Consider the following 55,410-nt stretch of genomic DNA (forward strand, 5'->3'; position numbering starts at 1 on the left):
ACGTCTTCGACAACTCCAGCGGCCTGCGGACCAAGTTCTACTGGGCGCAGCTGATCATGATTTTCTTCACCATCCCGGTCAGTTTCCTCCTGAACAAGTTCTGGACGTTCCGGTCCATTCGGACCGCCCTGCCGCCGGTCGAGGCAGCCTAGAGCAGGCATGTACCTCAAACAGCTGACCCTGCGCGGGTTCAAGTCCTTCGCCTCCGCTACCACGCTGGTCTTCGAACCGGGCATCACGTGCGTCGTCGGGCCCAACGGCTCCGGGAAGTCGAACGTCGTCGACGCCCTCAGCTGGGTGATGGGGGAGCAGGGAGCCAAGACGTTGCGCGGCGGCAAGATGGAGGACGTCATCTTCGCCGGCACCGCCAAGCGTGCCCCGCTGGGGCGGGCCGAGGTCGAGCTCACCATCGACAACTCGGACGGTGCGCTGCCCATCGAGTACGCAGAGGTCACGATCACCCGCACCATGTTTCGCAGCGGGGGCTCGGAGTACGCCATCAACGGGGCCGCGGCCCGGCTACTCGATGTGCAGGAACTGCTGAGTGACTCCGGGATCGGGCGTGAGATGCACGTCATCGTCGGCCAGGGCCAACTCGACGCCATCCTCCAAGCCACCCCGGAATCCCGCCGCGGCTTCATCGAAGAGGCGGCCGGGGTGCTCAAGCACCGCAAGCGCAAGGAGAAGGCGCTGCGGAAACTGGAGGCCACGAAGGCGAACCTCGAGCGGCTGGGCGACCTCGTCGCGGAGCTGCAGCGCCAACTGAAACCCCTGGGCCGGCAGGCCCAGGCGGCGCGGAAGGCGGCGGTCATCCAGGCCGAGCTGAGGGATGCCCAGGCACGCCTCCTCGCCGACGACCTCGCCACCGCCCAGGCCCAGCTGGCCGCCGAGCTCGCAGACGAGGCGGCCGCGGCTGAGGCCAAGGCGCTCGCCGAGGCAGCGGTGAGGCAGGCGCTCGAGGCGGAGGAGGCAGCCGAACGGATCCTGCGGGAGACCGGCACCGCGTTCGATGCAGCCCAGGAGCAGTGGTACGCGCTGGCCGGGTTGCGCGAGCGCGTCACCACAACGGTCTCGATCGCAGCCGAGCGGATGCGGGCGGGGGACAACCAGCCGTCGCTGGACGTCGGAGGCCGAGGCCCGGAGGCGATCGAGGCCGAGGCAGCCGAGTTCAGGACGAGGGAGCTTGGGCTCCGGGCGGAAGTCGAACAGGCGCAGAGTCGCCTGACGGACGCGTCGCTCAGGCGCTCCAGCGCAGAGCAGCGGCACGCCGCGGCGGAGCAGGCCTACGCGGCGGCCCTGAGGGCCATCGCAGACCGTCGTGAAGGACTCGCCCGGCTCACCGGCCGCGTGAACTCCGTCACATCCCGGCTCGAGGCCTCGGACGAGGAGGTCCAACGCCTCTCATCCCGGCGCGACGACGCGCTGGCGCGCGCCGAGGAGTCGGGACGCCGCTACCACGCCACCGAGTCCTCACTCGCCGGGCTGGGCAGCTCGGAGTCGGACCTCGACGAGGGCTACGAACGCGCCGCCGCCCTGGTGGCAGAGGCGGAGGCGGAGTCCGCCACCATGCGGAGTGCGGAGGCGGAGCTCGGTCGGCGCCGCGCCGGGTTGGAGGCTCGCGTCGACGCGCTGCGCCTCATGAGGCTGCGCCGTGACGGGTCGGCGGACCTGATCGAGGCGGGCCACGAGAGCGTGCTGGGGCGGCTGGGTGACCTGCTCACCATCGAGCCGGGGTGGGAGGCGGCCGTCGCCGCCGCGCTCCGAGGGATGGCCGAGTCCGTCGTCGTTCAGGGCCTCCACGGCGCGTTGGACGCCGCCCGATACCTCGCCGACGGCGACCTCGGCCGCGCGCCGCTTGTGGTTGCCGGGGCGCCGCGGCACGACGATGCCCCGTCGGTCGGACGACCGCTGAAGGCGCTGGTGCAGGCCCCCGAGTCCCTCGCGGGGGCCCTCGACCGGCTGCTGGGGCCAACGGTGGCTGTGGAGTCGGCGGACGAGGCAGCGGCCGTCGTCGCCGCGCACGCCCACATTGTCGCGGTGACCCGGTCGGGAGATCTGTTCTCCTCGTGGCTGGTGGAAGGAGGTTCGGCGGCCGCCCCGTCGATCCTCGAGGTGCAGGCCCAGCTCGCCCAGGCGGAGCAGGAGCTCGCCCAGTGCGAGCATGAGGCGCACCGGGCACGATTCGCCGCGGAGGCCGTGGCCGAACGTCTGGACGCCGCACGGCTCGACGAGGCCGCCGCCCTCGCGGAGCTGCACGCCTCGGACGCCCAGCTCGCGGCGGTCGCGGAGCAGCTCAACTCGCACCGTCAGGGGCAGGCGTCGGCCGCACGGGAGGCCGAGCGGCTCACCGAGGCCATCGATGCTGCGCTCGCCGCGAGAACCCGGGACGAGGAGCTTCTGACGGAGCTGTCCGCCCGCCTCGAGGCGGCCACAGCCGAGGGGGAGGACGCCGAACCCGATTCGGCAGACCGGGACGAGCGGGCCGCCGAGGCGCGCCGTGCGCGCCAGGAGGAGATGGACGCACGGCTCACGCTTCGCACCGCTGAGGAACAGGTCAAGGCCATCGCGGGACGGGCGGAGGCCCTCGCCCGGTCGGCCCAGCACGAGCGTCAATCACGGGCCAAGGCCAGGGCGCGGGCCGAGTATCTCCGACGGGAGGCCGAGGTGGCCCGCGTGGTGCATGAGGCCGCGCTCAGGCTGACGGAGTTCGTCGAGGGCGCGCGGCGGAGTGCGTCCACGGCGCGCGACGCAGCCGACGAGGCCCGCCGCCGCGCCGAGTCCGGCACCACTCAGGCCAGGCACGCCGCCAAGGCCGCTGCGGCCCGCCTCGACGAGATCGTCCGTGGGGCCCATCGCGATGAGATGGTCCGGATCGAGCATCGGATGCGCGTCGAGCAGCTGGTGGACAGGGCGCTTGCGGAACTCGGCCTGGAGCCCGGGCAACTGGTGGCCGAGTACGGCCCGGACGAGCTGGTCCCGGTGCTCACCCGCCCGGACGGCACCGCGCTCGCTGAGGACGACGAGCAGCCCCCGCCCATGCCGTACAACCGCGAGCAGCAGGCGGCCAGGCTCCGGGCGGCGGAGAAGAACCTGGCGATTCTGGGAAGGGTCAACCCGCTGGCGCTGGAGGAGTTCGACGCGCTCACCGCCCGCCATCAGTTCTTGGCCGAGCAACTCGATGACCTCAAGCAGACCAGGATCGACCTTCTCGAGATCGTGGGGGAGGTGGACAGACGGGTCCAGGAGGTGTTCGAGACGGCCTACCGCGACGTGGAGCGCAGCTTCGCAGACGTCTTCGGCCGTCTGTTCCCCGGCGGCGAGGGGAAGCTGATCCTCACCGATCCCGGTGACTGGCTCACGACGGGCGTCGATGTCGAGGCCAGGCCCGCGGGCAAGCACGTCAAGCGGCTCTCCCTCCTCTCCGGCGGCGAGCGTTCCCTTGTCGCGGTGGCATTCCTGGTGGCCCTGTTCATCGCCCGCCCCAGCCCGTTCTACATCCTCGACGAGGTGGAGGCGGCCCTCGACGACGCCAACCTCGGCAGGCTGCTGGGTATCTACGAAGAGCTTCGCGCCTCGTCGCAGCTGCTCATCATCACGCACCAGAAGCGCACGATGGAGATCGCGGACTCGCTGTACGGCGTCACCATGCGCGGCGACGGCATCTCCACCGTCGTGTCGCAGCGCCTCCACGAACGTTGAGGCGCACAATGGGCTCGTCGTCCGCAACGGCGACTCGCCGACGATTTCCCGGCACGTCCGGGGGTCGGCACTATGGAGGTCCTTCCCCCAAGTCCTCCGAGAGGAGCCCCGAAGCATGAGTGTCGCGGTTATCGCAGTCCTGTTCGCCCTGGTCCTGGCCGTTGGCCTCCTGGTGGTGGTCGCCGTCTCGGCCGGGCACCTCGAGGTGAAAGAGCCCAAGCTCGGGCGGGTGATCGACGAGGCCAACCGTCACCTCAACGGCACGGGCGAGGTGCCGAAGTTCCTCGAGAGGCTGGATAACAGGGTCGGCTGACCGCCTCGCTAGGATGACCCCGTGGATTGGTTCTTCTGGGTCATCATCGCGATCGTCGGCTTGGCGGTCCTCATCGGCGGCATCGTCGTCACGCTGGACAGGCGCCGGCAGCTCGAACACCAGCAACGCCCCGAGCTGGCCGAGCCGGACCGCGAACCGGATGTGGTTCTGGCGCCGGAGGTTGAGCCGGCAGCTCCGGAGCAGGTGGCTGTCGAACCGGTGGCCGTGGAGCCCGCCGTTGTTGTGCCGGAGTCGCCGGTCGTCGAGGTGTCCCGTGCGCCGTCCCTGGAACGACCCGAGGCCCCCGCATCCCGTTGGGCCCGTCTCCGTCGTCGGTTGTCGAGCAGCAACAATGCGTTGGCCCGCGCGCTGGCCGATCTTCTCTCCGTGGACCGGCTCGACGCGGACACGTGGGATGACTTCGAGACCACGCTCATCACCTCGGATCTCGGGGTGGGCCCGGCCACCGAGCTCACCGAGGCGCTGCGTCGCCGGCTGGCGGTGGACGGCGTTGCTGATCCGGCTTTGGCTGAACAGGTGCTGCACGACGAGCTCCTCAAGCTCGTCGACCCCTCGTTGGACCGTAGCCTCAACCTCACCCCCGGCAAGCCCGGAGACCCGGCCGTCGTGCTCGTGGTGGGTGTGAACGGGACTGGCAAGACCACCACCGTCGGCAAGTTGGCCCGTGTGCTGGTAGCCGAGGGGCGCACCGTCGTCCTCGGGGCGGCCGACACGTTCCGCGCCGCCGCCGCGGAGCAGCTGGCCACCTGGGGCGAGCGGGTGGGCGTGGAGACGCTGCGCGGTGACGAGGGAGCGGACCCGGCCTCGGTGGCGTTCGACGCCGTGGCCGCAGGCGTCGAGCGAGGCGTGGACGTGGTGATCGTGGACACCGCCGGCCGCCTGCACACCAAGACGGGGCTGATGGACGAGCTCGGCAAGGTGAAGCGCGTCATCGAGAAGAAGGCGGCCGTCACCGAGGTGTTGCTCGTCCTCGATGCCACCACCGGCCAGAACGGCATGACCCAGGCCCGCATCTTCGCCGAAGTGGTCGACGTCACCGGCATCGTCCTGACGAAGCTCGACGGGTCCGCCAAGGGCGGAATTGTGGTTCAGGTCCAACGGGAACTCGGTGTGCCGGTGAAGTTGGTCGGCCTGGGTGAGGGAGTCGACGACCTGGCGCCGTTCGAGCCGGAGGGATTCGTCCAAGGAATCCTCGGGCGCTAACTTTTGTCCACATTTCCGGGGCGACACGAGCCGACCTAACGTTGGTCAATAGCCCAGACATCTGGGATCGGCAACGATCATCACATGATCGAAGCGAGCCACCTGACGAAGACCTTTGGTCGCAGGACCGTGGTCGACGATCTCAGCTTCAGGGTTGATCCCGGAGTGGTCACTGGTCTGCTCGGCCCTGACGGCGCGGGCAAGACCACCACCCTGCGAATGATCCTGGGCCTGGAGCGCCCCACATCCGGATCTGCACTGATCAACGGGCGCCCCTACTCGCAGCTGGAGCGCCCAGACAACTCAGTGGTCGCCATGCTCGGCGGTAAGTGGCTGAGCCACGGATGGATCGGAAGATTCCGTCGTCGGCAGGCAGACGGCCCGGTCCCCGCCGGCCTGAGGAGGAGGGCCGGCATGGCTGAGGCTGCGCTCGCTGATCCGGATCATTACCTGTTCGACGAGCCGTTCGCAGGCTTGGGACAGGAGGATGCCCGCTGGATGAGGCAGTCGCTCAGGCGGCTCGCCGCGCAAGGGAAGGCAGTACTCGTGACCGGCCACTCGCTGGCCGAGATGGCCCAGGTGGCCGACAACTTGCTCGTGCTGGGCAACGGGCGGCTGATGGCCGCCACGTCGGTGGACGAGTTCATCATCAGCAGTGGTGGCCCGGCGGTTCGGGTCCGGGCGCAGCGCCAGGCCGAGCTGTACGACCTCCTTCTTGGCATGGGTGCGCGGGTGACACCCCGCATCTCAGATCAGGGCGTCTTGCTGCTCGTTCACGGGCTACCGATCGCCCGGGTCGCAGAGGCTGCGGTCAACTTCGGCATCCTGGAGTTGGTCGAAGAAGATGCCACGCTGGAGCGCGCACTCCTGGAGAGGTCCGGGATGAATGTGCCCACCGTCGGCACTCTCGCCAGGGGTGGGATCACCTGACCGAGGGCGGGTCCAACTCCGCGAGGTCCACCACGCCGAGCTGGATGGCCCGCACCAGGATCTGGGTGCGGGACTTGAGCCCCATCTTGTCGCCGATGTGAGACAGATACTGCTTGATCGTTCCCTCTGAGACGAACATCTTCGTCCCGATCTGCTGGTTCGTCAGTCCTTGGGCGAGCCATCGGAGGAGTTCTCTCTCACGGGGGGCCAGCCCCGGGTCGGCTGGGACGGAGGGCGCCTCCGGCGCGTCCTTCACGTTGGAGACGAGTTCCTTGCGCACGGCGGCGGAGAGAGGCATGTCTCCGTCGATGGCCTGATCGATGCCGGTCAGGAGGGCTGGCCCGCCGGCGTCCTTGAGGAGGTAGCCGGAGGCACCGGCCCGCAGCGCGGCCACGATGTACTCCCGCGTCCCGAACGTGGTCAGCGCGACGATGCAGGCCTTGGGCCATTCGCGGCAGATGTCGCGGGTGGCCTCCACCCCGGACTTCTCGGGCATCTGCAGATCCATCAGGACGACGGAGGGGCGGAGGCGCCGGTAGGCCGTCACGGCCTCTTTGCCATCGCGCGCCTCACCCACCACCTCGTAGTCGCTGTGGCGTGAGAAGAAGGTCCGGTAGGCCTCGCGGACCATAGGGTCGTCATCCACCACCAGGATGCGGCGCACAATGTTCATTGCCTTACCCTAACGGGGTGTGGCCGCTCCATTCCCCTCGGGGACGGCCGATAGTGAACTCTGGCCATTAGTCAGTGTTGGAATTGGCGAGAGGACGGTTGACTATGGGGGAACATGACGTTCTTCAGCGCAAAGGACATTCCCATGAAGCTCCGCCCACTCATCGCCGGTCTGATCCTGACCGTCGCGATCGCCCCCACCGCCATGGCCGCCCCCAAACCAGCTCCGGCGCCTCAGCCCGTGGCAGGATCCAGCAGCACGGTCAGCCCGCAGTTCTTCTGCCAGATCTTCCCGAACTGGGCCATCTGCCGCCACTGAACCGCCCCATTGATGTCGCGCTGATCCCCGCAGCCAGCCTGCCGGTACGATCGAGCGCATCCCGAGTCTGATGGAGCGGTCTGCCACGTGAGTCGTTCCACCGACCCCCCTGGGGGGGTCCTCAATGTCGCCAGATACATAGTGGCCGCGATGGTGTTGTACGGGTCGTTCAGCACCCTCCTGGCCTGGCAGAGACTGGGCTGGCACAGCGCTGTCTCTACGATTGCGCAGATCGCGGAGGGCCTCGCGTGCGTCCTGGTGCTGTGGCGCCCGCGCGCCGGGCTGGTGGTCGCGATGGTGCCGATGGGTCTGACGCTGTGGTTCGGCACGATGGACGCCGACATCCTAGTCCACCTTCTGGTTCCCGCTGCCTTCGCGGTGTTTGCACGTCCGCGCTCGGTAACCGCCGTGGTCACGCTCTTTCTCGGCTACGCGGCAGCCCGGAGCCTCCAGGCGGGAGGGTGGGAGGTGGCCACCGCCTACCTCACCCTCCTGATCCCCAGCCTCACGGCTGGGCTGATCCTTCGGGCCATGTTGATCGCCAGGCGCCGTGGGCAGGGCCGCGTGCAGGTGATGGGGGAGGACGCCAGGCGGATCCGTGGCGAAGAGCGGGCCCGGCTCGCGGCCGAGCTGCGGACCCTGGTGTCGGCACGGCTGGCGGACAGCAGCGGCATCCTCGCCGCGGCATCGCGACTCACTGATCCCGACCAGATGCGCACGGCCATCGCCCGGGTGAACGCGGCCTGCCTGGGGGCGTTGGTGGAGGTTCGTGCACTCGTAGGGATGTTGCGGGAGGATCCGACCACAGACGGTCACGACGAGGCGATCGCCCGTCCCGCCGTCACCACCGCGGTGTCCCGGCTCCGCGAGCGGCTGGAGGCGCGCGGCGTCCGCGTCATCATCGAGGTACCCGCGGAGGCGGACCTGGCCACTCGAGTCACCCAGTCCACCGTGATCAGGGTGATGGACGAGATCGCGGACGACGTCGTCGCGGGCGGCGTCGCCGGCGCGGAGGTGACGGTGAAGGTTGAGCGACGACGAGGTTGGATGAGTCTCGAGGCCCTGTACCCGGATGCCCCCGGCTCCCTGGGAGGCCATGAGGGTCGGATGGACCGGCTCCGCCAACGGGCCGAGACGCTGGGCGGGAGCCTGAGGAATGAGGCGCAGGGTGGTGTGCGGCACCTCCACCTCGAACTCCCCCCAGCCGTCGATCCCCCCGCGGGGAGGGGGGGCGACGTGGCGTTGACAGTGTGGCGGCGTCTGGTGACCGCGGCGGCCGCGCGTGGTCTCCTCACGATGGCGTTGACCATCGGCGGCTTGAGGGCGGGTGCGGGACTCGCCGAGGCCTTCGCTGCCGGAGAGGTCAGGTGGGACGCCCTCTGGGAGGTGGCCGGCTTCATCGCCGCCGGCCTGATGCTGTGGTGGCCCGTCGTGGGCGCGCTGCCCGCCGCGGCCGCCACGGTCGGTTTGCTCTACACCGCGCACTCCGACGATCTGGCCCTTGCCGCCATTCTCCTGGTGGCCTGCTGGCACGCTGCCCACGTGACTCACCGTCGGGCGGCCATCGCGCTGGGATTGGTGGCCTCGGGAGCGTTGGTCATCGCGACGGTGGCCGACGTGGGGGCTATGCGCGAGCGGGCCATCGTCGCTGCCGTCATTCTTCTCGTGCTACCGACCCTCATCGCCACGCGCCACTTCCTGATCACGCGACGCACCCAGATCGAGGAGATGGCGGGGCTACGACGCACCACGGAGGGCATCCGCAACGAGGAGCGAAACCTGCTCGCGCGCGAGCTGCACGACGTGGTGGCGCACCACCTCTCGGTGGCCACGCTGCAGTCCATGGCCTACGGCGAGAGCGACAACCCCGATGAACTCCGCACTGCACTGACGCGGATGGAGCGGTCGACGAAGGGGGCGGAGGAGGAGATGGAGCTGCTGAGCAGCATCATGGCCGAGGCCGGGGGAGAAGAGACCGGCATCGCCCTGGTGCGCCCCACCACGGTGGTCGGCTTCCTAGCCGAGACCCTGCGGGACAACGGATTCCGAGTCTCCGTCTCTGTGGATCCGCTCTCGGATGAGCTGCCCGCACCAACCCTGCGTACCCTGACCCGCGTCATGCAGGAGTGCGTGACCAACATCCTGCGCTACGGTCGCCGCGACGGGGCGTGCACCCTGACGCTCGACGTCGGCACCCACGAGGTGACGCTGCGGATCGCGAACGCGCTACCGGCCCGGCGTCGGAGCTCACCGCTCTCGCTGGGCTATGGCCTGGCGGGGATCCGCGAGCGGGTCGACCTGCTGGGAGGCCGGTTCGCCGTCACCGCAGATGCGGGCACCTGGGTGGTCGAGGTCGCGCTCCCGCGGGACGGTTGATCCTCGGCGGACCGGGTCAGACCGCGGCCCCGACCGCGGCAACCAGAGCGTCGGCGCTTCCCTTCGCATCCCCGAACAGCATCGCCGTGTTCTCGTTGAAGAACAACGGATTCTCCACGCCGGAGTAGCCGGCTCCCATGGAGCGCTTGAACACCACCACCTGCCGCGCCTCCCACACGTGCAGGACCGGCATGCCGGAGATGGGCAGCCCGGGCTCCATGGCTGCCGGGTTGACCGTGTCGTTGGCGCCGATGACCAGTACCACGTCCGTGCGCGGGAAGTCGTCGTTGATCTCGTCCATTTCAAGGACGATGTCGTAGGGAACCCTGGCCTCGGCGAGGAGCACGTTCATGTGGCCGGGCAGGCGCCCAGCAACGGGATGGATCGCGAAGCGCACTGTCTTGCCCTGCGCGATCAGCCGCCGCGTCAGCTCGGCGACAGGGTGCTGGGCCTGCGCGACCGCCATGCCGTAGCCAGGCGCGATGACCACGGAGTCAGCGTCGCGGAGCCACCCGGCCACCTCCTCCGCGTCGGCGCTGATGGCTTGACGTGGGTTGCCGTCGGCGTCCAGGAGCGCCACCTGCGTGCCGGTGGAGTCCGCGGTGCCGAAGCCGCCCAGCAGGACGTTGGCGATCGAGCGGTTCATGCCGCGAGCCATGACGATCGAGAGGATGATGCCCGACATGCCGACGATGGTCCCCGCGACCACCAGTAGATCCGATCCGATCGCAAATCCTGAGAGAGCGCCGGCCCAACCCGAGAAGGAGTTGAGGAAGCTGACCACGACGGGCATGTCCGCACCGCCGATGGCCATCACCATGATGATCCCGACCACATAGCCAAGCACGTGGGTGATGATCAGCGCCCAGAGATTGGGGCTGGCCAGGTGCCATCCCAGCGATCCGAGGAGACCTACTCCCAGGATGGCCATGACCACGCCGCGGGCAGGCACCGTCAGCGGTTTGGAGGTGATCCTCCCGCCGAGCTTCCCGAAGGCGACCACCGACCCGGAGAAGGTGAGCGAGCCGACGAAGACCGCGAGCCAGACCTCAACGCCGTGGACGATCTGGTCCGTGAGGACGGGATAGTTGTCCACACCGAGGGAGGCGTTGATGCCGACCAGGGCGGAGGCCTGCCCACCGAATGCGTTGAACAGCGCGACCAGGCCCGGCAGCCCCGTCATGGCCACGCGCGCCGAGTACATGAGCCCGACGGCGAAGGCGATGACGAGCCCCACGGCAAGCAGGATGAAGCCGGTGGTGTCCCACCGCTGGGCGAATGTGTGGATGATCGTGGCCACCACCGCGAGGGTCATGCCGACCATGCCGTAGACATTGCCGCTGCGCGCGGTCTCCTGCTTGCCCAGCCCGACGATCCCCAGGATGAACAGGAGGGCGGCGGCGATGTAGCTTCCGAAGACGATGTTGGACAGCATTTGGTCAGCTCCTCTGGAACATGGCGAGCATGCGGTGGGTGATGGAGAACCCGCCGACACAGTTGATCCCGGCCAGGATGATGGCGACGAAGGCGAGGAGTTGGACGTGCAGCAGGTCCGAGGTCAGCTGTGTGATCGCGCCGACGATCGTGATGCCTGAAATTGCGTTGGACACGCTCATCAGTGGCGTGTAGAGCGCCGGCTGTACACCCCAGATCACGTAGTAGCCCACCACGCAGGCGAGGCCGAACACCAGAATGCTGGACAGGAATCCGCCCGGGAGAATCAGTGTCAGAAGCAGCCACACCCCCACCGCGAGCAGCACGCCGCGGAAGCGGGACCACTGGTCCGGTGGTGGGGGCGGAGCGGCGGGCGCAGCCGGGACCACCGCGCCGGCGGCCTTGACCGGTGCCACCGACACTTCGATCGGCGGGGGCGGGAACGTGACCTCCCCGTCGCGCGTCACCGTCATCTGGCGGTGGACCTCATCGTCGAAGTCCAGCTGGGCGACGCCGTCCTTGCCAGGGGTGAGCAGTTTCATGAGATTGACGACATTGGTGCCGTAGAGCTGCGAGGCCTGCCCCGGGAGCCGGCTCGCGAGGTCTGTGTACCCCACGATGTGGACCCCGCCGTCGGTCACGTAGGACTCACCCGGCCGGGTCAGCTCGCAGTTTCCGCCGCCGCTGGCGGCCAGATCCACGATCACGCTTCCGGGGCGCATCGAGGCGACCATCTCCGCGGTGATCAGCTTGGGTGAGGGTCGCCCCGGGATGGCCGCGGTGGTGATGATGACGTCGACGTCCCGCGCCTGCGTCGCGTACAGCTCCGCGGCGCGCGCGGCGTAGTCGGCAGTGGTGGCCTTCGCGTATCCGTCGGATGAGATGCCTTGATCTGTCGCCGCGACGGCCAGGAATCTGCCCCCCATGGACTCCACCTGCTCGGCGGTCTCCGGCCGCACATCGGTGGCGGTCACCTCGGCGCCGAGGTTACCTGCGGTCCCGATGGCCGCCAGGCCCGCGACACCGGTACCGATGACGAACACCTTCGCCGGAGAGACCTTGCCTGCGGCGGTGACCTGTCCGGCGAAGAAGCGGCCGAACTCGTGACCGGCCTCGATGACTGCGCGGTAGCCGGCGATGTTGGCCATCGAGCTGAGCGCGTCGAGCGACTGCGCGCGGGAGATGCGCGGCACCATGTCCATCGACAGGGCGGTCACGCCCCGGGCAGCCAGTGCCTCCACCAGGTCTGTGCCGGTTCGCGGATGCAGGAAGCCGATCAGCAGCTGGCCGGGGTGGAGCCGCTCCAACTGGGCAGCCGTCGGCTCGCCGACCATGGCGACAATGTCCGAGGACCAGGCTGTCTCCGGGCCGACGACGGCCGCACCGGCCTCCTCGTAGGCGCTGTCCGGCAGCGCGGCCAGCATGCCGGCCCCGGTCTCCACGGCCACGTCGTAGCCGAGCTTCAGCAGAGCCGACACCGTGACCGGTGTCGCGGCCACCCGCGTCCCTGGGGACTCATTGGGAATGCCGATCCTCATGCGTGGGGTCCTTTCGCCGGTGCCGGTGCGATCCTCAAGGGAGCCTAACGGTCCGGCGCCAGGAAGTCCCGGCTGGGGGTGCCTGGGGCGCCGGGCGCGCTGAACCTGGCCGCCTCGCCTATCCTGGTGCGGTTCACACATCTTCGAAGGGCTCAGATCAGTGTTCGACACTCTGCAGGACCGGCTGTCGTCGGTATTCAAGGGGTTGCGCTCCAAGGGGCGGCTCACCGAGGCCGACATCGACGCCACGATGCGCGAGATCCGCATCGCGTTGCTCGAGGCAGACGTCAACCTGGGGGTCGTCAAGGAGTTCGTCGCGGCGGTCAAGACGCGCTCCCTCGAGGCCGAGCTGTCCAAGGCGCTGAACCCTTCTCAGCAGATCATCAAGTTCGTCAACGAGGAGCTCGTCAGCATCCTCGGGGGCGAGGCGCGGGCACTCAGGTTCGCCAAGCGCCCGCCCACGGTGATCATGCTGGCCGGCCTCCAGGGAGCAGGCAAGACAACCCTGGCCGGCAAGCTGGCCAAGTGGTTGAAGTCTGAGCAGCACACACCGCTGCTCGTGGCGGCGGATCTTCAGCGGCCCAACGCGGTCAACCAGCTCCAGATCGTGGGTCAGCGCGCCGGGGTCCACGTGTTCGCGCCGGAGCCCGGCAACGGCGTGGGGGACCCCGTCGACGTGGCCCGGCGTGCCATTGTCCATGCAGAGGCGAAGCTCTACGACGTGGTGATCGTCGACACCGCCGGCCGGCTCGGCATCGACCAGGAGCTGATGCGTCAGGCGGCCGACATCAAGGCCGCGGTCAACCCGGACGAGACGCTGTTCGTGGTCGACGCCATGATCGGCCAGGACGCCGTCAACACCGCCAAGGCCTTCGACGAGGGCGTGGGCGTGGATGGCGTGGTCCTCACCAAGCTCGACGGCGATGCCCGCGGTGGCGCCGCCCTGTCCATCGCGCGGGTGCTCGGCAAGCCGGTCATGTTCGCCTCCAGCGGCGAGGGCCTGGCGGACTTCGACAGGTTCCATCCGGACCGGATGGCCTCTCGGATCCTCGGCATGGGCGACGTCCTCACCCTGATCGAACAGGCGGAGAAGACCTTCGACGCCGAGGAATCGCGCGCCGCGGCCGAGAAGTTGATGGGCAGGAACAAGTTCGGCCTGCAGGACTTCCTGGGGCAGATGCAGCAGCTGCGCAAGATGGGCCCCATGTCGAAGATCCTCGGCATGCTGCCCGGCGCAGGTCAGTTCAAGGAGGCCATCAACGACATCGACGAGAAGGAGATCGACCGCATCGAGGCGATCATCTACTCGATGACGCCGAAGGAGCGCGACGACGTCTCCATCCTCAACGGTTCGCGCCGCTCCCGCATCGCCAAAGGTGCGGGGGTCCAGGTATCCGAGGTCAACAAGCTGGTCAACCGCTTCGTCGAGGCCCGCAAGATGATGGAGGCCATGGCCGGCGGCGGCATGCCAGGGATGGGAGGCATGCCGGGGGCGCCCGCCATCGGGGGCGGACGCCGGGCCCAGCAGAAGAAGCAGCAGCAGAGGAAGCAGCAGCGCAAGGGCCCCAAGGGCGTGCGCCAACAACCCGCGCAGCAGCCGCAGATCCCGCAGTCCCTCGACGACTTCCAGTTGCCGCCGGACCTGCAGAAGATGTTCAACGAGAACAAGCCGAAGTTCTAGGAGTCACCATGGGGGCAGCGCTCCATCTCACAGGGACCTTCCTCCCCGATGAAGAACCGCGGGAGGCGTGGATCGCCGACGGCGTGATCTCGCACGAACCGGTCTCGGGGGCAGACACCGTCGCCACGGACGCCTGGGTGATCCCCGGGCTGGTCGACGCCCACTGCCACATCGGGCTGGGACCCCAGGGTGCCGTCAGCGCGGAGACGGCGCGGGGCCAGGCGGAGACGGACCTGGCGGCGGGCACCATGCTCATCCGCGACGCCGGCTCTCCGTCGAACACTCGGTGGATGCAGCAGGCCCCCGAACTGCCGCGGCTGATCCGTTCTGGGCGACACGTGGCGAGGCCGCTGCGCTACATCCGCTATCTCGGCGTCGAGGTCGAGCCGGAGCAGCTCGTCGAGCAGGTCCGCCATGAGGCGCGAGACGGCGACGGGTGGGTCAAGCTGGTGGGGGACTGGATCGAGCGCTCCGTCGGCGACCTGGCCCCCCTGTGGCCGGCCGATGTCGCGGCCGCGGCGATCGCGGCCGCGCACGAGGAGGGCGCGCGCGTCACCGCACACTGCTTCGGCGAGCAGTCGGTCCACGAGCTGGTCGAGGCTGGCATCGACTGCATCGAGCACGGGACCGGGCTCTCCGATGAGGGGATCGCGCAGATGGCGGAGCGGGGCACGGCGCTGGTGCCAACGATGATCAACCTGGACAATTTCCCGCGATACGCCACCCCCGCCCGCGAGAAGTTCCCCAGCTACTACACGCACATGATGGACCTCTATGCCCGGCGCAAGCAGACCATCGGTGCGGCCATCGAGGCAGGTGTCTCGGTGTTCGCCGGAACCGACGCGGGCACCGTCGTCGAGCACGGCCGGATCCGCGACGAGGTGGAGGCGCTGGCCGAGCTCGGCGGCACCGAATTCGCGCTCGGTGCCGCCAGCTGGCGCGCCAGGGCATGGCTGGGTGCCGACACCCTCACGCCGGGGGCAAGCGCCGATCTCATCGTGCTCGACGCCGATCCACGGGAGGACCTCACCACCCTCCGTCGTCCTCTCGCGCTGATCCTGCGGGGCAGGATGGTCGGCTGACTGGGTAGTCTGGCGGCTGACCGAAGGAGGCCCAAGTGTCCGACCCCAGCCAGTCGTTCCCGCCGCCCAGCGTGGAGCAGCGCTCAGCCGATCTGCCTCAGCCCGCATCGCCCCCCAAGCCGCCAGAGCCGCAGCCGCCGCGGCAGCCGGCCGGTCCGCAATTTGCGCCCGCGCCGAAGCAGCCGAGCGGGTTCGGGCGCGGGTTCGGCATCGGAGCCGGCATCGGACTGGGCCTCGGGGCGGCGTCCCTGCTCATGGCCGTGGTGCTCGGCGCCATGACGATCATCGGCTCCCTCACCCTCGTGTCGACCGCCAGCGGCGTCGCCACCACCCAGCTGGCCACCATCTGGGGCGACGGGAGCCAGAGCCTCCGCGCCATCCCGGTATCGGGGCCCATCATGGCCGACGCGTCGGATGGTGCCCTGCTCAGCGCGGGATCGTACGGCTACGAGATCGCTTCCCAGCTCGATGAGCTGACGGTCGACGACGCAGCCGGCGTGGTGCTGCTCGTCAACACCCCGGGAGGGAGTATCGCGGGCTCGCGCGCCGTCAGTGACGCGGTGGTGAGATACCAGGAGCGCACCGGGCAGAAGGTCCTGGTCCATGTGAGTTCCATCTCGGCCTCGGGCGGGGTCTACGCGACGGCGCCAGCCGACGAGATCATCGTCGATCACGGTGCGCTGGTGGGCTCCATCGGGGTCATCTTCGGCCCGTTCGACCAGTACACGGACGTGATCGCCACCAGCGGGACCCTGTTCGAGTCCGGTGTGACCACCACTGGAGGCATCACCAGTGAATACCTGTCGCAGGGGGAGGGCAAGGACTTCGGCAACCCCTTCCGTCCGATGACCGACGAGGAGCGCGCCATCTACACGGCGGGCCTCGCCACCGAGTATGACGCCTTCGTGGCGCACGTCGCGCAGCACCGTGACATCACCGAGTCCGCGATCCGCGATCAGATCGGGGCGCACCTCTATGATTCGGAGCGCGCGCAGGAGTACGGGCTGATCGACGGCGTGTTGGGACGCGACGAGTTCTTCAGGCATGCCGCGGAGGCCGCGGGGCTGGATCCGGAGGACACCCGAGTCGAGGCCGTCCGGCAACCGAGCTCGTGGGAGGTGTTCCTCGGGGTGGAGCGACCGTTCGGGGCTGCGCCGGCGGTGCTGACCGGGGAGGGCATCGTGCCCGCGCTCAGCCCCGCTCTCTGTCGTCCCTCCCAGCCGTTGGCGCTTGCGGGAAGCCTCGAGGTCTACTGCGGCTAGGTCAGCCCCAGCCCAGTGAGTGCAGGGCCTCTTCGTCGATGCCGTGATAGTGGCCCAGCTCGTGCACCAGGGTGATCCAAACTTCGTCGTAGAGTTCGTCGGCTGTGCGGCACATCCGGCTCAAGGGTCCGCGGAAGAGGACGATCCGGTCCGGCAGCTGCCCGTAGCCGTACTGGTCGCGCTCAGTCAGCGCGGTTCCCTCGTACCAGCCCAGCGAGTCGGAGCCGTCCTCCGGTTCGTCCTCGACTACGAAGATGAGATTGTCCAGGCCGGTGACCAGCTGCTCGGGGAGGGCGTCAAGGGCCTCCTCGACAACCGCGTCGAAGTCGGATTCGGAGATGTCCACGGCTCCGATGCTACGTGCCGGCTGCGCCGAGGATTGGTCGTCGCGCGCTGATCTGGCACAATGTCGGGTGCACCTCTTTGCCCGGGCCCTCTCATCCGAGCGTTGAGGCCCCTAGGTTTGTCCGCGTCGTGCCCCACACGTCGAGGGCGTCCATCCACATCGTCTGCTGGCAGACGCTTTCATCAACAGGAGAACCCACACCCGTGGCCACCAAGATTCGCCTTAAGCGGCTCGGCAAGATTCGCTCGCCCCACTACCGCATCATCGTCATCGACTCGCGCGCCAAGCGTGAGGGTAAGGCCATCGAGGAGATCGGCCTGTACCACCCGAAGAATGATCCGTCCGTGATCCGCGTCGACTCCGAGCGTGCCCAGTACTGGCTCTCTGTCGGCGCCCAGCCCACGGAAGCCGTCGTCGCGCTGTTCAAGCGCACCGGAGACTGGCAGCAGTTCTCCGGCGATAAGTCCCCGTCCGGTGTCGATCCCCAGCCTGAGCGGCGGGACCGTGAGGCCGAGTTCGCCAAGGCCCTGGCCGAGGACAGCGGCGCCACCTCACCCGCCATCTCCAAGGCGAAGAAGAAGGCCGACGAGGCCGCTGCGAAGGCCGCGTCCGCCGAGGCTGAGGCCGCTCCGGCCGCCGAGGCCGAGGCTCCTGCCGAAGAGGCGTGAGCGTGCTCGCCGAGGCACTTGAACACCTCGTCGCGGGGATCGTCTCGCATCCTGACGAGGTGAGTGTCAAGGACAAGGACCTGCGCCGCGGACGCCTTCTGGAGGTGCGGGTGCACCCTGAGGACGTCGGCAAGGTGATCGGCCGCCAGGGTCGCACCGCGCAGTCCCTGCGCACCGTGGTCGCGGCGCTCGCCGGCAAGGAGAGCGTCCGCGTGGACTTTGTGGACGTGGACCGACCCCGTCGGCCCTGACCATCATGTGAATCGATGCCCCGGCACCCCCCACGGGTCCGGGGCATCTTCATCCCCGCACGAGGCGGGCTGAGTGAAGGAGAACCCCCGTGCAGGACATGGTGGAGGTGACCGTCGGCAGGATCGGCCGTGCGCACGGCCTGGGCGGCGAGGTGTTCATCGACCTGCGGACCGACGAGCCCGTTCGACGTTTCAAGGCCGGCGCCACACTGCTCCTCGGGGACACGGGGCGCAGCGTTGAGATCGCCACGGTGCGGTGGAACCGGGGACGGTTGATGCTGACCTTCGCCGGGTACCCGGACCGGACGGCCGTCGAGGCGCTCACTGGGCAGGTGCTGGCCACGCGGGTTCCTGCCGAGGAGCGCCCCAGCGAGCCCGAGGAGTTCTTCGACCGACACCTGGTGGGGCTCAGAGTCCTGGACCACACCGGCAGCCAGGTGGGCAGCGTCACCGATGTGCTGCATCTCCCCGCGCAGGATGTGCTGGAGGTCGCCGTCGACGGCGGGGAGCGGCTGATCCCGTTCGTCGCCGCACTGGTGCCCGAGGTGGACCTCGCCGCCGGTCACGTGCGGCTCGCGGAGGTCGGCGGCCTCCTCGAGGACATCGAATGAGGCTCGACGTCGTCACGATCTTCCCGGAGTACTTCGCGCCTCTCCGCCTGAGTCTCGTGGGCAAGGCCATCAGCTCAGGTCTGGTCGATCTGGCGGTCCACGACCTCCGCCAGTGGACACATGACCGTCATCACACCACCGACGACACCCCCTACGGCGGGGGTGCGGGCATGGTGATGAAGCCCGAGCCGTGGGGGGAGGCGTTCGACGCCCTTGAGGTGGCGTCGCCGCTGCCGATGACGGTGGTGGTGCCCACGCCCGCCGGCACCCCGTTCACGCAGGCCACCGCCTACGAGCTGGCGTCACGGGAGAGACTCGTCTTCGCGTGCGGTCGCTATGAGGGCATCGACCAGCGGGTGATCGACCACTGCGCGGAGCGCTACGACGTGGTGGAGGTCTCGCTCGGCGACTACGTCCTCAACGGCGGAGAGGTGGCCACCCTGGCCATCGTCGAGGCCGTCGTGCGTCTGCTGCCCGGCGTCCTGGGCAACCCCGCCTCGCTGGTGGAGGAGTCACACTCGGATGGCCATCAGCGCCTGCTGGAGTATCCCAACTACACCAAGCCGCCCGTCTGGCGGGATCGTGCGGTCCCGGCGGTGTTGCTGAGCGGCCATCACGGCCTCATCGAGGAGTGGCGACGTGAGCAGGCGGTCCGGCGGACGATCGAGCGCCGTCCGGACCTGCTCGCTGACGACATTTCGTGAGCGAATCGGCACGTAAATGGCCTAGCTAATCGCGCCTTCGGTAACCGAACCCCGATGCCCGCAGGCTTGCTGGTTTGGCTACAGTGGGGTCCGTGGCAACAACACTCACCATTCATCAACGGGCGTTGCGAAGCACGGTCGTCAAGAAGGTCATCATGGCAGTGACCGGCTTGATCATGATCGCCTTCCTCCTCGTGCACATGTACGGCAATTTGAAGATGTTCCTCGGTCCCGAGGCCTTCGATCACTATGCCCACTGGCTGAAGGGGACCACCGAAGACGGCGGAATCCTTTATCCCGTCCTTCCGGCCGGATGGTTCATCTGGATCTTCCGGTCCGCCCTTGTCCTCTCCGTGATCCTTCACATCTGGTCCGCCTACACGCTCTCCATGGAAACGCGTCGCAACCGTGGCACGAAGTACGTCAACAGCCAGAAGAAGGTGCAGACCTACTCCTCGCGCACCATGCGCTGGGGCGGGATCATCGTCGCGGCGTTCCTCATCTTCCACCTCATCCAGTTCACGATCGTGCCCGGATCCTTCGGCGGCAGCGCCGACGAGCCGCACACCATGGTGCTGGCAGCGTTCGAGCAGTGGTGGATGGTGGCGCTGTACGCGGTGTGCATGGTGCTCATCTGCATGCACATCCGCCACGGCTTCTGGAGCGCCTTCACGACGCTGGGCGGCAACACCAGCGCCCAGACCCGTTCAGTGCTCAACGCCCTGGCCATGATCGTGGCCGTCGTCCTCTTCGTCGGCTTCATGATCATGCCTCTGGCCGTTCTCTTTGGAGTTGGTATCTGATGACCGCAACCACCACCGCTCCTGCCGTCAGCACCCAGCACTGGGTCGAAGGCGCGGATATCGCAGACACGAAGGCGCCCACCGGCGTTGACATCGACAAGGTGTGGAAGACCCGGCAGTTCCAGGCCCGCCTGGTGAACCCGGCCAACCGCCGCAAGCTCAGCGTCATCATCGTCGGTACCGGCCTTGCCGGCGGCGCTGCTGCCGCGACGCTCGGCGAGGCGGGCTACAACGTCCTCAACTTCTGTTACCAGGACAGCCCTCGTCGCGCCCACTCGATCGCGGCTCAAGGTGGCATCAACGCCGCCAAGAACTACCGCAACGACAACGACTCCACGCACCGCCTGTTCTACGACACGGTCAAGGGTGGCGACTACCGCGCCCGCGAAACCAACGTGTATCGGCTCGCTGAGGTCTCGGCCAACATCATCGACCAGTGCGTCGCCCAGGGCGTCCCCTTCGCCCGCGAGTACGGCGGCCTGCTGGACACCCGCTCGTTCGGCGGTGTGCAGGTGCAGCGCACCTTCTACGCCCGCGGGCAGACGGGTCAGCAGCTCCTCATCGGTGTCTACCAGCAGCTGGAACGCCAGATCGCGGCCGGCACCGTCAAGATGTACGCCCGCCACGAGATGGTGGAGATCATCGTCGTCGACGGTCGTGCCCGCGGCATCGTCACGCGCAACATGATCAACGGCAAGGTCGAGACCTGGACAGCCGACGCGGTGGTGCTCGCCACCGGTGGTTACGGCAACGTCTTCTTCCTCTCCACCAACGCCATGGGCTGCAACGTGACGGCCACCTGGCGCGCGCACCGCAAGGGCGCGTACTTCGCCAACCCGTGCTACACCCAGATCCACCCAACGTGCATCCCGGTGCACGGCGACACCCAGTCCAAGCTCACGCTGATGTCTGAGTCGCTGCGCAACGACGGCCGCATCTGGGTGCCGAAGCGGGCCGAGGACTGCGCCAAGGATCCCCGGCAGATCGCCGAGGAGGACCGCGACTACTACCTGGAGCGGATCTACCCGGCGTTCGGCAACCTGGTTCCCCGCGACATCGCTTCCCGGCAGGCCAAGAACATGTGCGACGAGGGTCGCGGTGTGGGCCCGGCCGTCACGGAGCGCGACGAGCACGGCACCGAGCGTTTGGTCCGCCGCGGCGTCTACCTCGACTTCTCCGATGCGATCAACCGCATGGGTCAGAAGACGGTGGAGAACAAGTACGGCAACCTCTTCGACATGTACGCGCAGATCACGGGTGAAAATCCCTACGAAACGCCGATGCGCATCTATCCGGCCGTGCACTACACCATGGGCGGGCTCTGGGTGGATTACGATCTGCAGTCGTCCATCACCGGCCTGTACGTCACCGGTGAGGCCAACTTCTCGGACCACGGCGCCAACCGCCTGGGTGCCTCGGCGCTCATGCAGGGCCTGGCCGACGGCTACTTCGTCCTTCCGAACACGATCAACGATTACCTGGCCGACGCACCGTTCGACAAGGTCGCCGATGATCACCCCGCCGTCGTCGAGGCGCGGGAGTCTGCCCAGGAACGGATCGACACGCTGCTGTCCATCCAGGGCACCCGGTCGGTGGACTCGTACCACAAGGAACTCGGCCACATCATGTGGGAGTACTGCGGCATGTACCGCACCGACGAGGGCCTGAAGAAGGCCATCGGCCTCATCCAGGACCTCAAGGCCGACTATTGGAAGAACGTGCGCGTCACCGGCGTCAACGAGGACTTCAACCAGGCCCTCGAGCGCGCGGGTCGCGTGGCGGACTTCTTCGAGCTCGGCGAACTCATGTGTGTCGACGCCCTGCACCGGCGTGAGTCGTGTGGCGGTCACTTCCGCGGCGAGTCTCAGACCGAAGAGGGAGAGGCGCTGCGTCACGACGACGAGTACCTCTACGTCGGCGCCTGGGAATGGGGCGGCGAGGGCGGCAAGCCCGTGCTGCACCGTGAGCCGCTGATCTACAAGGCAATCGAACTGAAGCAACGGAGTTACAAGTGAAGCTCAAGCTACGTATCTGGCGTCAGGCCGGCCCGGGTGCAGCCGGCCGGATGGTCGAGTACGACCTGGACGGCGTGTCGGACGACATGTCCTTCCTGGAGATGCTTGATCTGCTCAACGAGAACCTCACCCAACGCAACGAGGAGCCGGTGGCCTTCGACCACGACTGTCGCGAGGGTATCTGCGGCATGTGCGGCGTCGTCATCAACGGCATCGCCCACGGCGCCCCGGAGGGTGTCCGGACCACCACCTGCCAGTTGCACATGCGCTCGTTCGCCGATGGGGCCACCATCGACATCGAGCCGTGGCGGGCGGGCGCCTTCCCGGTGCTGAAGGACCTCGCTGTCGACCGCACCTCGTTCGACCGGATCATCCAGGCCGGCGGTTTCATCTCCTCCAACACCGGCTCGGCGCCGGACGCCCACGCCACTCCCGCCCCGAAGCGGGAGGCCGACGTGGCTTTCGACAATGCCACCTGCATCGGTTGTGGCGCGTGTGTCGCGGCCTGTCCCAACAGCTCCGCCATGCTCTTCACCGCGGCGAAGATCATGCACCTGGCGATGCTGCCCCAGGGCCAGCCCGAGCGGTACCGCCGGGTGAAGTCCATGGTGGCGCAGCACGACGAAGAGGGCTTCGGCAACTGCACCAACATCGGCGAATGCGCCGCGGTGTGCCCCAAGGGCATCCCGCTGGAGTCGATCTCGGCGCTCAACAGGGACCTGATCTCCGCCATGTTCAAGAAGGACGGGAAGTGAGTTTCTGCCGCTGAAAGCGACAGAAACTCAGGTTGAGTAAGGACGAGCCGCCAGGCGAGTCCGCATCGAAACAATCGCGAGGGGCCCGGGCACTCAGCCCGGGCCCTTCGTGATGCTCAGTCCACCTCAGTCGCCGCTCTGGAGGCAGGGGAGAGGGGCGAATTTTCCGGCCTCGTCGTCGTCTGCCATAATGACTAGTCGTTGCCCATACCCGGGCAGCCCGGATTCGTCGCAGCTCCTGCCACTGGGGGACTGTCTGTGGCCGTCCGGTCAGATCAAACCGCGGTGACCTGTGGCACTGACGGAAGGGTTCACACATGACCAACCAGCTGATCCAGCAGGTCAACAAGGCCTCGCTTCGCGACGACATCCCGGACTTCCGCGCCGGTGACTCGGTGAAGGTGCACGTCAAGGTCGTCGAGGGCGCGCGATCCCGCGTGCAGGTCTTCGCGGGCGTCGTCATCGCACGCAACGCCGGTGACGTCCAGGAGGCGTTCACGGTCCGCAAGGTGAGCTTCGGCGTCGGTGTCGAGCGCACCTTCCCGCTGCACAGCCCTATCATCGAGAAGATCGAGGTTGAGCGCCGTGGAGACGTGCGTCGTGCCAAGCTGTACTACCTGCGCGGCCTGCGCGGCAAGGCCGCCAAGATCAAGGAGAAGCGCTACTGAGCGCTCACTCCGTTCGAGCAATGCAACCGCCGGTGGCCCGTGGCCGCCGGCGGTTCGTCGTGTCCGGGCCCCGTGAGGACTCGCGGTATGCTCTGGGGAGCGCCTGCCGCTCCGCCCCCGAAGGACTGAACTCTTGAACTCGACGACCGATTCGCTCGAAGACGCCCCGGCGCACCGCAGCTTCGGACGGAAGCTTCTAGGGTGGCTCACCGAGGGCGTGCTGATCCTGATCGGCGCAGTCGTCATCGCCACGCTCCTGCGCACCTTCGTCGGGCAGATGTTCGTCATCCCGTCCGGCTCCATGGAGAACACCCTCAAAGTCAACGACAGGGTACTTGTTGCCAAGTTCGGTGGCTTCCAGCGCGGCGACGTAGTGGTGTTCGAGGACCCGGGATCCTGGCTCGGGCCCAGCACCCCGTCGACCAATCCCGTCAAGATCGCGCTCGAGTTCGTGGGGGTGCTGCCCAGCTCCGGGACCGAACACCTGATCAAGCGGGTGGTCGGGATGCCTGGAGATCATGTGCGCAGCACCGAGGACGGGAAGATCGAGGTCAACGGCTCGGTCCTCGACGAGACGGGCTACCTCTACAGCGAGGAGGGCATTCAGGTGGCGCCGGTCACGGTCCCCTTCGACATCGTCGTGCCCGCGGACCGGCTCTTCGTGATGGGTGACCACCGCAACGCGTCGGCTGATTCCCGATGCCGGCTGGCGGAGGTCTCGCAGAACCCGGGGGAGAGTGCCTTCGTGCCCACCAGCAAGGTGGTGGGCGCCGCAGTGGCCATCGTGTCCCCCCTGGACCGGCTCGCCACCTTTACGCTCCCTGAGACTTTCACGGAAGTCCCGGCTGCCGTGGAGCCCGCGCCCGAGGAGCCCGAGCTCATCCATGTGGAGCCCGGCTGCTGATGATCCGGCTCGGACGGGGTGCCTACGGGTACGAGCGGGCTTTGGTGCGCGCGGGCCTGGGGCCGGTGGCGGGCGCCGACGAGGCAGGCAGGGGAGCCTGCGCCGGTCCGCTTGTGGCGGCGGCGGTCATTCTGGACCCGGGCCGCCCGATCGTCGGCCTCGATGATTCCAAAGTGCTGTCCGAGGCGACGCGCGAACGATTGTTCGAGGAGATCACCCGCCGTGCCACGGCCGTGGCAGTGGCGGTGGTCGAGGCCGACGAGTGCGATCGTCTGGGCATGCACCAGGCAGACCTGCAGGGGCTGCGACGGGCGGTCGGCCGGCTGGATGTGGCACCCAACTTCGTGTTGACCGACGGATTCGCCGTCGACGGACTGGGTGTCCCGGGGCTGGCGATGTGGAAGGGGGACAAGGTGGCCGCCTGTGTGAGCGCGGCCTCCATCATCGCGAAGGTGACGCGCGACCGCATCATGGTGGCTCACGACGCTTCATATCCGGCCTACGGGTTCGCCGTCCACAAGGGGTATTGCACCTCGGTCCACCAGTCCGCGCTGGACCGGCACGGACCCTCGGCCATCCACCGGTGGTGCTTCGACAACGTGTCGAGAACGGCTAGAGTGTTGGAACCATGAGCGCCGAGGACCTAGAACAATACGAGAGCAAGCTTGAGCTCGACCTGTACCGCGAGTACAAGGACGTGGTGGGCATCTTCACCTACGCCGTGGAGACCGAGCGGCGCTTCTATCTGTGCAACGCCGTGGATCTGAAGGTGCGCACTGAGGGCGGTGACGTCTACTACGAGGTCTCCATGGGTGACGCCTGGGTGTGGGACATGTACCGCCCGGCCCGATTCGTGAAGTCGGCGAAGGTGCTGACGTTCCGCGACGTGTCCATCGAGGAGATCGCGCACTCGGATCTGCAGGTGCCCGAAAACCAGTAGTCCCACCACCTGTGGATAACGGGATTGAGGTGGTGTCGCTTCCGATCAAGGGATCGGAAGGTGGTGGCCATGGAAACCCCAACACAGGCCCTCGGGCGCCGCGGCGAAGACAAGGCCGTGGAGTATCTGGAAGCCCGCGGCTGGCGGGTGCTGGAACGCAACTGGCGTTGCCGCGAGGGCGAGATCGACATCGTCGCAGCAGAACCGGACGGGAAGACGCTCGTCGTCGTGGAGGTGAAGTCACGCTCAGGGTTGGGCTTCGGCTCGCCGATTGAGACCATCACCTACGCGAAGGCCTGCCGGTTGCGCAGGCTTGCCGCGCTGTACGTCAGGCAGTCAGGGTTGCGCCCCAAGCTCATCCGCGTGGATGGCATCGGCGTGCTCTGGCCGCGCGGTGGCGAATGCGAGTTCACCTACGCTCGAGGGATCGACGAATGGTAGGCCGACGGGTGTGGTCGGTGGCACTGTCCGGGATCAACGGCTTTCCTGTCGAGGTTGAGGCCGCCAAGGGAGGCGGGCTGCCGAGAGTTCAGCTGGTGGGTCTTCCCGACGCCGCGCTGAGCGAGGCCAAGGCGCGGGTGCGGGCAGCCGTCCTGGCCACCGGCTTGTCCTGGCCCCCGGGGCTGGTCACCATCAATCTGTCGCCTGCGGGCCTCCCGAAGGCCGGCACCCACTACGACGTGGCCATCGCCGTGGCGGCGCTCATCGCGGAGGGCCAGATGGAACTCGTCTCGGACACCCGCACAGTCCTGGTGGGCGAACTGGGCCTGGATGGCCGGATCCGCAAGGTCCGCGGGGTGCTCCCCGCGATGCTTGCGGCGGCCAAGGCGGGATTCGAACGGGCGATCGTGCCTGCGGGTCAACAGGCTGAGGCGTCCCTCGTGCCGGGCCTCACCGTGTGGGGGGCCGGCCGGCTTGCCGAGGTTGTCGATCTGCTGGAGGGCAAGCCGGTCTTCAACCCCACTGAGGCCGCCCCCGCGTCCTCGCCTCCCCTCGAAGGCCCCGCGGGCTTCACCCCTGACCTGGCAGACGTCGTCGGTCACCAGGACGGCAAGTTCGCCCTGGAGGTGGCTGCCGCCGGGCGGCACCACCTGTTCCTCCATGGCTCTCCAGGCGTGGGCAAGACCATGCTCGCGGCCCGCCTTCCATCCATCCTCCCGGACCTGGCGGAACAGGAGGCGGTGGAGGTCTCCGCCATCCACTCCCTGGCCGGCCGGGAGCTCACAGGGCTCATCCAACGGCCACCCTATGCGGACCCGCACCACTCCGTGACCCCGGTGGCGCTCGTGGGTGGCGGCACTTCCGAACTCAAACCCGGGGCGATCTCGATGGCGCACCGTGGCGTGCTCTTCCTGGATGAGGCTCCAGATTTCGGTGCCAAACTCGACGCCCTGCGGACCCCCCTGGAGGACGGCACCATCACGGTGAGCAGGGCCAGGCACACCACCACGTTTCCTGCCCGATTCCAGCTCATCATGGCCGCCAATCCGTGTCCCTGCGGCTCCCATGGCGTGGCTGGCATGGAGTGCACCTGCGATCCGATGAGAGTGCGACGGTACCAGGAGCGGATGAGCGGGCCCATCCTGGACAGAATCGACATCAAGCACCAGATGGCGGGCATCAACAGGGTCCTGCTGGACGTGGCCTCTGGCAGCGCCGAGTCCAGCGCCACGGTGCTGTCGCGGGTGGTGGAGGCCCGTGACAGGCAGCGTCGCCGCCTTGCAGACACGCCGTGGTCCACCAACGGTGAGGTGCCGGGCCCTTATCTCCGCCAGCAGCTGAGCCTCCCGACGGATCTCGGCGTGCTGAACACGGCGCTCCAGAGGGGTGTGCTCAGCGCCCGAGGTGTGGACAAGGTGATCAGGCTGGCCTGGACCCTCACGGACCTCGCCGGCCGGGACAGGGTGGGCAGCCGTGAGCTGCGGGCCGCGCTCCACCTCAGGCAGGGCGAGCAGCGGAGGGGCGCCGCATGAGCGTCACTGAACGCACGGCCCGGATGGGTCTCTGCTCCCTCCATCCCCTGGGCTCGCCCCCGCTGGTCAAGGCTGTGGAGGAGTTCGGCGCAGTGGACGTGTGGCGCGGCCTCCTGGCGCAACCCGACGGTGGGGCGCTGTCACGCAAGGCAGCCCTGGTGGACACGGGCCTCGTGGAGCGTGCGGCCGCGGCGTGCGGGGCCCGCTTTCTCATCCCCTCGGACCAGGAGTGGCCCGCCCGGCTCGGTGACCTCTACAGGGCCAACGTCGCTGGGCAGACCGGGCCGCCGTTCGGGCTCTGGGTACGCGGCGCCTCGTTGGAGGGCCTGGAGGGTGGCGTGGCTGTGGTCGGGGCCAGGGCCTGCACCTCGTACGGGGAGCAAGCATCCATCACACTCGCCGCAGACCTCGCGGCAGCAGGCACTCCGGTCATCTCCGGGTTGGCCTTCGGGGTGGATGCGGCCGCCCACCGCGGCGCCCTGGGGGTCCAGGGACTCACGGCCGCTGTGGTCGCCAGCGGACTGGATGACCCGTACCCCACCGCCAACGCGCGCCTCGCGCAGGCGGTGGCAGGATCCGGAGCACTGCTCTCCGAGCTCCCCCCCGGGGCTCGGCCCACCAGATACGCCTTCCTCGCCAGGAACCGGCTTATCGCAGCCCTGTCGGAAGCCGTGGTGGTCGTCGAGGCCTCCTCGCGCTCCGGGGCGAAGAACACGGCCTCCTGGGGCCTGGCGCTGGGGCGTCACGTGATGGCAGTGCCTGGGCCCATCACCTCGTCGTTGTCAGCCACACCCCATCGACTCATCCGCGACGGCGAGGCGGTGCTGGTGTCCACCGCCCAGGAGATCCTTGCGCTGATGGCCCCCCTCGGAACCGCGCCGGAGCCCTCCGGGAGGGGGGCGAACCGGCCGATGGACACGCTGGCCCCACCGCTCAGGGAGATCAGGGAAGCCGTGCACACCCGTGAGGAGGTGACGGCATCGGAATTGGCGGCCCGCACAGGCCAGACCATGGTGGAGGCGTTGGCCAACGCGGCCGAACTCGTCGAATCCGGTTGGCTGGCGGAGGGGGAGGAAGGCGGCTTCCGCCTCCCGGGGCGCTGTCGCTAAACCCTCTCGGCGGTGGCAGGGGACAGCTGCTCCCGGGCGGAGGCGAGCCCTTCGGTCGTCCCGGCCTGAAGACGACTCCCCGCCACGATCCGTCCCATCCCAGAGGCTCGCCTCAGGACGACGAGGACGGGGCGCCCGAGGAGCACGATCGCCAGCAGTGTGCTGATCGCCCGGCCCGTGTCCCAACCTCCGGTGGACGTGATCAGGGTGAACCAGCCGAACCGGGCCAGGTTCTCCGTCATCGGGGCTCCGGCGACGTAGTCGAGGCTGCCCGCGCCACCGTCGATCCCCGTGATGAACGGCCAGAACCACATGTTCATCAGCGCGCCGTAAGCGTAGGCGGAGATGACGCCGAAGGCGCCCAGCATGGCCACCTCGGCCCCGCCCCGCACCCGCTTGGGGAGCAGCCCCGCCCCCAGGCCGATCCATGCGGCCCCCAACATCTGGAACGGCAACCACGGCCCCACCCCGGCCGTCAGCAGCGCGGAGGCGAACATCGACAGGAAGCCCAGCAGATAGCCGAACCCGGGGCCGAAGACCCTCCCTGCAAGGATCAACAGGAAGAAGGCGGACTCCAGGCCGGCCGTGCCGGGGCCCAGCGCCGGCCTGAGTGCCGCGTTCAGGGCGGACAGCACGCCGAGCACAGCCAGCGACCGCGCATCGAGGCCGCCCTCGCTCACCTGGGCCACCACCAGCAGAAGCACCACCGGAAGCAGGGCGGCGAAGACGAACGGCGCGTCGCCCGTGTGTTGGGGGGTGACCCCGATGGCAGGGATGAGGAGAGGCCATCCGATCGCGAACAGCCCTAACAGGGATGAGGCGCCTATCACCGCCCAGGTCCGCCAGCCCAGCTGGACGCCGACGAGCGGAGCGGGAATCGTCACGGTGGATTCATCGCGCATCGAGGTACTCCTGCACTGTCAGGATGGGGATCGGATTGGCCACCTTGGCCACCTGCGTGGCCAACAGCGCCGAGCCGGCGAGGATGTCGCGGGTGGGCCCGTCCGAAACCACCTCGCCCTCAGCCATCACCACCACGCGGGAGCAGCTCTGAGCCACCATCTCCACGTCATGGGTGGCGATCATCACGGCCCGGCCCTCGGCCGCCATCGCGGCGACGATGTCGGCGAGCACGGCCTTGGCCGCGTAGTCCAGGCCTCGGGTGGGTTCATCGAGCAGCACCACTGGGGGGTTGCCCGCCAGTTCCACGGCCAGCACCACAGCGAGCTTCTGCCCCTCGGAAAGGTCGCGAGGGTGGGCCTGGGGGTCGATGCCTGGGACCAGGCGCCGGAGGAGGGCCGCGGTTGTCCCCTCCGGGAGCCCGGCGGCCTGATCGCCGGCCAGGCATTCCGCCTCCACGGTGGCCAGGTACAACAGGTCGGTCGGAGTCTGCGGGACGAGGGCGACCCTGGCCCCATCCGTGAGGGTCACTCGGCCGGCGTCACGGCGTCCCGCGCCGTGAAGGGCCCACATCAGGCTGGACTTGCCGCAGCCGTTGCGCCCCATCAGGGCCGTCACCTCTCCTGCGTGCAGGCTGAGGTCGACATCGGACACCGCGACAGTCTCGCCGTACCGGACCACGAGGCCGTGGCCGGCCAGCACGCGCCCCCCCGGGACGGGTGCCGTGGGAAGCGCAGGGGGGAGCTCGAGCCATGCGCGGCGCTGCTCGGAGCCTGGACGCCTCGCCTCACGGATCGTCAGGGGGAGGGGCGACCATCCCAGCCTGGCGCCGAGCTCCACCAGCGGCGGTTTGATGGGAGACAGTTCCAGCACGTCCCGAGTGGGGCCATGCAGGACCGTGCGTCCCACCAGGAGCACGCTGTCGGCAAACTCGATCACCCGTTCCATGCGGTGCTCGGCGATGACGACGGTGGTGCCAAGATCCCGCACCAACCGGCTGATGATCGCCAGGACTTCCTCCGCCGCGATCGGGTCCAGTGCGGAGGTGGGCTCGTCCAGGACGAGAACCTTCGGTGAGCTGGCCAGCACGCTGGCGATCGCCACCCGCTGCTGTTGGCCTCCGGAGAGGGTGCGCAGCGCCCGCGACCGCAGCTCGGCGATGCCCAACAGGTCGAGCGTTTCCTCCACGCGGCGCCGCATCTCCACAGCGGCGAACCCGAGTTGTTCCATGGAGTAGGCGATCTCGTCCTCGACGGTGTCGGTGACGAAACCGGCCAGCGGGTCCTGGCCCACGTAGCCCACCGTCGTGGCGAGCTCGCGGGGCGGGAGAAAGGTGGTGTCGCGGCCGTCGATCCGGATGCGGCCGGTGCGCACCCCTCCGGTGAAGCGGGGGACGAGGTTGTTGATGCAGCCGAGCAGCGTTGACTTACCGCACCCCGTGGGGCCGACGACGAGGCACAGTTCGCCCTCGTCGATGGTGAAGCTCACACCGTTGAGCCTCAGGGTGTCGTTGGCGGCGTAGCGGAAGGAGATGTCGTCGAAACTGATCATCGGGCGGTCCTCACCGTGACCGGCTCCGGCGCCAGGAGAGCGGGGAGGAACGCCACCGCAAGTGCTCCCGCGAGGAGGGGTGTGAGGGTCGGCCACGCCAGCGGGACGAGCGTTGGGAAGAGGACGGCGGCGTCGTCTCCCGACCCTACCCAGCTCACGACCGCGGCGGCGCCCACGCCCGAGGCGAGGACGAGGCTCTCATCCACACTCCAGGGGATGGGCCGGTACTGGGTGCGGCGGACGGAGGCCCCCGAGACCCGGAGCGCAGCGGCAGCGGCGGCCAGACCGCCCAGGAGGAGGCCGGCTGCCAGCAGCGGAATCCCGAACACCGGATAGTCAGGGGAACGGGCCAGGAACCGGAACGACCACACCGCCAGCAGCATCATGGCCAGCAGGCCGAGAGCCAGCGACAGCCTGCGTTGGCCCCGCGAGGAGGTGCCTGCCCGGCCGAACCCCCGGACATCCATCGATGCTGCGAGGGAGAGTGAGCGCTCCAGCGCATCGGAGAGAACGGGAACGATGATGGTCTCAACCGCGCGCAGCTTCGCCCGTCGGTTGGTCCCGTCAGGGCTGCGGCGTAGTCGTCGGGCGCGCAGCACACGTTGCAGGGATTCACCGAGTTGGGGAAGGGCGCTCACAGCCACGACGAGCACAGTGCCGGCCTCGTAGAAGGCGCCGGGCAGGCTTGCCAGCAACTTCCTGGGGTTGGCCAGGGCATTGGCCGCACCGATGCACACCACGATCGTGGCCAACCTCAATCCGTCGTAGAGCCCCGCGAGGAGCGATTCAAGCGACACCGGGCCGAGCAACCGGATGCCCGTCACCCAGGAGGGAAGGGGCACCTCCGGCAGCGTGAACAGGATGGTGGGCCCGTCGCCGCCGCCGAAGATGATCCGGAAGACCACCCGCAGCACCACGATGAACAGGGCCAACCACAGGTAGAGCGAGAAGGACTTCGCCCAGGGGCTGTCGCCCCGCTTGGAGAGGGTGACTACGCAGGCGACGGCGATGAGGCCCGTCAAGAGCAGTGGGTTGGTGGTCATGGAGGCGGCAGCTGCCAGCGCCAGCGCCCAGGCCCACCACGAGAACGGGTGGAGCTGGCGCGGCAGCCTCGGCCGCGACATCACTGTCCGCGGCGTCGCCACCACACCAGGCCACCGGCGGCGGCCAGGGCCACCACCACGCCGATCCCGATGATGGTGCCGGTGGGCACTCCAGAAGCGGGCTCGTCGTCTTCGGCGTCCGTGGCCGGCGCGGAGGCATCCGCCGAGGCGATGGGGGACGCCGACGCATCCGGTGCGGCCGAGGAGGCATCGGGTGTCGTTGCTGGGACGGACTCCGACGGTGCGGCGGAGGAGTCCTCAGGCTCGGCGGCCTCGTCGGAGAGGGGGTTGAACTGAGGGGCTTCCTGCGGCTGGTTGTAGTCCTCGAGGAGGCGCCAGCCGATCACCTGTCCGGCCTCGGGCACCAGATCCCCGGCACCGACCTGCGCGAACACCCATTCGCCCAGCTGCCCGTCCTCGACCGACGCGGTCCACAGGCTCCACCACTGCGGGTCCTCGGCCGTGACGCCGTCGACGGTGATGAAGAACGCTCCCTGGTCCGCCGCCAGCCCGGTGCTGACCATGGCCTCGGTGGCGGTGGCGAACTCGGTGGCGCAGGCGCCGGTGACCTCTTCGTGCTCCACGTGCACCCAGACGTTGCCGGCATCGACGCAGGCCACTGCCGTTTCGTCGGCCGATGCGTGGGGCGCGAGGCCTGAGAGCCCGACCGCCAGCAGGGCAGCGAGAGGAAGCGCCCAGCGGCGCGTGGTGATGGGGGACATGTGGACCTCTATCCGTTGGTCCGTCGGCCAAGGGTTCTCCGCTGGTTCGCGACGGAAGTGAAACGACCTCTGTGTTGACCGGCGGTCCGACTCCCCACAGGTGGGTTCACGGTTGCGCGACAGTTCCGGGATCGCACCGGATTCACCTGCCAACGGCGACACATTACCCCACCGCTAGGCTGGGCCTCACCCCTACCCTCGAGGAGCGCGCATGCTGCCCCAGGCCCTCGTCTTCGACATGGACGGCACGTTGACCGACACTGAGGCCGTGTGGGACGTGGTGAGGCGCGGCCTCGCGACTGACGCCGGCCTCCCGTGGCCCGACGGCGCCACCCAGGCGATGATGGGGATGAGCACCCAGGAGTGGAGCTCCTTCCTCGTGCACACTGTGGGGCTGCCCGTCGCGCCCGAGGAGGCGGCCCGGCTCACGGTGGAGGCGATGGCCGAGCACTATCGTGGCGGGATCACGTTGCTGCCAGGCGCTGTGGAATCGGTCCGGCGCATGGCCGAGCTCTGCCCTGTGGCGATCGCGAGCTCGTCGCCACGGCTGCTGATCGACGCGGCGGTGGAGGTGATGGGCCTGACTGACGTGTTGACGGCCACCGTGTCCACCGAGGAGGTGGCACGCGGGAAGCCCTCCCCGGACGGCTACCTGCGCGCCTGCGAACTCCTGGGGGCAGATCCCCGGCTCAGTGTCGCCGTCGAGGACGCGCCCAACGGACTCCTCTCGGCGCTGGCCGCGGGGATGGCCGTGGTGGCCGTCCCCCCGCACTTCCACCCGCCGGCGGCCGAGCTCCTCGCCCGGACGACCGTTCTCGGGAGTCTCAACGAGCTCATCCCCGAGCTCGTCGAGACGCTCATCCCAGCTGCCACGTGACCTGCCGGCCGAGCGTGCCGGCGAGTTCCTCAGCTGCGCCGGGGCGGGTGGACGTCTCCAGCCGTGCCTTCATCGCGTCGATCCGCTGGCCGATGCCGAGCCGCTCCGCCGCCGCAGCATTGGTGGGTTCCTCGATGAACTTCGTCATGGCCGCCACCGCGTTGCGTTGGTGCGTCGAGTCCGACTCGCTCTGCGACTCCAACCGGGCGCGGTACCACGCCGAGGACAGCACGTCCTCGCGGTCGAAGAGGCGGCGGAACCGCTCGTCGTGCAGGGTCATCCCGGCGGACTCGCCGGTGGCCATGATCTCCAGTAGCGCCCTGATCGGCGGAACGGCCAGGGCGACCGTGCCGTCGTCGAGGTAGGACTGGGCGACCCGCTTGTGCGTGGTCACGATGGTGCGCACGGAGGCGACGTAGGCCGCCACGTCCTGCAACTCGGGTTGCAGCATGTTCTCCGAGAACACCACGTGGGGGTGCATGAAGATCCGGCCGAAGTACTTGGCCTGGAACTTCGACGTCATGCGGTAGCCGAGCCGGCTGGCCTCGATGAGCTCGCCCTCATGCTCGAAGTCCGGGACCTGCTCGAGCGCACCCTCGGCGATGAGGCATCGGGCGTCTCGCTCCTCGGGCGTCATCCGGGAGAACACCTCCGGCACCAGGAGCGAGATGTCGTGATCGACCCGCACGTTGGGGCCGATCACACCGGCGCTGGAGAGCCAGCCGTCGTAACCGGTCAGCGCGAACGACAGGAACGCGGCGTTGAGGTCGATCACCGAGGGCAGGGCGTTGAACGGACCTTTGGTCATCGCGCCCTCTGAACCGGCCCCCGTCGTCGAAGGCGACTTGCCGGTCATCGACGAGATGAATTCCATGAACAGCTCGGGCAACTCCATGTAGTGGAGCGGGGCGTAGGCGCACAGCGGCGGCACGCCGTCCTCCGCCGCGTTGTTGCGCCGACCCGCCGCCACCACGTCCACGGGGAGACGCAGCGGCTCGGCCATGGCCAGCCTCCGATGGAGCCGCGCCACCATCTCCGCCAGCACCGTCTCCCTGGGGCGGGCGATGTCCTGGCGGACCTGAAGGTAGCGGGGATTCTTGGACCGCGCGCCGTTGATCAGCCGCGGGTGCGCCGAGGAGACGAAGTAGCCGGGGACCCCCTCGCCGCCCTTGGCCACTCTCCGGATCAGCTCCTGGATGGGCTTGGAGAAGGTGGAGAACGCGATGGCGTCGTCGACGAGCTCGCGGGCGTCCGCAGTGGTCAACGGCTCGAAGTTGCTGAGGAAGGCGCCGCCGGCGATGTCGAACTCTGCCTGCCTGTCGTAGCCGCGGTGGATCGCATCGTCGGGCCGCTGGAACAGGAGCTGTTCGCAGTTGGTGACGTACTTCCTCGACAGGCCGTCCTCGCGCCCGGCGACCGTGCCTGGGACCACGATGCTGGCGGTGATGTCGTCTTCTGTCTGCACCTTCGCGGCGGGGTGGAAGTCGTGCCTGAGGCCGAACAGGCGCCAAGACCCGTCAGGGGCGAATCCCACGCGCAGCATGTTGACGGTGATCTTGTCGCCGTCGAGGCGCAGCGCGTGCCCCGCCCGTCCGTTGATGCGCCCCACCGAGAAGTGGGGGGCCCACTCGCCGCCCCACTCGGGGCGGTAGAAGCGCTTGACGACGAACACCAGTTCCTTGATGTGGTGTGGGATGGACTCCACCCAGGCGTTGTACTCGTCGGTGTAGTCGGGGCTCGGGGTGAGCAGCTTGATCACGCTGCCCACGGAGCGCTCATCGGACAGGAGCGGGCGGAAATCGGCGGCGGCGGGATCGAGGAAGCGTTGCGAGAAGTCGCGGACCACGATGGCGTCCACCTGGGCCATGTCCTCGACGAAGTCCGCCACGTAGGCGTTGCCGAACACGAACGCGTCCGTGATGGACTTTGAGATCTCGGACTTGCCGCCCCCGGAGACCGTGGCCGGCTTGTGGCACGACGTGGCGATGGGGGAGGTGCCGAGCAGCGTCCACTGGGCGCCGTCGGCTTCGATGTGGGCCAGTTCGACGACGTAGCCGTCGGGGCTGACGTAATAGGTGTCGGCCCGCAGTGCGATCGTGCTCGCAGCGCCGTCGCGACCCCAGGTGATGGTGCTGTCGCGCAGGGAGAAGGTGGCCAACTCCGGCACGAGCACGATGTGTGGCTGCTCAAGGTCCAGGGCGTGCCCCTCCGGTTGCCGCGCGAAGCGCTCCGGGTTCCGGGCGATGACGTCGTCCAAGCGGTAGGACGGGTCCCCGTAGGTGTGGGTGTAGGTCTGGCCAAGGTTGTAGCGGGGGAAGGTGATGGCGCCGCCCGAATGCTCCTCCTCGACCATGCCGAGGAGGTTGGCCGAATAGCTGATCTGCGCCTTGACCTCCTTCTTGCAGTAGCCGAAGTAGTTGTCCGCGATGACGGTGACGATGACGCCCCGCTCGTCCCTGGCGCAGGCTTTGAACGCGGAGCCGTTGTTGTACAGCTCGTTCTCGTCGCGCCAGCACATCCCGTCGCGGCGCTGGCGTTGGCTGGCGTCGTCGTAGTGGGGGAGCCCCAGTTCCTTCTTGGTGAGCCGGGTGAGGTGCGGGGCCAGGACCACGAGGCCGGTGTGCCCGGTCCACTCGGCGGGGTTGAGCGAGCCGTCGTTCTCCGGCAGGTAGGGGTCGCCGCCGTTGCCGAAGATGCCCTCCACGAAGTCGAGGTTTGCCATCAACGTGGCCGGTGCGATGAAGCGGGTCTCCATCCGGCGTTCGACGGTGTAGCCGGGCACGGCTGGGACGACGATCGGGCGCAGCAGCAGCGAGACCCAGCATTTCGGCTGATCCGGCTGCGCGGCGGTGTAGGGCAGCACCATGGCCTCGTCGGGCGGAAGGAACGCCTGCTCCATCAACCGCCCGAAGACACCGCGGGGAACCGCGATCTTGTCGTCCTGAATGGGGAGGCCACCCTCGGCGATGTGGAACACGCCCTTGGTGGTGCGACGGTCGTTGGCCGGGTTGTGCAGGATGCCGTTGACGAGGCGGTAGCTGGTGAGGAGCTCCGAGGTGAACGTGTCACCGTCGACGGGCAGCGACATCTCGCGTGCCAGCCCGGCCTGATCGAGTACCAGGGTCTGTCGCGGCAGGCAGGGCTGGGCCCCGGTTCCGTCGAGGTAGGAATCGAGAAAGTTCTGGATGCGGGTGTCGACGGCGGGTAGCCGGTGGGCGAGGCGCCTGTTGAGTTCGCGTTGCCGCGCCAGGATGGGCCGGACCAGATCCACTGCGCGCCCGGCCGCACCCTCAGAGGGCAGCGGGAGCCCGAGCAGGCCGAGGCGGAGGTTGATAGCTGCGGTGTCCGCGAAAGTCGCCATGGTTCACTATGGACTTCGCACTGGTCCGGACAAAGCGGGGGTCCCCCCTCAAGCGCGATTGACCTCCTTTAGGATGCGGCGGCCCGGTGCACCGACTCGATGGCCTCGACCACCCGGTCGTTGAGTGGGGCGAGGTGGGCGAAGTCCTTCGGCGGATCACCACGGTAGAGGGGCCTGACGCACGTCAACTCCTCGTACAGGTCCTCCTTGGTGAAGTTCGTGCGCCTGGCCAGCATGCGCAACCCGCCGTGTGCCTCACGAAGGTCGTGCAGCCGCCCACGCCACCCCGGGTTGGACAGGGGCGCACCCTCTGAGTCCATGGCCTCGGTCAGGGCGCTGAGCGCCTCGATGAGATCGCTCAGGTAGGGCCGGACGCTCTCCGGGCTGAAGGGCGACAGGACGACCTCGCCGTCGTCGTCGCCGGTGTCGCGCCGCAGCAGCTTGTCGAGAAAACCCATGATGGTCACCCTTCGTCGTCGATTCTCCAACGGTAGCGCCTGGCCGGTGGCCGGCGACGTGGCCGGGCCCGCGAAAGATCAATCGAAGCGGGACTCGCTCTCCGCGTTGGTCAGCCCACCCAGGGAGTCTCCCGGCAGTTCGCTCGAGGTGGGATGGTGCTGATGCCCGCCCGCGTCGGGATCCAGCACGCTGTGTCCTGGGCCGGCATCTGGGTCCAGGATGTCCTGGCTCGGGTGGATCTCAGGGTCGTAGACCTCATCGTCCGGGTGGGTGCTCATCATGGCCTCGCTCCTCTTGCTGGGGGATCGACGCTACCCCCAATGCAGACCGCGTGCGGCGGTTTCAGCCCACCCGCGGCCCGGCGGTGGGAGACTGAAGAAGAGAGAGCGGGCGACGACGCCCGACCGCCTGCCGCCCCCCTCACGTTCGCAGTGTGACGAGGAGGCTGAACATGTTCGAGCAGCAGTATCAGAAGATGGCCGAGGCCCCAGGCTTCGTGGCCGCGTTGGATCAGAGCGGCGGCAGCACGCCACGGACGCTGCAGCGCTACGGCGTGGAGGCGTGGGTTGATGAGGCCGAGATGTTCGAGAAGGTGCACGCGATGCGCTCCCGGATCATGGCGAGTGCCAGTTTCGACGGCGACCGGATCCTCGCCACCATCCTCTTCGCCCACACCGTGGACCGTCAGGTGGACGGCCGTCCCACGCCGGAATACCTGTGGGAGGCCAAGCGCATCGTGCCCATCCTCAAGGTGGACAAGGGGTTGGTGGAGGAGCGCGACGGAGCCCAGCTGATGAAGGACATCGACAGACTCGACGAGGTGCTTGCCGACGCACTCGCCAAGGGCGTCTTCGGCACGAAGATGCGGTCGGTGGTGCGGGCACCGGGGGCGGGGGCTGAGGCCGCCGTCGCGCAGCAGCTTTACCTCGGACGCCGCATCCTCGCCGCGGGTCTGGTGCCGATCCTGGAGCCGGAGGTGGACATCACCTCACCCCACAAGGCGGAGGCAGAACGGCATGTCCACGATCTGCTCGCGGTGGGTCTGGACGACCTGCCTGAGGGGGAGCGGGTCATGCTGAAGCTCACCCTGCCGGAGCACGACGACCTGTACGCGGACCTGGTGGCGCACCCGCGGGTGCTGCGCGTGTTCGCGCTCTCGGGCGGGTACTCCCGCGCGGAGGCCACGGAGCGCCTGGCCAGGCAACACGGCGTGGTGGCCAGCTTTGCGCGCGCTCTGATGGAGGGTCTGAACATCAATCAGTCCGACGAGGAGTTCGACCGGGTCCTGGACAGCTCCATCGCGGAGATCTACGCGGCGTCCATGGCCTGAGGCACGCTCTCAGGCGGCTCCGTGGTGTCCAAGTTGGCGCCACGCCTCGTAGACGGCGATGGCGGCGGCGTTGGCCAGGTTCAGTGAACGCATTCCGGGCCGCATCGGGATACGCACGCGCTCGGTGATGCGAGGATCGGCCAACACGTCAGCGGCCAGTCCCGTGGGTTCGGGACCGAAGAGGAGAACGTCCCCGGGCGCGTAGGACACGTCGGTGTAGGCATCCTCGGCGTGGGCGGTGAAGGCGAACACGCGCGCCGGCAGCAGAGCGCCGTAGGCCGCGGCCAGCGATCCGTGGACGAAGGTGGCGGCCTCGTCTCGATAGTCCAGGCCGGCGCGGCGCAGCTTGGCGTCGTCCATGTCGAACCCGAGTGGCCGCGCCAGGTGGAGTTCGGCGCCGGTCACAGCCGCTAGCCGCATCGTCGCGCCGGTGTTGTTGGGGATCTGAGGCGCGTGGAAGAGAATGCGCAGCGGCCGGGTGTTGGGGCCCGGCCCGGTCACGGCCGTACCTGCCGCTCCTGGAGGGTGAGTGCGTGCTCGACGTCGCCGTGCTCGTCCCCCTCGATCCGGACCGGCCAGTCGGCGACGAACGTCCGGACGTAGCGAAGCCCCGCCTTCTCCGTCACACGCCTCGACACAAGGAATGCGGGTGGAGAATCGTCCTCGATTCCGGTCCGGGAGGTGGCAATGTCGCCCGTGATGAACCGCAACACCGCCGGGTCCCCGTCCAAGGCAGCGCGGGCCTCCGCATCATCGGGTGTGAAGCGGCGCAGGACCAGTCGTCGGGTCTCCAGGAATAGGGTCATGGAGGATGCTAACCCACCCCGGGCAGCCGGCTCAGAGCGACTCGAGGGGAGCGACGGGCATCAAGGCGCGAGCGATCCCTGGATTCCACGCGCGACAACAGCCGCGTCCCGACCGACCCCCATGAGGAGCTGCGACGAGCGGGTCCGCATGAACGGCGAGCCGACGAACGACAACGGGGGAGTCGTCGCCCGGCTCTCGGCGGCCGCCGATAGGGCAGCGGTCCCGCCGAAAGTAGGTAGACACGCGCTGAGGAGCACGCGGAGTCGTGTCGCGTGTTAGGTTCCGGGCACGGGCAGTGACGGGCTGACAAGGATGTGGGCCGGTATGCAGCCTTACCCCGACGCGAAAGGTCACCCGATGCCTCGACGGTCCGCAACACTCGCACCGCTCGCCCTCATCATGAGTATCGCCCTTGTTGCCGCCAGCCTCGGCTTCGTGGCGTTCACCCCGTCGGCGGTCGCCTCGCCCACCTGGCAGGTTACATTCCGGGATGACTTCAGCGGTAGTGGCCTCCCGAATCCCACCGATTGGCAGCTGACCCTGGGCACGTCCTACCCGGGTGGACCGGAGAACTTCGGCACCGGTGAGATCCAGACGATGACCGACCATCCCAGCAACGTCGACGTGCGCAACGGCAACCTGTACATCACGCCGCAGCGCGACACGGCCGGTGCCTGGACTTCGGCGAGGGTCGAATCAGTGCGCGCGAACTTCAAACCGCCCACCAACGGTGTGATGCACGTGGAGAGTCGTCTGCAGATGCCGAACGTCACGGGGCTGGAAGCCAGGGGCTACTGGCCGGCGTTCTGGATGCTCGGCGCACCGTACCGTGCCGACAGATGGTCATGGCCGAGCATCGGCGAGGTCGACATCATGGAGAACGTGCAGGGCCTGAACTGGACCTACAACGTGCTGCACTGCGGGGAATGGGGCAAGGCCCCCTGCAACGAGCCCGAGGGCATCAACAACGGCGATGCGTTCAACAACGGGGCTCCATGCCTGGTCACCACGTGCCAGGCGGGCTTCCACACCTACGGGTTCGAATGGGACACCTCCGGCGCGGTGGACCAGCTGCGTTGGTACCTCGACGGTGAGCAAACCTTCTCGGTGACTGAGACCGACGTCACTCCGACGATCTGGACTGAGATCTCCCAGCATGCCGGGTACTTCATCATTCTGAATGTCGCGATGGGTGGGGCATTCCCCAACAAGCTGAACCCCGGCGAAGCCGGCCCACTGGCGACCACCAAACCAGGCGTTCCGATGGTGGTGGACTACGTCGAGGTCAAGTACGCCAGTGGCGAGAGCGAGCCGAGCGCCACTCCCAGCGCTCAGCCCACCATCACGCCCCCGCCGCCCAGCGCCACGCCGTCCGTCACGAGCTCGCCGACGCCGTCCTCCAGCACCCCGTCGAGCAGCGGCCCGTCCAACCTGCGGGTCATGGGCACGACGGGCAGCAGCATCACTCTGGGGTGGGACGGCCCCGCGGTCAGCTACGACATCCTGCGTTCGGGCGAACGAATTGCCAGCGTCACGGGGCGCACGTTCACCGACATCGGACTGCTGCCCAACACCCCCTACCTGTACTCGGTGCGTGCAGGCGGCGTCACCACTCCTGTTCTCACCGCGACCCTGGCCTCGTTGCCTGGGACGACTCCCACCCCCACGGCCACGAACACTGCCCCGGCGACACCCCCTCCGACGGGGAGCGCGCCCGGTAATCTTCGACTGGTCGGCACAACACCGAACACGGTGACAATCGCATGGGACGGAAGCACTGGAGTCGAGTACCAGATCCTGCGGTCGGGGATTCAGATCGCGACGTCGACCAACCCGACATTCACCGACGCCGGCCTCATGCGCGCCACTCCCTATCTGTACTCGGTTCGGGCGGGCGGTGTGACGACGCCCGTGCTGACCGCGGTCATACCCTGAGACGCGCTTCAGGCGTCCTTGCGCTCGAACCAGAGCCAGGCCGTCGTCAGGACCGCGATGCCGACGCCCGCGGCCAGGAACGTCCATGCGGGGATGAACAGCGACGCGGTGCTGACCGCGTAGGGCGCGAGGAAGCCGATATAGGTGAGGCTGTAAACGACGGCCGTCGTGGGGGCCATCAGGGGCGGCGGTGTGTGGTGCTCGACGATCGTGATGCTGCCGACCATCAGGAGACCGTGCGCGGCCCCGAGGACGACCGCGGCGGGCGCCAGCCAGAGCGGGTGGGGGAACACCGCGGCTGCTGTCGCGATCATCATGCCGAGGGTCAGCACGGCCATGCCCAGCGGTGGCGTCCGGCCCGGGTCGTGCTGGGCGTAGCGTCGGACCGACGGCTGCACCAGCACGCTCGTGCCGAGGGTGAGTCCTGCGGTCAGGCCCGCGGCGGCGACCCGCGGGAGGCCGGGGACAGGGCCGACGAGAGCCGGCGTGACGGCGAACGCGACAGTCGCGGCCCCGAACACCCACGGCGCCGTCGGCACGATCAGCTTCCAGAACCAGCCGTGCATCAAGTGCCGCGCTGCGGTTGCGATCGTCGGCGTGGGCTGGTCGGAGGTGTCGAGCTCGGGCGCGTTCCAGACGATGGCCGCGGCGATGGCCTGGACGATCAGGTGCACCGCGTAGGTGGCCTGCAGCGGGGCCGGGAACCACTGCGCGAGCACGCCCGCCGCCATGGGTCCGATCGCGAACCCGGCCGTCAAGGCCACCGTGGAGCGGCGGGCGCCGGTGCCCAGCGGCAGGCCCGCGGACAACTCTTTCACCCATGCCGTGCCGGGCGCCATGACGAAGCCGACCCCGATCCCGGACGCGATGCGCCCGGCGAACAGCAGCCCGGGGGAGTCGGCGCCGAGCAGCAACAGGGCGCTGCCCAGCAGCATCAGCACCGAGGAGATCCGCACCATCAGGCGCTTGCCCTGGTGCTGCGACATCCACGCAGCGGCGAGCAGGGCGGGCACGAGGCCCCCGACGTACGCGGCGAACATGCCCGTCACCAGTTGCTCGGACAGCCCTCGCTCGTCGCGGTAGACCAGCAGCATCGGCGCGAACTGGTTGGCGCCCCAACCCGCGGCCAGCATCGCCAGCGCCACCCGCCGCCAGGTGCGGGGGGTGGCGGTGGTGTGCAGGGCGTCCATGCGTCCATCTTCCCGCGTCGGAACGCAAGGGATCAGCTGTTGGTCGGTGGGGGCTCACAGGAGCGGGAGTCTTGACAGACTCGCACGCACGGCGTTGTCGACCGCGGACGGGGTGTGGCTGAGCCAGTCGACGGGCACCTCTCGCCAGGCGCCGTTGGTCGCGACCACGACGAGGCGCCCCGACCCGCGCGACCCGCCTGGGGACGGCGACGAGGTGGTCGACGTCCTCCCAGGCCAGGTAGTCGTCGAGGTAGAGCCCGCCCCGGCCGATGCCGAGGGCCAGTCCCTCGTGCAAGCGGCCGATCGCACGCTTCGCGAGCACCGACTGCACGATGGTGCGCACCAGCAGCGCGCTGGAGATGGCAAGGCTGATGCAAAAGATCGTCCAGAACAGGGTGTCGAGGTTGTCGCGGTTGAACCAACCGATGACGGCCCAGATGACCAGCGACAACACGATCCCGAAGATGCGGCCCTTGATGGCGCTGCGGAACTGCTGGTACCGGGCCACCGCCGGCTCGGGATTGAAGAAGACCGGGTAGTCGAGCGCCTCGCGGGGCGGGGGCGACCACCCGCGGGACGCCTCGGGCGCGAGCGCGTGGGCGGGCGCTGGGTCATGGCGCGATCCTACCCGCGGCACCACGGGTCACCATGTCCAGCCCGACGTGCCAGGCGCGCCGGTCGAGGATGGGCGCGGCCTGCGTGATACCCCACCTCCAAGGTCAGCGCTTGACAGGCGGCAGGTCCCATTCGTCGTCGCTCGTGCGCAGCACGGCCCAGGCGACGAGCGCGTACCCGAGCGTGGTCGCTCCCCAGCCGAAGGCGACGTCGAGCATCCGGTTGGGCACGATGACGGCCGAGACCACGTGGATCGGCTGCGCCACGGCGATGAGGGCACCCACCCACCAGGCGACGACGCGGGCTCGGACCACCGCGATGGCGACGAGCACCATGCCGATGAGGTGGCCCACGACGAAGGTGAGGGCGCCGGTCAGCATGGCGGGGGCGTCCATCATCAGCGCGGCGTCCGCCGCTATGGATGCCGGGTCGTCGCCCCTCGCCACGAACGCCTCGACGAGGATGTCGGGCGCACTGACGGCGCTGCCGAGGGCGTAGGCGCCGAAGAGCACGACCGCTCCCCACGTCGCGATGACCGGGGCCCGGCGCCGGGCGGCGAATCCCATCGCCAGGGCGCTCAGCAGGAGGAACGGGGTGGTGGCGAGACCGAGCCAGGTCATGGCGGCTGCGCGGCCCGGTGCCGCCGCCATCCCGGCGACCATCTCGGCCGTCGAATCGTTCGTCCAGTACGGCATGACGGCCCGGATCAGGGTCACGCCGAGGGGGCCAAGGATCAGGGATGCCGCGGCGAGGCGTCGCCAGGTCCGGCGCAGGTCGCGGGGTGCGGCATCCGAGGTGGTCGGCACGGCTGTCGACGTCGCGTCGTCGATGGGTTGGGTGGGGTGCTCGATGGCGCTCATGGCCGCTGTCCTCCTGAGGTGGGGTGTGATGTCGTCCCACTGTCGCGCCGAGAGCAACCCCGCGTCGTCCGAGGAGCCACTGCACCTCACCTGTGTGGTGGTGGGTGCGTGGTGGCACGGATGGCGTGGCACTCCTCGGCGGTATAGCCTGAGTCATGACCTGGCCGCGGCGCGTGACGTACGGGCTCTGGGCCGTCTCCGCGGCGCTGCTCGTGCTGGCGTTCCTCGCCGTTCGTGACAAGGGCTACCCGGCCGACGCGTGGGTCGTCGGCGGGTCGATCCTCTGCTCGGCCATTCCGTTCACCGCCGGTCACCTCGTGACACGTCACGATCCGTCGAACTGGGTGGGGCCCTGGTTGACCGCAGCAGGGGCCAACATCATCCTGCAGATGGCCCACGGCACCTGGGCCGAGGCGCTGGCCGACGCGCCGAGCGGCCTCGCAGCCAGCGCGGAGCTCCTGAACCTCACCCAGGGCATCTGGATGGGGTGGTTCCTCCCCTTCGCGATGGTGCTGCTCCTGTTCCCCGACGGCCGTCCGGCCGACACCTGGGGGCGGCGCACCGCCATCGCTCTGCCCACCCTCGTCGTCGCGTTCAACCTTCTGCTCGCGATCGCCCCCGGGCCCCTGACACCTCCCCTGCCCGACTGGCCCCGACCGTTCGGCACCCACTGGATCGGCTACGCCAGCATTCCGGTGCTCATCGCGTTCTACGCCGCTCTGGTCGCCGCGGCCCTGTCGACCCGGCGGCGGTACCGGGCGGCGGGCACCGACCTCCAGCGATCGCAACTGCGCTGGATGTTCCTCTCCTGCCTGAGCGTCCCGGCCACGATCCTGCTCTGTTGGGCCGGCTACCTGCTCACCGGCACCCCGATCTTCGCCCTCGGTGGCCTCGTCGCGATGAACGTCGCCATCCCGACGGCCACGCTCATCGCCATGCTGCGCCACGACCTCTACGACGTCGACAGGGCGCTCGTGGCCACGGCAGCGTACTCGACCCTCGCCTTCGGGGTGGTGGCGTCGTATGGCGTGCTGTCGGCGGTGATCGGGCGCGCGCTGGGCGGCGACTCGGCAACCCCAGCAGTGATCTCGACGGTCATCGTCATGATTGCGCTGCTTCCGGCCCGGTCCATCCTGTTGCGGGTGCTCGGCCGCCGCCTGCACCCGCGGCGCGAGCGCGGGGTCGCGGCGGTCCGGTCGCTCGTGGCGGGCGTTCACGCGGGCGCGGACCAACCCGAGCGGCTCGAGGAGGTGCTGCGCCAGGGGCTGCGCGATCCCGGCCTGCGGGTCGGTTACCAGCGCCCTGGCAGCACGGATTTCGTCGACGTCGACCAACGGCCCGTGCCCGCCGAGGGCAGCATTCTGATCACGCTGGCCCGCAACGTCGTCGGGGTGATCCGACCCGGGGACGGGGCCGCCGGCATCCCGGAAGAGGTCGCCCGTGAGGCCGGCCTCCTCGCCGAGTCGGTGCGCCTTCGTGGCGAGCTGTCCGAGGCGCTGTCGGCGGTCGAGGCCAGTCGTCGGCGCCTGCTCAGCGCCGGGTACGAGGAGCGGCGCCGTCTCGAGATGGACTTGCACGACGGCGCCCAGCAGAGGCTCATCTCCCTCGGCATGCGTCTGCGGGTGGCCCAGCACCGGGCAGACGGTGGTGACGCCCCGGACCTCGACGCCTTGGTCGACGGGGCGGTGGGCGAGCTGGCACTGGCCGTGGCCGAACTGCGCCAGATCGCCCACGGGTTGCGTCCGAGCTGTCTGGACGACGGGCTGGCTCCGGCCCTGGAGAGCTTGACCCGTTCCTGCGCCCTGCCCCTCGACATCACGTGCTCGGCCGACGAACTGCCCGACCACGTCAGCCTCACCGCCTACTACGTCGCGAGCGAAGGCGTCGCCAACGCCGTCAAGCACGCCACCGCGTCTCGCGTAGCCGTCCACGTGCGGCACGAGGAATCTATCGTCCACGTCGCCGTGCGCGACGACGGGCTCGGTGGGGCACGCCTCACACCCGGCTCAGGGCTGGCGATGCTCAGCGATCGGGTCAACGCCCTGGGCGGCCGGCTGACCGTGTCCTCCGAGCCGCGTGGCGGCACCTCGCTCGAGGCGGTCATCCCGTGCGCATCGTGATCGGCGAGGACTCGGCGCTGTTTCGTGCCGGGCTGAGGTCGCTGCTCACCGAGGTGGGCCACGACGTCGTCGCGGAAGCCTCCGACGCCCCGAGTGCGTTGGCCGCGGTGCTCGAGCACGGCCCCGATGTCGCGATCCTCGACGTCCGGATGCCGCCCGACCACGCCGACGACGGCGCCCGGGTCGCGGCGCGGGTTCGGTTGGAGCGACCGGAGACCGGGGTGCTGCTGCTGTCGCAACACGTGGAGTCTCGGCTGTCGGTCGTCCTGGTGGCCGGCGGCCACTTCGGGTACATGCTCAAGGACCGGGTCCTCGACGTCACCCAGTTCCTCGACGCCCTCGAACGGGTCGCCCACGGTGGGTCGGCGCTCGACCCTGAGGTGGTGGCTCGGCTCATGGTCGGCGGCAGCCCGGGTCTGGCCTCGCTCACCCCGCGCGAACACGAGGTGCTGGCCCTGATGGCCGAGGGGTTGACGAACACGGGGATCGCCGCCCGCATGGTCATTGCCGAGCGCACGGTCGAGACCCATATCGCTCGAATCCTCGGCAAGCTGGGCCTGACCACGGCGACGACGCAGGACCATCGTCGGGTGCTCGCGGTGCTGCGCTACCTCGAGGGGCACCGCACTGGATGAGTGATGAACCACGTTCTGTAGCAAAAAGGCAGCGGACTGTTCCCAGGACGGCTCCTGTGTCCAGCGCGTCCCCAGCTGCACTTCGGGCGGCGGGTCCGTTCGCCCCTCGTACCTTGGTCGCACCCCCCCGAGGGCTTGGGTTCAGCCCGTCGCGACGAAGGAGGAGGCAGGACTAGGGCTTACCCCCGGCGTGCTGCAGCGCCAGTGGTACATCGCGATCGCAGCAGCGGCGCCGGCGTTCATCGAGCGGGTCGAGCCGTACTGGGTGATGGCGACCACGCTCTCGCAGGCGGCGACGACCTCGTCAGTGAGGCCCGGTCGGTCGGCCACTACCAGACCGTCGTGGAGCACAAGCAGCGTCAGGGCTCTCGGAAGAATGTCGTGACGCTGGCTCCCGAACAGTGCCCGGTCCCCGTAGGTGTGGTGACTCACGAGCGGCCAGATCTGTTGCGCGAGATCGGGTCGACTGTGCTGCGTCTCCTGCGTGGTCGTCCGGGCTGCCATCACAGCGGCCAGATCGGCAGCATCGAGCTTCCGTCCTCGTGCTGCGATCCTGCTGGGAGTCTTATCGAGTGCGCCCTCGAAGATATCGAGAACGGTGCCGGGAGAAGCCATGAGCTAAGCGTAGGAGTCGCTGCAGTCGCAGCTCAGTTCAACACGTTCTAGCGTGTGGGACCGCCAGCGTTTCGTGGCGTCAGAGCGTCGACCTGGATCTCTCGGGTCGGTTTCCGTAGGAGCCCGGACTGATCAGCTGTTCACTGGCGGTCTTGATCAGTTGGGTGACGGCGCGCATCAGCGACGGAAGCGGCCGCTTGCAGCGATTTCCCCTAATCGGAGCGCTACCTGCCCACGGGGACGAGTGGGCATCCGTTATGGCGCATGACGGGTTCTCCCGCCCGACAGGAGGCCATCATGAACCCTGATCCAAAAGGGCCAGCAGCCTTACAGCTCCCCGGCCAGGACCACGTAGTTCCGCCCGTGAGCGAACCAAGACTCCCCCTTCCCGACGTGCCGCTCATCGTCGAGGACCTCCTCATCAAGGCCAAGGAGCTTGCCGACTCCGGCGCCCCGACGGAGGCGATCGAGGAGATCCTCGACCGCGTCGCCGCCCTCCGAGAAGGCCGCGACTGATGGCTGGCTACCGGAGGCCGGTCAATGACGCCGACCGAGCAGCAGCCGCAGAGGCGCGACAGGCCACGCTGGACAAGCTGCACACCCAGCTGAGCGATGGCGTCCTCGCCCTCAACGACCCGCAGGCTTGGCGAGCCTGGCTGAAGTTCTCCAGCCAGTTCCACCGCTACTCGTTCGGGAATTCCCTCCTGATCATGCTTCAGGACCCGCAGGCCACCCACGTCGCCGGCTACCAAGCGTTCAAGGCCATGGGACGCCAGGTGCGCCGCGGCGAGACCGGCATCAAGGTCCTCGCCCCGATCACCCGCCGCGAACCCCGCCTCGATGACGCTGGCCAGCCCGTGCGCGACGACCAGGGCCGCGTCGTGCACCGGGCCCACGTGGTCGCGACCAAACCAGTCACGGTGTTCGACATCCGGCAGACCGACGGGCCTCCGTTGCCCGACCCCAAGATCGGCGAGGCTGCCCTCCTCACCGGGCAAGCCCCAGATGGGCTGTGGGACCGCCTCCAGAGCCTCCTCGAAGAGCGAGGATTCGACGTGCGTCGCGGCGCAGACCTTGGCGGCGCCAACGGCTACACCGACTTCGGCCAGCGCCTCGTCATGGTCCGCGACGACGTCGACGACGCCCAGGCCGTCAAGACCCTCGCCCATGAAGCCGGGCACGTGCTCCTCCACCAGGATCAGGGCAGCCGCGACTGTCGCGGGACCCTTGAGGTCGAAGCCGAATCGGTCGCGTACATGGTCACCAGCGCCCACGGCCTCGACTCCAGCCAGTACACCTTCAGCTACGTCGCGGGCTGGGCACTCAACGCCGTGACGGAGCAACGCGACCTTGCCGACATCCTCCGCAGCACCGGCCAGCGCGTCATCGGCGCCGCCGGCCTCATCCTTCAGGCCACGCAACCAGCTCCGACCATCACCGACACCGCGCTCGATGCCCTCGAAGGCCACATCCGCATCCAGACCGACCCGAAGCGCTGGGAGGCAGTCTCCGTCACCCCCTTGGTCACCCCGGAACCGGCACCCACAAGCGCTCCGTTCGTGTCCGCCGCGGTGGCTCGCTGATCGTGTGGGTGTGCTGAGCTGCACATTCCATCGGCCACCTCGCCCATCCCGGGGGCGTGGCGACGTCGGGCGTTGAGCACCAACGCGGCGGACGCCGCTGTCGACACCGCGTTGTCCGGGGTCCTGCTTCCGAGCCTCATTGAGCCCCAGCCGGAGCAGCGTCTCTGCGTGAGGTCCAAAGGCTCCCGCCGGTCGCGAATGCCGACATGCGGGCTGCGAGCTGAGCGTCCCGTTCAGCCGCCACGTGTTGGTAGCGCATGGCCATGTTGGGTGTGCTGTGCCCAATCCGGGCTTGAAGTTCAGCGAGGGTCGCTCCCAGTTGCGCGGCCAGCGTCGCGCTCGTGTGACGCAGGCCGTGGATCGTGAGTCCCGGCATCTCGATTGCCGCTTTGCCCTTGTCGTGCGCCTCGCGCCGGACGCTGTCGTTGAGCGGCGAGTGGCCGTCGCCGGCGGGGAACAGCAACTCATCTCGCTTGCGTGTGGGCTGCTTGGCGGCCCACACCCTGAGGGCGGGAAGCAGGTGGGGAGGAATGGCCACCGACCGGACGCCGGCGTTTGTCTTTGGTGGACCGATGAGCAATTGCCCTTTGAGCCGGACGACGGCTTGGCGGACGTGGACCACCCCGGCGTCCAGGTCGAGATCACGCACCCGCAATCCGCGCACCTCGCCGGAACGTAGCCCGCACCATCCGGCCAGGAGCAGTGGCACTCGCCGCGCCTCTGGCACTGCGGCCAGGTAGCGGTTGAGTTGGTCGACAGTGAGCACCTCGATCTCGCGCGCCCGCTGCTTCTGCCCACCTGCCTTCACCCGGCAGGGATTGTCGTCAAGGAGTCCATCCTCGACCGCTTCCTTGAAGATGGACTTGAACAGTCCGTAGGCGTTCGCCTGTTGGGTCGGGGTGTGATTCATCCCTGCGTACCAGGCGGCCACCTCAGTCGGCGTGACGTCGCCGAGCGACCTGCCGGCCCACGTTGGCAGGATGGCCAGGCGGAGCAGCTTTTCGTAGAGCGCCACCGTCGCCGGCCGAAGCCGTCGACGCCCCACGACCGTGGCCGCGTACGCTCCCAGGAGCAGGGGAGCCTCGCGAACTGACGAGCCGGTGGTTTCCACTCTCCGCGGCTGATCAGCCGTTCCTGTTCGACCAGCCAACCCTCGGCGTCGATCCTCGCGACGAAGGTGACCGGGGCGCTGTGCCGTCTGGTGTCAGGACCGGTGTAGCGGGCTCTGTACCGCCCGCTCGGAAGCACGGAGATCTCGCCGAAGCCTCGCTTGGCCTTGACCCGTCGGCTACCCATGGAGCGCACCCCCCGTCGCGCTTCGTAACGGTCGACGGGTGCGTCTGGGGGACAGGGGGAGGCAGTCTGGGGGTACGCGTTCCCCACGCAGCTCGTGTCGTGGGGAATATGTGGGGAATGAACACCCACTCGGGTCCATCTGTGTCCATGCGCGTCCAGCTCCGACAAGGACCGAAGTCCTTGTCAGAGGGGATTTGCATACATCGTTGTGTCCGAGAGAGGACTTGAACCTCCACGCCCTTTACGGGCACTAGCACCTCAAGCTAGCGCGTCTACCTATTCCGCCACCCGGACGAGTGGTGATCCCCCAAGGGGGAGCGACAAGGAACTCTAGCAGGCGCCCGCCGTGGTTGCACAACTCCGCCTAGGCTGGGGGAGAGGAGGGCGCCACCATGATCGTCAACGCAACGTTCGAGATCGAGATCACGCCGGAGGAAGGTCTGCTTCCCGGCACCCGACGCTTCGAGTTCGCCAAGGTGTGGACCGGTGAGGCAGAGGGCGCCAGCAGGGGCATCATGTTGTCGGCCGGCAACCCTGCAGACGGCACGGCCGGCTACGTGGCGCTTGAAGTGTTCGAGGGACGCATCGGCGGGCGCACCGGAAGCGTGGCGTTCCAGCAGTTCGGTTCGATGCGCGACGGTGACCAGCAGGTTCGCTACGAACTGGTGCCCGGGTCAGGCGCCGGGGACCTGGCCGGTGCCGTGGGCATCCTCACCTTGGAGATCGACGCCGAGGGCGTGCACCATGTCGCCTTCGACCTCGCCTGAGCGGGCCTCAGCGGTAGGCGTTCGGCCCACCGGAGATGTCGTCGAGGGCTGACACGATGGGTGCGACCAGCACCTTGTCCTCGGCATCCAACAGCTCCGCCAGCTGATCCGTCGTGCGGGGGCCGACGAGGGCCGAGGCCACCTGGGGCGCGTCGCGAACCCACAGCAGCGCAACCTGGGTGGCGGTGAGGCCGAGCCCCTGCGCGGCGTGCGCGACGGCGTCGACGATGGCCGCCGAGCGCGGCTGGAGATACGGCTCGAGGAACCACCCGAAGTGGTCGGATGCCGCACGCGAGTCTCGCGGCAGCCGCCCGCCGCGATACTTCCCCGTGAGCGTGCCGCGGCCCAGTGAGGACCACGCCAGCACGCCCATCCTGTGGTGCTCGGCCGCACCCACCACCTCCACCTCGGCTCGCCGGGCCAGCAGTGAATACTCCACCTGAACGCTCGAGATCGGCGTGCGCGCCCGATCCGCCTCCTGCCAGGTGGCCGCCGTCGCCGACTGCCAGCCCACGAAGTTGGACACGCCGACGTAGCGCGCCATGCCCCTGCTCACGGCGGAATCCAGGGCGGAGAGGGTCTCGTCGAGGGGCGCTTCCCCCCAGGCGTGCACCTGCCAGAGGTCCACGTGATCGGTCTGGAGCCGACGCAATGACTGCTCGAGGTCGCTCAGCAGCGCGCCTCGGGAGGTGTCGATGATGCGCCGCCCGTCGCGGATGACGAAGCCGGCCTTGGTGGCGATCACCAGGGAATCGCGCGACAGGCCAGACGCCAGGGCCTTGCCGATCATCTTCTCGGCCACCCCGGCGCCGTAGGCCGGCGCGGTGTCGACGAGATTGCCGCCGCCGTCGACGAAGTCCGCCAGCAGGTCACGCGCCGCGGGCCACTCCACGTCCCTGCCCCAGGCCATGGTGCCGAGGCCGAGGCGGGAGACGTGGAGGCCTGAGGCGCCGAGTGGTCTGAGCTGCATGAGGTCCGACCCTACGCGGAGAGGACGCCGGTGAGGATCAGCACCGCGACCACTGCGGCCAGGATGAGGCGGTAGAGCACGAAGATGCGGAAGTTGTGCGTCGAGATGTAGCGAAGCAGCCAGGCGATGACGGCGTACCCGATGAAGAACGCCAGCACAGTGGCTGCGATGGTCGGCCCCCAGGCCGTGGTCTGGTCACCACCGATGTCCTTCAGCTTGTACAGGCCGGACCCGAACACCGCCGGAATGGCCAGGAGGAAGGCGTAGCGGGTGGCGGCCTCACGCGTGTAGCCCATGAACAAGCCGCCGGAAATCGTGGCGCCCGATCGCGACACGCCCGGGATGAGGGCCGCGGCCTGGAACAGGCCGAACAGCACCCCGTCGCGCCAGGTCAGCTGCCGAAGTTCGCGGGTGTTCTGCGTCCCCATCGTGTCCGCGACGGCCAGGAAGATTGCCACCCCGGCCAGCATCGCCACCGTGATCCACAGGTTGCGCAGCGAGGTGTCGATGGCGTCCTGGAAGATCAGTCCGAGGACGACGATCGGGACCGAACCGAGGATGACCATCCAACCCATGCGGGCGTCGGGGTCCGATTTCTCGACGGTGCCGCGCAGGCTGCCTACCCAGGCCGTGATGATCCGCCAGATGTCGTGGCGGAAGTAGACCAGCACTGCTGTCTCGGTGCCGAGCTGGGTGACAGCCGTGAACGCAGCTCCTGGGTCGCGGCCGTCGAACAGCAGTTGACCGACGATCGACACGTGGGCGCTGGAGGAGATGGGCAGGAACTCTGTGAGGCCCTGCACGATGCCCAATACGATCGCCTCGAACCACTCCACGTCACAGTCCCTTCGTCAACACCGGCGCCACTGTACCGTCGGGGCGGGTCTGAGCGCCGACTACGCTGGCGCCCATGACGAAGGTGGTCCTGATCCGGCACGCACGATCCACGGCCAACGCGGACGGGGTGCTGGCGGGCCGGATGCCGGGAGTCTCCCTCGACGATGTGGGTCGCGGCCAGGCGCGCGCCCTCGGCGAACTCCTGTCGGAGGCCCGGATCGCGGCGGCCTACACTTCGCCCATCCAGCGCTGCCGCGAGACGGCCGCGCTGGCGGGTTTCCCAGACGCGACCATCCTCGAGGGCGTGAGCGAGTGCGACTACGGGGTGTGGACCGGCGCGAAGCTGGCGGCGCTCAAGGACGAGATGCTGTGGGCGGACATCCAGGCCACACCGTCGGCCGTGTCGTTCCCGGGGGGTGAGTCGATGATGGAGATGTTCGCGCGGACCACCGAGGCCGTCGCTGAGCTGGCCGAACGCCACCCGGATACCGACACGGTCGTCGTCTTCTCCCACGGAGACCCCATCAAGGCCATCCTCGCCCACGCGTTCGGCATGCAGCTCGACGACTTCCAGCGGGTGCACGTGGGTCCCGCCGGGGTCAGCGTGGTGGAGTACCTCGCTCAGCGACCCACCGTCCTGTGCGTCAACGTCGGCGGAAGCCTCGCGGGGCTCCTGGCCACGCACGCGGCCCCCGTCGTCGGCGGCGGCGACGTCGATCCCCCTCCAACGCACCGCGGCTAGGCTGGGGGTCATGCTGATGGAGTTCGACAGACCCGACCGCTGCGTCGTGGGCACCATCGGGCAGCCGGGCAATCGCCTTTTCCTCATTCAGGTGGCGCAGGGCAGCCGACTCGCGGCCGTGGCACTCGAGAAGCAGCAGGCAAGGCTTCTGGGCGTGCGGGTGGGGGAGGTGCTCGACAGGCTGGCCGAGCTGGGCCATGACGTCCCCGAGGCGAGCGGTTCCGCGGACATGGGCCCGCTTGATGCTCCGGTGACCGTGGCCTTCCGTGCGGCCGCGATCGGCCTGGCCTGGGACCAGGAACGCGGCAGGCTGGTGCTGGAGTTGTTCTCCGAAGAGGCCGACGAGTCCGGCGAGAGTTCGCTGCTGCAGGTCCTGCTGACCCCCTCCATGGCCCGGGAGTTCGCCTCGCGGGCCGAGCTCGTGGTGGCCTCAGGGCGTCCTGCCTGCCCTGCCTGCGGCCAACCGGTGGACCCGGAGGGCCACATCTGCCCCCGCTCCAACGGCTATCGGGGACCGCTCTTCACATGACCGGGCCGGTGGGTGACCTGCGCCCGGTGGGCCGGCTCGTCGACGCCTCCAACGCCACGTTCCTCGCCGTGGACGGGCAGGACACCCGCTGGGTGTACAAGCCTGTTGCGGGGGAGGCCCCGTTGTGGGACTTCCCGACTGGCACACTCGGTCGCCGCGAGGTCGCCGCTTACTCCCTGTCCCACGAGTTGGCGGTGGACCTGATTCCCCTGACCGTCTGGGTCGACGGCCCCCTCGGGGAGGGATCCGCGCAGCAATGGGTGGAGGGAGGGGTGACCGACCTGATCGACCTTCTCCGCCCCGAAGATCTGACTGAGGCGTGGCTGCCCATCTTCAGTGCCGTCACCGAGGACGACCAACCAGTGGTCCTGGCCCACCGCAACGACCCCAGGCTGAGGGCGGTAGCCCTCTTCGACGCGCTCCTCAACAACGCCGACAGGAAGGCCAGCCACCTCATCGACCGCGGCGGCTCGCTGGCCGGTGTGGACCACGGGGTGAGCCTCCATGCGGAGGGGAAACTCCGCACGGTGATCTGGGGGTGGGCGGGGGATCCACTCAGCCCTGAGGAGCTGGACCTGGTGGCCAGGGCCGCGGCCGTGGCCGGCCCTCTCGCGCCCGGGCTGGCCGACGAGGAGTGGGAGGCGCTCGTCGCACGAGCCGAGGCGCTGCTGGCCTCCGGCAGTATGCCAGTGCCCGGTGGGCGCTGGCCGGGCATCCCCTGGCCACCGCTTTAGCACTCAACCAACTCTCAACCAAGGCGGTAAGTTGGGCGCCATGTATGCGTGGGCCCCCGTCGCCGTCCCCAGTCTCCCGAAGTCCGAGGGCACCGTCCCCGAGTCGCTCAACCTGTATGACACCGCCACCAGGAAGCTCGTGCCAGTGGGGCCTACTGAGGGCACTGCTCGGATGTACGTCTGCGGCATCACACCCTACGACGCCACCCACCTCGGGCACGCCAACACCTACGTGGCGTTCGACCTGGTCAACCGCGTCTGGCGCGACCTGGGACGCACCGTCGACTACACGCAGAACGTGACCGACGTCGACGACCCGCTGCTCGAGCGCGCCGCCGCCACCGGCCAGGAGTGGGAGGAACTGGCGGAGGACCAGATCGAGCTGTTCCGCAGCGACATGCAGGACCTTCGCGTCATTCCCCCGGGCAACTACATCGGCGCGGTGGAGTCCATCTCATGCGTGATCGAGCTGATCGAGCAGCTGCTGCCGAGCGGGCTGGTCTACCAGGTCGAGGATGCCGAACACCCCGACTGGTACTTCAACACAGTGGCCGCTGAGGGATTCGGGGGAGTCAGTCACCTCGACGAGCCCAAC

56 protein-coding genes, 1 tRNA gene and 1 riboswitch (2 of these 58 only partly in view) are annotated in these 55,410 nt (G+C 68.6%); of the genes, 37 read left to right on the forward strand and 20 right to left on the reverse strand.

The window, feature by feature from the left end; all coding sequences use genetic code 11:
- The 5 genes from H5398_RS06375 to H5398_RS06395 all read left to right on the forward strand — a co-directional run.
- Positions 1 to 152 carry the final stretch of a GtrA family protein gene (locus H5398_RS06375; RefSeq protein WP_370586072.1) on the forward strand. Its footprint begins 409 nt before the window's first position, so only the last 152 of its 561 coding nucleotides appear in the window; its start codon lies off the left edge, out of view; it ends in the stop codon at positions 150 to 152.
- A 7-nt stretch (positions 153 to 159) separates the two neighbouring features.
- Complete coding sequence (gene smc, locus H5398_RS06380) at positions 160 to 3,699, forward strand: chromosome segregation protein SMC (protein ID WP_182799420.1); 3,540 nt, start codon at positions 160 to 162, stop codon at positions 3,697 to 3,699.
- Positions 3,700 to 3,814: 115 nt separating this feature from the next.
- A complete protein-coding gene (locus H5398_RS06385) occupies positions 3,815 to 4,012 on the forward strand; it encodes a hypothetical protein (protein WP_182799421.1) in 198 nt (65 codons plus the stop codon).
- A gap of 21 nt (positions 4,013 to 4,033) precedes the next feature.
- The gene (gene ftsY / locus H5398_RS06390; protein WP_370586073.1) at positions 4,034 to 5,236 is read left to right on the forward strand and encodes a signal recognition particle-docking protein FtsY; all 1,203 of its coding nucleotides are present in this window, start codon (positions 4,034 to 4,036) and stop codon (positions 5,234 to 5,236) included.
- A gap of 84 nt (positions 5,237 to 5,320) precedes the next feature.
- Entirely contained in the window at positions 5,321 to 6,166 is an 846-nt protein-coding gene (locus H5398_RS06395; RefSeq protein ID WP_182799422.1) for an ATP-binding cassette domain-containing protein, read from the forward strand.
- On the opposite strand, the gene H5398_RS06400 is transcribed toward H5398_RS06395, so the two are convergent.
- Entirely contained in the window at positions 6,159 to 6,839 is a 681-nt protein-coding gene (locus H5398_RS06400; protein WP_182799423.1) for a response regulator transcription factor, read from the reverse strand. The genes H5398_RS06395 and H5398_RS06400 overlap by 8 nt on opposite strands.
- A 144-nt stretch (positions 6,840 to 6,983) precedes the next feature.
- Here H5398_RS06400 and H5398_RS06405 point away from each other — a divergent pair, with 144 nt between their 5' ends.
- Positions 6,984 to 7,157: a hypothetical protein gene (locus H5398_RS06405; protein WP_182799424.1), complete on the forward strand. Its 174-nt coding sequence runs from the start codon at positions 6,984 to 6,986 to the stop codon at positions 7,155 to 7,157.
- Positions 7,158 to 7,307: 150 nt separating this feature from the next.
- Entirely contained in the window at positions 7,308 to 9,533 is a 2,226-nt protein-coding gene (locus H5398_RS06410; protein ID WP_182799425.1) for a histidine kinase, read from the forward strand.
- A gap of 16 nt (positions 9,534 to 9,549) precedes the next feature.
- Here the strand turns inward: H5398_RS06410 and H5398_RS06415 are convergent, their stop codons facing one another.
- Positions 9,550 to 10,968, reverse strand: coding sequence for an NAD(P)(+) transhydrogenase (Re/Si-specific) subunit beta (locus H5398_RS06415; RefSeq protein ID WP_182799426.1), 1,419 nt, complete (start codon positions 10,966 to 10,968; stop codon positions 9,550 to 9,552).
- 4 nt (positions 10,969 to 10,972) lie between these two features.
- Entirely contained in the window at positions 10,973 to 12,505 is a 1,533-nt protein-coding gene (locus H5398_RS06420; RefSeq protein ID WP_182799427.1) for a Re/Si-specific NAD(P)(+) transhydrogenase subunit alpha, read from the reverse strand.
- Between the two features lie 160 nt (positions 12,506 to 12,665).
- Between H5398_RS06420 and ffh the strand changes: the two genes are divergently transcribed.
- The 3 genes from ffh to H5398_RS06435 are packed head-to-tail and all read left to right on the forward strand — an operon-like array spanning position 12,666 to position 16,530.
- Positions 12,666 to 14,186: a signal recognition particle protein gene (gene ffh, locus H5398_RS06425; protein ID WP_182799428.1), complete on the forward strand. Its 1,521-nt coding sequence runs from the start codon at positions 12,666 to 12,668 to the stop codon at positions 14,184 to 14,186.
- Positions 14,187 to 14,194: 8 nt separating this feature from the next.
- Positions 14,195 to 15,268: an amidohydrolase family protein gene (locus H5398_RS06430; protein WP_182799429.1), complete on the forward strand. Its 1,074-nt coding sequence runs from the start codon at positions 14,195 to 14,197 to the stop codon at positions 15,266 to 15,268.
- Positions 15,269 to 15,303: 35 nt separating this feature from the next.
- Positions 15,304 to 16,530, forward strand: coding sequence for a S49 family peptidase (locus H5398_RS06435; RefSeq protein ID WP_182799430.1), 1,227 nt, complete (start codon positions 15,304 to 15,306; stop codon positions 16,528 to 16,530).
- Position 16,531: 1 nt separating this feature from the next.
- Here the strand turns inward: H5398_RS06435 and H5398_RS06440 are convergent, their stop codons facing one another.
- Positions 16,532 to 16,876, reverse strand: a complete 345-nt coding sequence (locus H5398_RS06440; protein WP_182799431.1) for a metallopeptidase family protein — start codon at positions 16,874 to 16,876, stop codon at positions 16,532 to 16,534.
- A gap of 203 nt (positions 16,877 to 17,079) precedes the next feature.
- Here H5398_RS06440 and rpsP point away from each other — a divergent pair, with 203 nt between their 5' ends.
- The 14 genes from rpsP (at position 17,080) to dprA (ending at position 28,277) form a co-directional block, all read left to right on the forward strand.
- The gene (gene rpsP / locus H5398_RS06445) at positions 17,080 to 17,544 is read left to right on the forward strand and encodes a 30S ribosomal protein S16 (protein WP_182783747.1); all 465 of its coding nucleotides are present in this window, start codon (positions 17,080 to 17,082) and stop codon (positions 17,542 to 17,544) included.
- Positions 17,545 to 17,546: 2 nt separating this feature from the next.
- Positions 17,547 to 17,795: an RNA-binding protein gene (locus tag H5398_RS06450; protein ID WP_182783749.1), complete on the forward strand. Its 249-nt coding sequence runs from the start codon at positions 17,547 to 17,549 to the stop codon at positions 17,793 to 17,795.
- Between the two features lie 98 nt (positions 17,796 to 17,893).
- Positions 17,894 to 18,406, forward strand: a complete 513-nt coding sequence (gene rimM, locus H5398_RS06455; protein ID WP_182799559.1) for a ribosome maturation factor RimM — start codon at positions 17,894 to 17,896, stop codon at positions 18,404 to 18,406.
- Positions 18,403 to 19,110, forward strand: coding sequence for a tRNA (guanosine(37)-N1)-methyltransferase TrmD (gene trmD, locus H5398_RS06460; RefSeq protein WP_182799432.1), 708 nt, complete (start codon positions 18,403 to 18,405; stop codon positions 19,108 to 19,110). The genes rimM and trmD overlap by 4 nt, the downstream gene beginning before the upstream one ends.
- 155 nt (positions 19,111 to 19,265) lie before the next feature.
- On the forward strand, positions 19,266 to 19,913 hold the full coding sequence (locus tag H5398_RS06465) for a succinate dehydrogenase cytochrome b subunit (protein WP_370586086.1): 648 nt from the start codon (positions 19,266 to 19,268) through the stop codon (positions 19,911 to 19,913).
- Complete coding sequence (locus H5398_RS06470; RefSeq protein WP_182799433.1) at positions 19,913 to 21,928, forward strand: fumarate reductase/succinate dehydrogenase flavoprotein subunit; 2,016 nt, start codon at positions 19,913 to 19,915, stop codon at positions 21,926 to 21,928. Before H5398_RS06465 ends, H5398_RS06470 begins: the two co-directional genes overlap by 1 nt.
- Positions 21,925 to 22,683 carry a succinate dehydrogenase/fumarate reductase iron-sulfur subunit gene (locus H5398_RS06475; RefSeq protein ID WP_182783755.1) on the forward strand — a complete coding sequence of 253 codons (759 nt, stop codon included), beginning with the start codon at positions 21,925 to 21,927 and terminating at the stop codon, positions 22,681 to 22,683. The genes H5398_RS06470 and H5398_RS06475 overlap by 4 nt, the downstream gene beginning before the upstream one ends.
- 317 nt (positions 22,684 to 23,000) lie before the next feature.
- Positions 23,001 to 23,351: a 50S ribosomal protein L19 gene (gene rplS / locus H5398_RS06480; protein ID WP_182799434.1), complete on the forward strand. Its 351-nt coding sequence runs from the start codon at positions 23,001 to 23,003 to the stop codon at positions 23,349 to 23,351.
- A 133-nt stretch (positions 23,352 to 23,484) separates the two neighbouring features.
- Positions 23,485 to 24,255 (forward strand): signal peptidase I, encoded by a 771-nt coding sequence (gene lepB, locus H5398_RS06485; RefSeq protein ID WP_182799435.1) that lies wholly within the window; start codon positions 23,485 to 23,487, stop codon positions 24,253 to 24,255.
- The gene (locus H5398_RS06490; protein WP_182799436.1) at positions 24,255 to 24,887 is read left to right on the forward strand and encodes a ribonuclease HII; all 633 of its coding nucleotides are present in this window, start codon (positions 24,255 to 24,257) and stop codon (positions 24,885 to 24,887) included. Before lepB ends, H5398_RS06490 begins: the two co-directional genes overlap by 1 nt.
- A complete protein-coding gene (locus tag H5398_RS06495; protein WP_182783763.1) occupies positions 24,884 to 25,195 on the forward strand; it encodes a DUF2469 domain-containing protein in 312 nt (103 codons plus the stop codon). Before H5398_RS06490 ends, H5398_RS06495 begins: the two co-directional genes overlap by 4 nt.
- A 69-nt stretch (positions 25,196 to 25,264) precedes the next feature.
- Positions 25,265 to 25,636, forward strand: a complete 372-nt coding sequence (locus H5398_RS06500) for a YraN family protein (RefSeq protein ID WP_182799561.1) — start codon at positions 25,265 to 25,267, stop codon at positions 25,634 to 25,636.
- Entirely contained in the window at positions 25,630 to 27,168 is a 1,539-nt protein-coding gene (locus tag H5398_RS06505; RefSeq protein ID WP_182799437.1) for a YifB family Mg chelatase-like AAA ATPase, read from the forward strand. The genes H5398_RS06500 and H5398_RS06505 overlap by 7 nt, the downstream gene beginning before the upstream one ends.
- Positions 27,165 to 28,277, forward strand: a complete 1,113-nt coding sequence (gene dprA / locus H5398_RS06510; protein ID WP_182799438.1) for a DNA-processing protein DprA — start codon at positions 27,165 to 27,167, stop codon at positions 28,275 to 28,277. Before H5398_RS06505 ends, dprA begins: the two co-directional genes overlap by 4 nt.
- Here the strand turns inward: dprA and H5398_RS06515 are convergent.
- Genes H5398_RS06515 through H5398_RS06530 form a run of 4 tightly spaced genes read right to left on the reverse strand, consistent with a single transcriptional unit; the run spans position 28,274 to position 32,553 of the window.
- A complete protein-coding gene (locus H5398_RS06515; RefSeq protein WP_182799439.1) occupies positions 28,274 to 29,179 on the reverse strand; it encodes an ECF transporter S component in 906 nt (301 codons plus the stop codon). The genes dprA and H5398_RS06515 overlap by 4 nt on opposite strands.
- On the reverse strand, positions 29,169 to 30,728 hold the full coding sequence (locus H5398_RS06520) for an ABC transporter ATP-binding protein (RefSeq protein WP_182799440.1): 1,560 nt from the start codon (positions 30,726 to 30,728) through the stop codon (positions 29,169 to 29,171). The genes H5398_RS06515 and H5398_RS06520 overlap by 11 nt, the downstream gene beginning before the upstream one ends.
- Positions 30,725 to 31,873 (reverse strand): CbiQ family ECF transporter T component, encoded by a 1,149-nt coding sequence (locus tag H5398_RS06525; protein ID WP_370586074.1) that lies wholly within the window; start codon positions 31,871 to 31,873, stop codon positions 30,725 to 30,727. The genes H5398_RS06520 and H5398_RS06525 overlap by 4 nt, the downstream gene beginning before the upstream one ends.
- Positions 31,852 to 32,553: a hypothetical protein gene (locus H5398_RS06530; RefSeq protein WP_182799441.1), complete on the reverse strand. Its 702-nt coding sequence runs from the start codon at positions 32,551 to 32,553 to the stop codon at positions 31,852 to 31,854. Before H5398_RS06530 ends, H5398_RS06525 begins: the two co-directional genes overlap by 22 nt.
- A gap of 62 nt (positions 32,554 to 32,615) precedes the next feature.
- Positions 32,616 to 32,744, reverse strand: a riboswitch (cobalamin riboswitch).
- Positions 32,745 to 32,764: 20 nt separating this feature from the next.
- Between H5398_RS06530 and H5398_RS06535 the strand changes: the two genes are divergently transcribed.
- Complete coding sequence (locus H5398_RS06535) at positions 32,765 to 33,430, forward strand: HAD family phosphatase (RefSeq protein WP_182799442.1); 666 nt, start codon at positions 32,765 to 32,767, stop codon at positions 33,428 to 33,430.
- Here the strand turns inward: H5398_RS06535 and H5398_RS06540 are convergent.
- The 3 genes from H5398_RS06540 to H5398_RS06550 all read right to left on the reverse strand — a co-directional run bounded on the left by H5398_RS06540 (position 33,411) and on the right by H5398_RS06550 (position 37,531).
- A complete protein-coding gene (locus H5398_RS06540; RefSeq protein WP_182799443.1) occupies positions 33,411 to 36,791 on the reverse strand; it encodes a hypothetical protein in 3,381 nt (1,126 codons plus the stop codon). The genes H5398_RS06535 and H5398_RS06540 overlap by 20 nt on opposite strands.
- Before the next feature lie 68 nt (positions 36,792 to 36,859).
- Positions 36,860 to 37,249: a hypothetical protein gene (locus H5398_RS06545; protein ID WP_182799444.1), complete on the reverse strand. Its 390-nt coding sequence runs from the start codon at positions 37,247 to 37,249 to the stop codon at positions 36,860 to 36,862.
- A 78-nt stretch (positions 37,250 to 37,327) separates the two neighbouring features.
- On the reverse strand, positions 37,328 to 37,531 hold the full coding sequence (locus H5398_RS06550) for a hypothetical protein (RefSeq protein WP_182783783.1): 204 nt from the start codon (positions 37,529 to 37,531) through the stop codon (positions 37,328 to 37,330).
- A gap of 170 nt (positions 37,532 to 37,701) precedes the next feature.
- On the opposite strand from H5398_RS06550, the gene H5398_RS06555 reads away from it, so the two are divergent.
- Positions 37,702 to 38,580 carry a fructose bisphosphate aldolase gene (locus H5398_RS06555; RefSeq protein ID WP_182799445.1) on the forward strand — a complete coding sequence of 293 codons (879 nt, stop codon included), beginning with the start codon at positions 37,702 to 37,704 and terminating at the stop codon, positions 38,578 to 38,580.
- Positions 38,581 to 38,589: 9 nt separating this feature from the next.
- Here the strand turns inward: H5398_RS06555 and H5398_RS06560 are convergent, their stop codons facing one another.
- Together H5398_RS06560 and H5398_RS06565 are read right to left on the reverse strand one after the other, a co-directional pair.
- Positions 38,590 to 39,081: a tRNA (cytidine(34)-2'-O)-methyltransferase gene (locus tag H5398_RS06560; protein WP_370586075.1), complete on the reverse strand. Its 492-nt coding sequence runs from the start codon at positions 39,079 to 39,081 to the stop codon at positions 38,590 to 38,592.
- The gene (locus H5398_RS06565) at positions 39,078 to 39,386 is read right to left on the reverse strand and encodes a GNAT family N-acetyltransferase (protein ID WP_182799446.1); all 309 of its coding nucleotides are present in this window, start codon (positions 39,384 to 39,386) and stop codon (positions 39,078 to 39,080) included. Before H5398_RS06565 ends, H5398_RS06560 begins: the two co-directional genes overlap by 4 nt.
- Positions 39,387 to 39,786: 400 nt before the next feature.
- Between H5398_RS06565 and H5398_RS06570 the strand changes: the two genes are divergently transcribed.
- Positions 39,787 to 41,322 (forward strand): family 16 glycosylhydrolase, encoded by a 1,536-nt coding sequence (locus tag H5398_RS06570; RefSeq protein WP_182799447.1) that lies wholly within the window; start codon positions 39,787 to 39,789, stop codon positions 41,320 to 41,322.
- A gap of 8 nt (positions 41,323 to 41,330) precedes the next feature.
- Here H5398_RS06570 and H5398_RS06575 read toward each other — a convergent pair whose 3' ends face one another.
- A complete protein-coding gene (locus tag H5398_RS06575; RefSeq protein ID WP_182799448.1) occupies positions 41,331 to 42,512 on the reverse strand; it encodes an MFS transporter in 1,182 nt (393 codons plus the stop codon).
- A gap of 332 nt (positions 42,513 to 42,844) precedes the next feature.
- On the opposite strand from H5398_RS06575, the gene H5398_RS06580 reads away from it, so the two are divergent.
- Positions 42,845 to 43,051 carry a hypothetical protein gene (locus tag H5398_RS06580; protein ID WP_182799449.1) on the forward strand — a complete coding sequence of 69 codons (207 nt, stop codon included), beginning with the start codon at positions 42,845 to 42,847 and terminating at the stop codon, positions 43,049 to 43,051.
- Between the two features lie 180 nt (positions 43,052 to 43,231).
- Here the strand turns inward: H5398_RS06580 and H5398_RS06585 are convergent, their stop codons facing one another.
- Complete coding sequence (locus tag H5398_RS06585; protein ID WP_182799450.1) at positions 43,232 to 43,987, reverse strand: hypothetical protein; 756 nt, start codon at positions 43,985 to 43,987, stop codon at positions 43,232 to 43,234.
- 155 nt (positions 43,988 to 44,142) lie between these two features.
- On the opposite strand from H5398_RS06585, the gene H5398_RS17255 reads away from it, so the two are divergent.
- Together H5398_RS17255 and H5398_RS17260 are read left to right on the forward strand one after the other, a co-directional pair.
- The gene (locus H5398_RS17255; RefSeq protein ID WP_182799451.1) at positions 44,143 to 46,107 is read left to right on the forward strand and encodes a histidine kinase; all 1,965 of its coding nucleotides are present in this window, start codon (positions 44,143 to 44,145) and stop codon (positions 46,105 to 46,107) included.
- On the forward strand, positions 46,095 to 46,742 hold the full coding sequence (locus H5398_RS17260; RefSeq protein ID WP_182799452.1) for a response regulator transcription factor: 648 nt from the start codon (positions 46,095 to 46,097) through the stop codon (positions 46,740 to 46,742). The genes H5398_RS17255 and H5398_RS17260 overlap by 13 nt, the downstream gene beginning before the upstream one ends.
- 141 nt (positions 46,743 to 46,883) lie before the next feature.
- On the opposite strand, the gene H5398_RS17735 is transcribed toward H5398_RS17260, so the two are convergent.
- Positions 46,884 to 47,357, reverse strand: coding sequence for a hypothetical protein (locus H5398_RS17735; RefSeq protein WP_370586076.1), 474 nt, complete (start codon positions 47,355 to 47,357; stop codon positions 46,884 to 46,886).
- 363 nt (positions 47,358 to 47,720) lie between these two features.
- On the opposite strand from H5398_RS17735, the gene H5398_RS06605 reads away from it, so the two are divergent.
- Together H5398_RS06605 and H5398_RS06610 are read left to right on the forward strand one after the other, a co-directional pair.
- Positions 47,721 to 47,873: a hypothetical protein gene (locus tag H5398_RS06605; RefSeq protein WP_182799453.1), complete on the forward strand. Its 153-nt coding sequence runs from the start codon at positions 47,721 to 47,723 to the stop codon at positions 47,871 to 47,873.
- On the forward strand, positions 47,873 to 48,940 hold the full coding sequence (locus tag H5398_RS06610; protein WP_182799454.1) for an ArdC-like ssDNA-binding domain-containing protein: 1,068 nt from the start codon (positions 47,873 to 47,875) through the stop codon (positions 48,938 to 48,940). The genes H5398_RS06605 and H5398_RS06610 overlap by 1 nt, the downstream gene beginning before the upstream one ends.
- A 136-nt stretch (positions 48,941 to 49,076) precedes the next feature.
- On the opposite strand, the gene H5398_RS06615 is transcribed toward H5398_RS06610, so the two are convergent.
- Positions 49,077 to 49,955: a site-specific integrase gene (locus tag H5398_RS06615; protein ID WP_182799455.1), complete on the reverse strand. Its 879-nt coding sequence runs from the start codon at positions 49,953 to 49,955 to the stop codon at positions 49,077 to 49,079.
- Between the two features lie 490 nt (positions 49,956 to 50,445).
- A tRNA-Leu gene (locus tag H5398_RS06620) sits at positions 50,446 to 50,530 on the reverse strand.
- Between the two features lie 98 nt (positions 50,531 to 50,628).
- Between H5398_RS06620 and H5398_RS06625 the strand changes: the two genes are divergently transcribed.
- The gene (locus H5398_RS06625; protein WP_182799456.1) at positions 50,629 to 51,003 is read left to right on the forward strand and encodes a DUF3224 domain-containing protein; all 375 of its coding nucleotides are present in this window, start codon (positions 50,629 to 50,631) and stop codon (positions 51,001 to 51,003) included.
- A 7-nt stretch (positions 51,004 to 51,010) separates the two neighbouring features.
- On the opposite strand, the gene H5398_RS06630 is transcribed toward H5398_RS06625, so the two are convergent.
- Entirely contained in the window at positions 51,011 to 51,973 is a 963-nt protein-coding gene (locus H5398_RS06630) for an aldo/keto reductase (RefSeq protein WP_182799457.1), read from the reverse strand.
- Between the two features lie 11 nt (positions 51,974 to 51,984).
- Entirely contained in the window at positions 51,985 to 52,809 is an 825-nt protein-coding gene (locus tag H5398_RS06635; RefSeq protein WP_182799458.1) for an undecaprenyl-diphosphate phosphatase, read from the reverse strand.
- A gap of 74 nt (positions 52,810 to 52,883) precedes the next feature.
- On the opposite strand from H5398_RS06635, the gene H5398_RS06640 reads away from it, so the two are divergent.
- The 4 genes in view from H5398_RS06640 to mshC are tightly spaced (at most 40 nt apart) and all read left to right on the forward strand, a layout consistent with a single transcriptional unit that may run on beyond the window.
- Complete coding sequence (locus H5398_RS06640) at positions 52,884 to 53,552, forward strand: MSMEG_4193 family putative phosphomutase (RefSeq protein WP_182799459.1); 669 nt, start codon at positions 52,884 to 52,886, stop codon at positions 53,550 to 53,552.
- Between the two features lie 10 nt (positions 53,553 to 53,562).
- Positions 53,563 to 54,081 (forward strand): DUF3090 domain-containing protein, encoded by a 519-nt coding sequence (locus H5398_RS06645; protein ID WP_182783855.1) that lies wholly within the window; start codon positions 53,563 to 53,565, stop codon positions 54,079 to 54,081.
- Positions 54,078 to 54,815, forward strand: a complete 738-nt coding sequence (locus H5398_RS06650) for an SCO1664 family protein (protein ID WP_182799460.1) — start codon at positions 54,078 to 54,080, stop codon at positions 54,813 to 54,815. Before H5398_RS06645 ends, H5398_RS06650 begins: the two co-directional genes overlap by 4 nt.
- A 40-nt stretch (positions 54,816 to 54,855) precedes the next feature.
- Positions 54,856 to 55,410, forward strand: the 5' portion of a protein-coding gene (gene mshC / locus H5398_RS06655) for a cysteine--1-D-myo-inosityl 2-amino-2-deoxy-alpha-D-glucopyranoside ligase (protein WP_182799564.1). It continues 696 nt past the right edge of the window; 555 of the gene's 1,251 nt are visible here — the first part of the coding sequence; it begins with the start codon at positions 54,856 to 54,858; its stop codon lies off the right edge, out of view.

Origin of the sequence: Tessaracoccus sp. MC1679 (assembly GCF_014164775.1) — a bacterium.
Lineage (GTDB): Bacteria > Actinomycetota > Actinomycetes > Propionibacteriales > Propionibacteriaceae > Arachnia.

Coding starts and splice junctions, on each gene's coding strand:
- smc (WP_182799420.1), top strand. CDS start 160: ATGTACCTCAAACAGCTGACCCTGCGCGGGTTCAAGTCCTTCGCCTCC.
- H5398_RS06385 (WP_182799421.1), top strand. CDS start 3,815: ATGAGTGTCGCGGTTATCGCAGTCCTGTTCGCCCTGGTCCTGGCCGTT.
- H5398_RS06395 (WP_182799422.1), top strand. CDS start 5,321: ATGATCGAAGCGAGCCACCTGACGAAGACCTTTGGTCGCAGGACCGTG.
- H5398_RS06400 (WP_182799423.1), bottom strand. CDS start 6,839: ATGAACATTGTGCGCCGCATCCTGGTGGTGGATGACGACCCTATGGTC.
- H5398_RS06405 (WP_182799424.1), top strand. CDS start 6,984: ATGAAGCTCCGCCCACTCATCGCCGGTCTGATCCTGACCGTCGCGATC.
- H5398_RS06410 (WP_182799425.1), top strand. CDS start 7,308: ATGGTGTTGTACGGGTCGTTCAGCACCCTCCTGGCCTGGCAGAGACTG.
- H5398_RS06415 (WP_182799426.1), bottom strand. CDS start 10,968: ATGCTGTCCAACATCGTCTTCGGAAGCTACATCGCCGCCGCCCTCCTG.
- H5398_RS06420 (WP_182799427.1), bottom strand. CDS start 12,505: ATGAGGATCGGCATTCCCAATGAGTCCCCAGGGACGCGGGTGGCCGCG.
- H5398_RS06430 (WP_182799429.1), top strand. CDS start 14,195: ATGGGGGCAGCGCTCCATCTCACAGGGACCTTCCTCCCCGATGAAGAA.
- rimM (WP_182799559.1), top strand. CDS start 17,894: ATGGTGGAGGTGACCGTCGGCAGGATCGGCCGTGCGCACGGCCTGGGC.
- trmD (WP_182799432.1), top strand. CDS start 18,403: ATGAGGCTCGACGTCGTCACGATCTTCCCGGAGTACTTCGCGCCTCTC.
- H5398_RS06465 (WP_370586086.1), top strand. CDS start 19,266: ATGGCAGTGACCGGCTTGATCATGATCGCCTTCCTCCTCGTGCACATG.
- H5398_RS06470 (WP_182799433.1), top strand. CDS start 19,913: ATGACCGCAACCACCACCGCTCCTGCCGTCAGCACCCAGCACTGGGTC.
- rplS (WP_182799434.1), top strand. CDS start 23,001: ATGACCAACCAGCTGATCCAGCAGGTCAACAAGGCCTCGCTTCGCGAC.
- H5398_RS06490 (WP_182799436.1), top strand. CDS start 24,255: ATGATCCGGCTCGGACGGGGTGCCTACGGGTACGAGCGGGCTTTGGTG.
- H5398_RS06495 (WP_182783763.1), top strand. CDS start 24,884: ATGAGCGCCGAGGACCTAGAACAATACGAGAGCAAGCTTGAGCTCGAC.
- H5398_RS06500 (WP_182799561.1), top strand. CDS start 25,265: ATGGAAACCCCAACACAGGCCCTCGGGCGCCGCGGCGAAGACAAGGCC.
- H5398_RS06505 (WP_182799437.1), top strand. CDS start 25,630: ATGGTAGGCCGACGGGTGTGGTCGGTGGCACTGTCCGGGATCAACGGC.
- dprA (WP_182799438.1), top strand. CDS start 27,165: ATGAGCGTCACTGAACGCACGGCCCGGATGGGTCTCTGCTCCCTCCAT.
- H5398_RS06515 (WP_182799439.1), bottom strand. CDS start 29,179: ATGCGCGATGAATCCACCGTGACGATTCCCGCTCCGCTCGTCGGCGTC.
- H5398_RS06520 (WP_182799440.1), bottom strand. CDS start 30,728: ATGATCAGTTTCGACGACATCTCCTTCCGCTACGCCGCCAACGACACC.
- H5398_RS06530 (WP_182799441.1), bottom strand. CDS start 32,553: ATGTCCCCCATCACCACGCGCCGCTGGGCGCTTCCTCTCGCTGCCCTG.
- H5398_RS06535 (WP_182799442.1), top strand. CDS start 32,765: ATGCTGCCCCAGGCCCTCGTCTTCGACATGGACGGCACGTTGACCGAC.
- H5398_RS06540 (WP_182799443.1), bottom strand. CDS start 36,791: ATGGCGACTTTCGCGGACACCGCAGCTATCAACCTCCGCCTCGGCCTG.
- H5398_RS06545 (WP_182799444.1), bottom strand. CDS start 37,249: ATGGGTTTTCTCGACAAGCTGCTGCGGCGCGACACCGGCGACGACGAC.
- H5398_RS06550 (WP_182783783.1), bottom strand. CDS start 37,531: ATGATGAGCACCCACCCGGACGATGAGGTCTACGACCCTGAGATCCAC.
- H5398_RS06555 (WP_182799445.1), top strand. CDS start 37,702: ATGTTCGAGCAGCAGTATCAGAAGATGGCCGAGGCCCCAGGCTTCGTG.
- H5398_RS06565 (WP_182799446.1), bottom strand. CDS start 39,386: ATGACCCTATTCCTGGAGACCCGACGACTGGTCCTGCGCCGCTTCACA.
- H5398_RS06570 (WP_182799447.1), top strand. CDS start 39,787: ATGAGTATCGCCCTTGTTGCCGCCAGCCTCGGCTTCGTGGCGTTCACC.
- H5398_RS06575 (WP_182799448.1), bottom strand. CDS start 42,512: ATGGACGCCCTGCACACCACCGCCACCCCCCGCACCTGGCGGCGGGTG.
- H5398_RS06580 (WP_182799449.1), top strand. CDS start 42,845: ATGGTGCGCACCAGCAGCGCGCTGGAGATGGCAAGGCTGATGCAAAAG.
- H5398_RS06585 (WP_182799450.1), bottom strand. CDS start 43,987: ATGAGCGCCATCGAGCACCCCACCCAACCCATCGACGACGCGACGTCG.
- H5398_RS17255 (WP_182799451.1), top strand. CDS start 44,143: ATGACCTGGCCGCGGCGCGTGACGTACGGGCTCTGGGCCGTCTCCGCG.
- H5398_RS17735 (WP_370586076.1), bottom strand. CDS start 47,357: ATGGCTTCTCCCGGCACCGTTCTCGATATCTTCGAGGGCGCACTCGAT.
- H5398_RS06610 (WP_182799454.1), top strand. CDS start 47,873: ATGGCTGGCTACCGGAGGCCGGTCAATGACGCCGACCGAGCAGCAGCC.
- H5398_RS06625 (WP_182799456.1), top strand. CDS start 50,629: ATGATCGTCAACGCAACGTTCGAGATCGAGATCACGCCGGAGGAAGGT.
- H5398_RS06630 (WP_182799457.1), bottom strand. CDS start 51,973: ATGCAGCTCAGACCACTCGGCGCCTCAGGCCTCCACGTCTCCCGCCTC.
- H5398_RS06640 (WP_182799459.1), top strand. CDS start 52,884: ATGACGAAGGTGGTCCTGATCCGGCACGCACGATCCACGGCCAACGCG.
- H5398_RS06645 (WP_182783855.1), top strand. CDS start 53,563: ATGCTGATGGAGTTCGACAGACCCGACCGCTGCGTCGTGGGCACCATC.
- H5398_RS06650 (WP_182799460.1), top strand. CDS start 54,078: ATGACCGGGCCGGTGGGTGACCTGCGCCCGGTGGGCCGGCTCGTCGAC.